The sequence below is a fragment of the Bacillus sp. V2I10 genome (assembly GCF_030817055.1).
Taxonomy (GTDB): domain Bacteria; phylum Bacillota; class Bacilli; order Bacillales; family Bacillaceae; genus Bacillus_P.
Genome location: NZ_JAUSYV010000001.1, coordinates 2,873,830 through 2,931,500, shown reverse-complemented (window position 1 = coordinate 2,931,500; position 57,671 = coordinate 2,873,830). Strand labels below are relative to the sequence as shown.

General features: G+C 37.8%; 51 protein-coding genes and 6 pseudogenes (2 of these 57 only partly in view). 14 read left to right on the top strand and 43 right to left on the bottom strand.

What is annotated here, in order from left to right; all coding sequences use genetic code 11:
* From QFZ72_RS14710 to speD, 10 genes are all read right to left on the bottom strand, one after another.
* Window positions 1-765: the 5' portion of an L-lactate MFS transporter gene (locus QFZ72_RS14710; protein WP_307434511.1), read on the bottom strand. Its footprint begins 507 nt before the window's first position; the window shows 765 of its 1,272 coding nt (coding positions 1-765); its start codon is at window positions 763-765; its stop codon lies off the left edge, out of view.
* Window positions 766-829: 64 nt separating this feature from the next.
* Entirely contained in the window at window positions 830-1,369 is a 540-nt protein-coding gene (locus QFZ72_RS14705) for a helical membrane plugin domain-containing protein (RefSeq protein WP_307434508.1), read from the bottom strand.
* Window positions 1,353-4,319 (bottom strand): formate dehydrogenase subunit alpha, encoded by a 2,967-nt coding sequence (fdhF, locus tag QFZ72_RS14700; RefSeq protein WP_307434505.1) that lies wholly within the window; start codon window positions 4,317-4,319, stop codon window positions 1,353-1,355. The genes QFZ72_RS14705 and fdhF overlap by 17 nt, the downstream gene beginning before the upstream one ends.
* 225 nt (window positions 4,320-4,544) lie before the next feature.
* Entirely contained in the window at window positions 4,545-4,778 is a 234-nt protein-coding gene (gene moaD / locus QFZ72_RS14695) for a molybdopterin converting factor subunit 1 (RefSeq protein ID WP_307434501.1), read from the bottom strand.
* Window positions 4,771-5,247 (bottom strand): molybdenum cofactor biosynthesis protein MoaE, encoded by a 477-nt coding sequence (locus tag QFZ72_RS14690; RefSeq protein WP_307434499.1) that lies wholly within the window; start codon window positions 5,245-5,247, stop codon window positions 4,771-4,773. Before QFZ72_RS14690 ends, moaD begins: the two co-directional genes overlap by 8 nt.
* Entirely contained in the window at window positions 5,228-5,758 is a 531-nt protein-coding gene (mobB, locus tag QFZ72_RS14685; RefSeq protein WP_307434496.1) for a molybdopterin-guanine dinucleotide biosynthesis protein B, read from the bottom strand. Before mobB ends, QFZ72_RS14690 begins: the two co-directional genes overlap by 20 nt.
* Window positions 5,728-7,014, bottom strand: a complete 1,287-nt coding sequence (locus QFZ72_RS14680) for a molybdopterin molybdotransferase MoeA (protein ID WP_373464561.1) — start codon at window positions 7,012-7,014, stop codon at window positions 5,728-5,730. Before QFZ72_RS14680 ends, mobB begins: the two co-directional genes overlap by 31 nt.
* A 22-nt stretch (window positions 7,015-7,036) precedes the next feature.
* Window positions 7,037-8,047, bottom strand: a complete 1,011-nt coding sequence (moaA, locus tag QFZ72_RS14675) for a GTP 3',8-cyclase MoaA (protein WP_307434493.1) — start codon at window positions 8,045-8,047, stop codon at window positions 7,037-7,039.
* Window positions 8,048-8,115: 68 nt separating this feature from the next.
* Window positions 8,116-8,919 (bottom strand): formate dehydrogenase accessory sulfurtransferase FdhD, encoded by an 804-nt coding sequence (fdhD, locus tag QFZ72_RS14670; RefSeq protein ID WP_307434491.1) that lies wholly within the window; start codon window positions 8,917-8,919, stop codon window positions 8,116-8,118.
* A gap of 118 nt (window positions 8,920-9,037) precedes the next feature.
* Window positions 9,038-9,856, bottom strand: coding sequence for an adenosylmethionine decarboxylase (gene speD, locus QFZ72_RS14665; protein ID WP_307434488.1), 819 nt, complete (start codon window positions 9,854-9,856; stop codon window positions 9,038-9,040).
* 238 nt (window positions 9,857-10,094) lie between these two features.
* Here speD and QFZ72_RS14660 point away from each other — a divergent pair, with 238 nt between their 5' ends.
* Window positions 10,095-10,379 carry a phospholipase A2 family protein gene (locus QFZ72_RS14660; protein WP_307434485.1) on the top strand — a complete coding sequence of 95 codons (285 nt, stop codon included), beginning with the start codon at window positions 10,095-10,097 and terminating at the stop codon, window positions 10,377-10,379.
* Window positions 10,380-10,470: 91 nt separating this feature from the next.
* Window positions 10,471-11,040 carry a DUF6944 family repetitive protein gene (locus QFZ72_RS14655; RefSeq protein ID WP_307434482.1) on the top strand — a complete coding sequence of 190 codons (570 nt, stop codon included), beginning with the start codon at window positions 10,471-10,473 and terminating at the stop codon, window positions 11,038-11,040.
* Window positions 11,041-11,319: 279 nt separating this feature from the next.
* Here QFZ72_RS14655 and QFZ72_RS14650 read toward each other — a convergent pair whose 3' ends face one another.
* From QFZ72_RS14650 to QFZ72_RS14635, 4 genes are all read right to left on the bottom strand, one after another.
* Window positions 11,320-11,721: a GerAB/ArcD/ProY family transporter gene (locus QFZ72_RS14650; RefSeq protein ID WP_307434480.1), complete on the bottom strand. Its 402-nt coding sequence runs from the start codon at window positions 11,719-11,721 to the stop codon at window positions 11,320-11,322.
* Window positions 11,722-11,898: 177 nt separating this feature from the next.
* Window positions 11,899-12,045, bottom strand: a complete 147-nt coding sequence (locus QFZ72_RS14645) for a hypothetical protein (protein WP_307434476.1) — start codon at window positions 12,043-12,045, stop codon at window positions 11,899-11,901.
* Between the two features lie 515 nt (window positions 12,046-12,560).
* Entirely contained in the window at window positions 12,561-12,815 is a 255-nt protein-coding gene (locus QFZ72_RS14640) for a hypothetical protein (protein WP_307434474.1), read from the bottom strand.
* 511 nt (window positions 12,816-13,326) lie between these two features.
* Window positions 13,327-14,610, bottom strand: coding sequence for an IS110 family RNA-guided transposase (locus QFZ72_RS14635; protein ID WP_307430061.1), 1,284 nt, complete (start codon window positions 14,608-14,610; stop codon window positions 13,327-13,329).
* A gap of 355 nt (window positions 14,611-14,965) precedes the next feature.
* On the opposite strand from QFZ72_RS14635, the gene QFZ72_RS14630 reads away from it, so the two are divergent.
* On the top strand, window positions 14,966-15,376 hold the full coding sequence (locus QFZ72_RS14630) for a DUF3224 domain-containing protein (protein ID WP_307434472.1): 411 nt from the start codon (window positions 14,966-14,968) through the stop codon (window positions 15,374-15,376).
* 259 nt (window positions 15,377-15,635) lie between these two features.
* On the opposite strand, the gene QFZ72_RS14625 is transcribed toward QFZ72_RS14630, so the two are convergent.
* From QFZ72_RS14625 to QFZ72_RS14540, 18 genes and pseudogenes are all read right to left on the bottom strand, one after another.
* Window positions 15,636-15,974 (bottom strand): VOC family protein, encoded by a 339-nt coding sequence (locus QFZ72_RS14625; RefSeq protein ID WP_307434469.1) that lies wholly within the window; start codon window positions 15,972-15,974, stop codon window positions 15,636-15,638.
* A gap of 289 nt (window positions 15,975-16,263) precedes the next feature.
* Window positions 16,264-17,265 (bottom strand): Gfo/Idh/MocA family protein, encoded by a 1,002-nt coding sequence (locus QFZ72_RS14620; protein WP_307434466.1) that lies wholly within the window; start codon window positions 17,263-17,265, stop codon window positions 16,264-16,266.
* Window positions 17,262-17,840 carry a hypothetical protein gene (locus QFZ72_RS14615; protein ID WP_307434457.1) on the bottom strand — a complete coding sequence of 193 codons (579 nt, stop codon included), beginning with the start codon at window positions 17,838-17,840 and terminating at the stop codon, window positions 17,262-17,264. Before QFZ72_RS14615 ends, QFZ72_RS14620 begins: the two co-directional genes overlap by 4 nt.
* A gap of 125 nt (window positions 17,841-17,965) precedes the next feature.
* The gene (locus tag QFZ72_RS14610) at window positions 17,966-19,042 is read right to left on the bottom strand and encodes a Gfo/Idh/MocA family protein (protein ID WP_373464693.1); all 1,077 of its coding nucleotides are present in this window, start codon (window positions 19,040-19,042) and stop codon (window positions 17,966-17,968) included.
* Between the two features lie 121 nt (window positions 19,043-19,163).
* Window positions 19,164-19,811 (bottom strand): pentapeptide repeat-containing protein, encoded by a 648-nt coding sequence (locus tag QFZ72_RS14605; protein ID WP_307434454.1) that lies wholly within the window; start codon window positions 19,809-19,811, stop codon window positions 19,164-19,166.
* A 463-nt stretch (window positions 19,812-20,274) separates the two neighbouring features.
* Window positions 20,275-20,862 (bottom strand): NAD(P)H-dependent oxidoreductase, encoded by a 588-nt coding sequence (locus tag QFZ72_RS14600; protein WP_307434451.1) that lies wholly within the window; start codon window positions 20,860-20,862, stop codon window positions 20,275-20,277.
* Window positions 20,863-20,961: 99 nt separating this feature from the next.
* Window positions 20,962-21,513 (bottom strand): dihydrofolate reductase family protein, encoded by a 552-nt coding sequence (locus QFZ72_RS14595; RefSeq protein WP_307434448.1) that lies wholly within the window; start codon window positions 21,511-21,513, stop codon window positions 20,962-20,964.
* Between the two features lie 422 nt (window positions 21,514-21,935).
* Entirely contained in the window at window positions 21,936-22,412 is a 477-nt protein-coding gene (ybaK, locus tag QFZ72_RS14590; RefSeq protein WP_307434445.1) for a Cys-tRNA(Pro) deacylase, read from the bottom strand.
* Window positions 22,413-22,751: 339 nt separating this feature from the next.
* Window positions 22,752-22,898: pseudogene (locus QFZ72_RS14585) on the bottom strand (tyrosine-type recombinase/integrase); the annotation flags it as partial.
* The gene (locus tag QFZ72_RS14580) at window positions 22,894-23,631 is read right to left on the bottom strand and encodes an MBL fold metallo-hydrolase (protein ID WP_307434442.1); all 738 of its coding nucleotides are present in this window, start codon (window positions 23,629-23,631) and stop codon (window positions 22,894-22,896) included. The gene QFZ72_RS14580 and the pseudogene QFZ72_RS14585, both read right to left, overlap by 5 nt.
* 1,068 nt (window positions 23,632-24,699) lie before the next feature.
* Complete coding sequence (locus QFZ72_RS14575; protein WP_307434438.1) at window positions 24,700-24,882, bottom strand: hypothetical protein; 183 nt, start codon at window positions 24,880-24,882, stop codon at window positions 24,700-24,702.
* A 455-nt stretch (window positions 24,883-25,337) separates the two neighbouring features.
* The gene (locus QFZ72_RS14570; protein ID WP_307434435.1) at window positions 25,338-26,411 is read right to left on the bottom strand and encodes a hypothetical protein; all 1,074 of its coding nucleotides are present in this window, start codon (window positions 26,409-26,411) and stop codon (window positions 25,338-25,340) included.
* Between the two features lie 26 nt (window positions 26,412-26,437).
* Window positions 26,438-27,130 (bottom strand): ankyrin repeat domain-containing protein, encoded by a 693-nt coding sequence (locus QFZ72_RS14565; RefSeq protein WP_307434432.1) that lies wholly within the window; start codon window positions 27,128-27,130, stop codon window positions 26,438-26,440.
* Window positions 27,131-27,271: 141 nt separating this feature from the next.
* Window positions 27,272-27,958, bottom strand: a complete 687-nt coding sequence (locus tag QFZ72_RS14560) for a response regulator transcription factor (protein ID WP_307434429.1) — start codon at window positions 27,956-27,958, stop codon at window positions 27,272-27,274.
* Window positions 27,936-29,402, bottom strand: a complete 1,467-nt coding sequence (locus QFZ72_RS14555; protein ID WP_307434427.1) for a sensor histidine kinase — start codon at window positions 29,400-29,402, stop codon at window positions 27,936-27,938. Before QFZ72_RS14555 ends, QFZ72_RS14560 begins: the two co-directional genes overlap by 23 nt.
* Window positions 29,403-29,758: 356 nt before the next feature.
* Entirely contained in the window at window positions 29,759-30,538 is a 780-nt protein-coding gene (locus tag QFZ72_RS14550) for a GNAT family N-acetyltransferase (RefSeq protein WP_307434424.1), read from the bottom strand.
* Between the two features lie 995 nt (window positions 30,539-31,533).
* Window positions 31,534-32,229, bottom strand: coding sequence for a VanZ family protein (locus tag QFZ72_RS14545; RefSeq protein WP_307434422.1), 696 nt, complete (start codon window positions 32,227-32,229; stop codon window positions 31,534-31,536).
* Window positions 32,230-32,494: 265 nt separating this feature from the next.
* Window positions 32,495-33,322, bottom strand: a complete 828-nt coding sequence (locus QFZ72_RS14540; RefSeq protein ID WP_307434420.1) for a TrmB family transcriptional regulator — start codon at window positions 33,320-33,322, stop codon at window positions 32,495-32,497.
* A 141-nt stretch (window positions 33,323-33,463) separates the two neighbouring features.
* Between QFZ72_RS14540 and QFZ72_RS14535 the strand changes: the two genes are divergently transcribed.
* Both QFZ72_RS14535 and QFZ72_RS14530 read left to right on the top strand, forming a co-directional pair.
* Window positions 33,464-34,093: a homoserine/threonine efflux transporter gene (locus QFZ72_RS14535; RefSeq protein WP_307434419.1), complete on the top strand. Its 630-nt coding sequence runs from the start codon at window positions 33,464-33,466 to the stop codon at window positions 34,091-34,093.
* A gap of 798 nt (window positions 34,094-34,891) precedes the next feature.
* Window positions 34,892-35,092: pseudogene (locus QFZ72_RS14530) on the top strand (phosphate acyltransferase); the annotation flags it as partial.
* A gap of 233 nt (window positions 35,093-35,325) precedes the next feature.
* Here the strand turns inward: QFZ72_RS14530 and QFZ72_RS14525 are convergent.
* From QFZ72_RS14525 to QFZ72_RS14515, 3 genes and pseudogenes are all read right to left on the bottom strand, one after another.
* A complete protein-coding gene (locus tag QFZ72_RS14525) occupies window positions 35,326-36,534 on the bottom strand; it encodes a Ger(x)C family spore germination protein (protein WP_307434416.1) in 1,209 nt (402 codons plus the stop codon).
* On the bottom strand, window positions 36,518-37,621 hold the full coding sequence (locus QFZ72_RS14520; protein WP_307434413.1) for a spore germination protein: 1,104 nt from the start codon (window positions 37,619-37,621) through the stop codon (window positions 36,518-36,520). Before QFZ72_RS14520 ends, QFZ72_RS14525 begins: the two co-directional genes overlap by 17 nt.
* A gap of 27 nt (window positions 37,622-37,648) precedes the next feature.
* Window positions 37,649-39,215 (bottom strand): annotated as a pseudogene (locus QFZ72_RS14515) (spore germination protein).
* Between the two features lie 557 nt (window positions 39,216-39,772).
* Between QFZ72_RS14515 and QFZ72_RS14510 the strand changes: the two are divergent.
* Window positions 39,773-40,063 carry a helix-turn-helix domain-containing protein gene (locus QFZ72_RS14510; RefSeq protein WP_307430193.1) on the top strand — a complete coding sequence of 97 codons (291 nt, stop codon included), beginning with the start codon at window positions 39,773-39,775 and terminating at the stop codon, window positions 40,061-40,063.
* The gene (locus QFZ72_RS14505; RefSeq protein WP_307430190.1) at window positions 40,060-40,944 is read left to right on the top strand and encodes an IS3 family transposase; all 885 of its coding nucleotides are present in this window, start codon (window positions 40,060-40,062) and stop codon (window positions 40,942-40,944) included. The genes QFZ72_RS14510 and QFZ72_RS14505 overlap by 4 nt, the downstream gene beginning before the upstream one ends.
* A 287-nt stretch (window positions 40,945-41,231) precedes the next feature.
* Here QFZ72_RS14505 and QFZ72_RS14500 read toward each other — a convergent pair whose 3' ends face one another.
* From QFZ72_RS14500 to QFZ72_RS14485, 4 genes and pseudogenes are all read right to left on the bottom strand, one after another.
* Entirely contained in the window at window positions 41,232-41,732 is a 501-nt protein-coding gene (locus tag QFZ72_RS14500; RefSeq protein ID WP_307434410.1) for a DinB family protein, read from the bottom strand.
* A gap of 25 nt (window positions 41,733-41,757) precedes the next feature.
* Window positions 41,758-42,066: pseudogene (locus QFZ72_RS14495) on the bottom strand (HPP family protein); the annotation flags it as partial.
* Window positions 41,987-42,595, bottom strand: a pseudogene (locus QFZ72_RS14490) (CGNR zinc finger domain-containing protein). The pseudogenes QFZ72_RS14495 and QFZ72_RS14490, both read right to left, overlap by 80 nt.
* Window positions 42,596-43,225: 630 nt before the next feature.
* Window positions 43,226-45,145 carry an endonuclease MutS2 gene (locus QFZ72_RS14485; RefSeq protein ID WP_307434408.1) on the bottom strand — a complete coding sequence of 640 codons (1,920 nt, stop codon included), beginning with the start codon at window positions 45,143-45,145 and terminating at the stop codon, window positions 43,226-43,228.
* 486 nt (window positions 45,146-45,631) lie between these two features.
* Between QFZ72_RS14485 and pxpB the strand changes: the two genes are divergently transcribed.
* From pxpB to QFZ72_RS14465, 4 genes are read left to right on the top strand one after another with little or no spacing between them, the layout of a single operon-like run.
* Complete coding sequence (gene pxpB, locus QFZ72_RS14480; protein ID WP_307434405.1) at window positions 45,632-46,342, top strand: 5-oxoprolinase subunit PxpB; 711 nt, start codon at window positions 45,632-45,634, stop codon at window positions 46,340-46,342.
* Complete coding sequence (locus QFZ72_RS14475) at window positions 46,339-47,334, top strand: 5-oxoprolinase subunit C family protein (protein ID WP_307434402.1); 996 nt, start codon at window positions 46,339-46,341, stop codon at window positions 47,332-47,334. The genes pxpB and QFZ72_RS14475 overlap by 4 nt, the downstream gene beginning before the upstream one ends.
* Before the next feature lie 13 nt (window positions 47,335-47,347).
* Window positions 47,348-48,118, top strand: coding sequence for a LamB/YcsF family protein (locus tag QFZ72_RS14470; protein ID WP_307434399.1), 771 nt, complete (start codon window positions 47,348-47,350; stop codon window positions 48,116-48,118).
* A gap of 21 nt (window positions 48,119-48,139) precedes the next feature.
* Window positions 48,140-49,330, top strand: a complete 1,191-nt coding sequence (locus QFZ72_RS14465; protein ID WP_307434396.1) for an NRAMP family divalent metal transporter — start codon at window positions 48,140-48,142, stop codon at window positions 49,328-49,330.
* 70 nt (window positions 49,331-49,400) lie between these two features.
* Here the strand turns inward: QFZ72_RS14465 and QFZ72_RS14460 are convergent, their stop codons facing one another.
* From QFZ72_RS14460 to QFZ72_RS14445, 4 genes and pseudogenes are all read right to left on the bottom strand, one after another.
* Complete coding sequence (locus QFZ72_RS14460) at window positions 49,401-49,985, bottom strand: histidine phosphatase family protein (protein ID WP_307439771.1); 585 nt, start codon at window positions 49,983-49,985, stop codon at window positions 49,401-49,403.
* A gap of 102 nt (window positions 49,986-50,087) precedes the next feature.
* Entirely contained in the window at window positions 50,088-51,575 is a 1,488-nt protein-coding gene (locus QFZ72_RS14455) for a glycosyltransferase family 4 protein (RefSeq protein ID WP_307434393.1), read from the bottom strand.
* A gap of 352 nt (window positions 51,576-51,927) precedes the next feature.
* Window positions 51,928-52,852: pseudogene (locus QFZ72_RS14450) on the bottom strand (NAD-dependent epimerase/dehydratase family protein).
* 223 nt (window positions 52,853-53,075) lie between these two features.
* Window positions 53,076-54,347: a nucleotide sugar dehydrogenase gene (locus tag QFZ72_RS14445; protein WP_307434388.1), complete on the bottom strand. Its 1,272-nt coding sequence runs from the start codon at window positions 54,345-54,347 to the stop codon at window positions 53,076-53,078.
* Between the two features lie 203 nt (window positions 54,348-54,550).
* On the opposite strand from QFZ72_RS14445, the gene QFZ72_RS14440 reads away from it, so the two are divergent.
* The 3 genes from QFZ72_RS14440 to QFZ72_RS14430 form a co-directional block, all read left to right on the top strand.
* Entirely contained in the window at window positions 54,551-55,765 is a 1,215-nt protein-coding gene (locus QFZ72_RS14440; protein WP_307434385.1) for a glycosyltransferase family 4 protein, read from the top strand.
* Complete coding sequence (locus QFZ72_RS14435; protein ID WP_307434381.1) at window positions 55,762-56,895, top strand: hypothetical protein; 1,134 nt, start codon at window positions 55,762-55,764, stop codon at window positions 56,893-56,895. Before QFZ72_RS14440 ends, QFZ72_RS14435 begins: the two co-directional genes overlap by 4 nt.
* 513 nt (window positions 56,896-57,408) lie before the next feature.
* Window positions 57,409-57,671 carry the 5' end (the start) of an FG-GAP-like repeat-containing protein gene (locus QFZ72_RS14430; protein WP_307434379.1) on the top strand. The gene runs 997 nt beyond the window's last position, so the window shows 263 of its 1,260 coding nt (coding positions 1-263); it begins with the start codon at window positions 57,409-57,411; its stop codon lies beyond the right edge, outside the window.

The window sequence follows — 57,671 nt, the reverse complement described above, 5'->3', positions numbered from 1 at the left end:
TGCAATATCCTGAGCCATCGGGGATGCTACGGATATTATTGCAATTCCACATGCAACATTGATAAAAAGCATTGCCCACAAAGCCCAAAAGCGCAGCGTTTTGACTGCTTCATTAGCTGTCAGCTGTGACAGATCACTCTTTACATTTTCTGCGGCAGGCTGATTTTCTTTCTTATTTACAGGCATCCATCCCTCAGGAGGAGGAGCAAGATAAAACGATGATGAGATCATGATGATAAAATAGACGGTTCCAAGTATATAAAAAGTCCGGTCTATTCCAACATTTGATATGAGGGATGCTATAACAGGACTGGCAATTAGAGATGCAAACCCAAAGCCCATTATGGCAAGTCCTGTCGCAAGTCCTCTTCTATCGGGAAACCATTTAACTAATGAGGAAACCGGGGTAATATATCCGATGCCAAGCCCGATGCCTCCAAGAACTCCGTAAAAAAAATACAAAAGATACAAAGACCCTATACTTTCAGCGAAACCTGCTCCTATTAATCCCGCCGCAAAACATAGCGTAGAAAGAAGACCAGAAGCTCTGGGTCCATATTTTTCAACAAAGTGTCCCATAAATGCTGCAGATAATCCTAAAAACAGAATCGCAATGCTGAATGTAAGCGAGATTTCGCTTAACCGCCAATTATGTTCATCTCTAAGGGGGTTGGTAAATACGCTCCATGAATAAACAGAGCCAATTGAAATATGGATCCCTACCGCAGCAGCTGCAATCAGCCAGCGATTTTTCGTTTTCGTCATTTTTTCTCCTCTTTTCTAAGCATTAGGGTGAAGGCAGACACATTGATTGCCTGCCTCCATTTCCTTATTCCAGAGTTTCATTTTTATGACGCGCTTGATCTTCTTTACTTTGATTGGTTTTTTCAATGTGCTCCGTCTCCTGTCCCATTCCCTTCAAGAAACTGATCAGCATTGTGACTGCCCGGTTTACTTCAGGATCCTTCAGCGAGCGGGCAAGGTCAAAATAGCTTGTTTTTTCTGCCGGATCTTTATTTTCAGCCACTCTTGCAATTCCTGCATTCACTTTTAATAAAAAAGGCTCCAGCTGCTTGACATTGATCATGCCAAGCACCCCTGTCATTAAAAGCAGATTTTTTAAACTGTTGGTCGTTTCTTTTTTATCCACTGTCTTGACCAGAATGTCCATCACTTTGTCACCCTGTCCGAATAAGCCCTTCAATAACGGCAAAATCCCTCTATCCTGCATGTACTGAAGAATCTCAAGCGTATCAATAATGGCGTCTTTATGATCAATTAAAGCATCTTCAACTTCTCTTAAGTCTTCTTTTCGCTTTTCTTCTTCTGTTTTTTCAATTCGGGTAATGGTTTTAGTTGCCTTTGCCAACCTTCTTTCCCTCCTTTTTAACAAGGTCGCCTGGGAACGCATAGTCTTTGCGCTTCCATTTTCTTTCTACTTCCACACCTCTTTGCGGATTAGGGTTTCCATACCTGAAATTATTTTTTGGCAATGGATTGACTCCCTCGATTTCCAGCACCTCAAGCTTTGCTTTTACTTCTTTATAAGCAGGTGTATCTGTGTCTTTATCCGCATAGCTGCTCGTAATGAGATTAATGGCTGATTCACCTGAATCATTCATCGGCAGGTACACTTCTTTTCCTTTCACGCGATCTGTTATTACACATTTAACCTTTACTTGTCCATATGGGGATATCAGCCTGACAAGCGATCCGTCTTTTAAACCGCGCTCTAAAGCAAGTTCAGGGGATACCTCAAGGAAAGTAGCAGGTGTTTTTGAAGTAATACCTTTTGATTTATAGGTCATATTGCCTTCATGAAAATGTTCGAGTAGCCTGCCGTTATTCACGTGAATATCATATTCATCTCCAAATTGGAGCGGCTTCGTCCAATCGACTGGAAAGAGGCGGGCCTTGCCATCCGGAAAAGGAAACTCATCCAAGAAAAGAACAGGCGTATCCGTTCCATCAGCTGCTACAGGCCATAGAAGACTTTTGTACCCTTCAAGACGCTCATAGTTTACTCCTGCAAAAAGAGGGGCAAGCATCGCTGCTTCTTCCATGATGTCGCCTGGGTGTTTATAATCCCATCCAGCTCCTAGCTTATTCGCAACTTCCATGATTATTTTCCAGTCCGGCTTGGAGTCTCCCAAAGGTTCAAGGACCTGATATAAACGCTGAATTCTGCGTTCAGTATTCGTAAACGTTCCTTCTTTTTCAAGACTTGGACTTGCCGGAAGCACAACATCTGCATATTCCGCTGTTTTCGATAAAAAGAGGTCCTGAACGACGAAGAAATCCAATTTTTCATATGCAGCATGGACGTAGTTCAAATTAGAATCCACAATCCCCATTTCCTCTCCTTTTAAATACATGGCTCTCACGCTGCCGGCGTGAATCCCGGCCACCATTTCGTGGTTGTTTAAACCCGGCTGCTCCGGCAATTTGACTCCCCATCCTTTTTCATATTTAGCCCTTACAGCAGGATCGGTGATTTTTTCATAGGACGGAAGCCTGTCTGGCATACTTCCAAAATCACTTGCTCCCTGCACATTGTTGTGGCCTCTCAAAGGATAGGAACCTGTGCCGGGACGGCCATAATTTCCTGTAATCAGCAGCAGGTTCGAGATGGCTGTACTAGTGTCGCTTCCGCCCGAATGCTGAGTGACGCCCATTGCCCAAAGGACGACTGTGCTTTTCGCTTCATGGATCATCTCAGCTAATTTTATCAGTTCACTTTTCGAAATGCCTGTTGTTTTTTCTGCATATTCCAGTGTGAATTTCTCTAAGCTTTCCTTATAGTCATCAAATCCATTTACTCTGTTCTTCAAAAAATGCATGTCCGCCCAGCCCCGGTCGATTATATAGTTGGTTACCGCAGATAGCCACACAATGTCTGTACCAGATTCAGGCTGAATAAATAAGTCGGAGCGGTCAGCCATTTCATGTTTTCTGAGGTCTGCGACAATCAGCTTCTGTTCATGCAGCTTATGAGCCCGCTTCACTCTGGTGGACAGAACAGGATGTGATTCTGAAGTGTTTGAGCCGATGATCAGGACAAGCTCTGACATCTCAATATCTTTTATCGTGCCGGAATCACCTCCGTAGCCGACTGTTCGGAACAATCCCATTGTGGCCGGTGTCTGACAGTACCTTGAACAATTATCAATATTATTCGTACCAATTACTGACCGGGCAAGCTTTTGCATTAAATATGATTCTTCATTTGTGCATTTCGAGGAACTGATAAAGCTCAGTGCGTCAGGCCCATGTTCATTTTTTATTTGAGAAAACTTTCGCTCAATCAGCGTCAGCGCCTCATCCCATTCAGCTTCTCGGAAGGAATCTCCTTCTCTGATCAGCGGCTTCGTAAGACGTTCTTCGCTATTGACATAATCCCAGCCGAATTTGCCTTTCACACAGGTTGAGATCCCGTTGGCTGGTGCCTCAGCTTGAGGTTCAACCTTTAAAATTTCTCTTTCTTTCGTCCAAATGTCAAAGCTGCAGCCGACTCCGCAATATGTACAGACGGTTTTTGTCTTCTTAATTCTCTCATCACGCATAGCTGATTCCATGTCAGATATAGCAAGGATTGAACCGTAGCCCGTTTCAACATTTTTCGTGATCTCAATCATGGGGCGCAAAGTTTGTTTGGAGATCCCTGTTAAATAACCCGCTTCACCTTCCATCCCTTTTTCCATCATTGCGTTGCATGGGCAAACAGTTGAACAATGACCGCAGGAAACACAGGATGACTCATTGATCGCCACGTCGTTGTCCCAAATCACACGGGGCCGGTCTCGTTCCCAGTCGATTGAAAGGGTCTCTGTAACCTGTACATTCTGACATGCTTCTACACATCTGCCGCAAAGAATACATTGATCGGGATCATAGCGGTAAAAAGGATTCGTCTGGTCTATTTCATAAGGCTTCGGGGCAAATGGTATGCTTTGATGATTGATTTTCATTTCTTTCACCGTATTGTGTATTTCACAGCCTCCATTATTGTAATCACAGACTGTACAATAGAGCTCATGATTGTGTAAAATCCGGTCCATGCCTATGAGCTGGGCCTCTTTTACTTCAGGTGATAGTGAATCAATCTCATCCCCGTTCTTGATCTCAGTTGAACAGGCCCTCACAAATTCGCCGTTTACTTTAATGATGCATGTATCACATGTTTCAATTGCACCAAGGCTCGGATGAAAGCAAACGCTGGGTACCTCTAGTTTATGACCTGAAAGAATTTGTAGAGCTGTCTGATTTGCATATCCTTTAGCTTCAGCTCCGTTTATTTTCACGTTAAAACTATCTGACAAAAAGACCTCCCCTTTCAAGAATAATTAAAATGTTCAATCAATTTATATTACAGCATTTTATCTACCCTATACAGCCTGGAACAAAACAAAGCGAAAATAAATGGAAGCGCTCTCTAAATTGTAGCAAGATTCTGTCTTTTCAACAATCGTTAAACCTAAAACTGTTCATGTCTTGAAGAAATGGAACAAAAAAAGAGTTTCAGCTAAACTGAAACCCTTCTTATCCTACCCTCCGCTTACAGGCGGAATGAACGCAACAGTATCTCCATCTCTAATTACATCACCTTCATTTGCAAAACTTTCATTAATTGCGGTCATGACACTGCTTAATCCTCGCAGCCCGTGGTTATCCTGCAGCCACTGTTTTAATTCGTGCACGGTAAGGCCCCTTTTGTCAATTTCTATTGCAGCGGTTCCGGCCTCTTCCTGTAAATGGGCAAACAGCAAGATTTTAATCATTTTTTCCGCCCTCTTTCTTGGGTTTTCCCTCAGGGTATGGTGTTTGCCCAAGCTGATCTCCAATCCACATCGTCCCATCTTCCCAATGTTCTTTTTTCCAGATGGGAACAATCTGTTTGATCCGCTCTATCGCATATTCATTTGCTAGATATGCTGTTTTCCTGTGCGGAGAAGAAACGGCAATCACAACAGCTATATCTGAAATCTCGAGCTTGCCTATTCGGTGGGTAATAGCTGTTATGGCATCCGGAAAGCGTCCTTTTATTTCATCGCCGATTTGCTCAAGCATTTTTACAGCCATCGGTTCATAGGCCTGATACTCTAAATAAAGCGTTCTTTTGCCTTGTGTAAATTCTCTTACTGTCCCAATAAAAGTTGTAATGGCTCCAGCTTCTCTTCTTGCAACTTTATTCGTCACTAGATCAGCTGAAATTGAATCCTTCGTAATCTCAAAATATTCCTGACTCATGCTGACCCCTCACAATTCCCATTATGTAGTCGATGTAATTCTGTTCATCTTCGATATGAAAGATTGGAACATGTATGTTTAAGCTGTGGATTTCAGGCCATGTAATGACGCATATGATGCTGCTTAATTTTAATAGAGAGAGATCGCTTTCCTCTTTTAATAAAACTACTTTTGGAAAATGTTCTTTCTTATATCCCTCTATGAAAATTGTATCAATGGACAGAGATTGGTAGATTTCCACCAGCTTTGCAAGCGGCCAATGCTGACCCGCCAAATTAAGCAAAAGGACACCATCCCCTTCAACCCCTGCTAAAACAGCTCCTGCTTTTGAATGGCGATCACTGTCTTTTACCTGAAATCCATGATCTGGAATGCCTCCATGTCCGTGATGCTTGATTGTTCCAACTTGATGACTGTTCTCTTTTGCTCTTTTTATGAGCTTTTCCAATAAAGTTGTCTTTCCTGCGTTTTGATGTCCGATTATTTGTATGACGGCACAATGTTTTCCCACGGCCAATCACTTCCCTTTTGATCATCCAATAATAGGACATCCACCATCATGCCAGCCTGATAGCCTCTCGTTCCGCCTGGAAGAATAATAAGTGCGTTTGCTTCTGCTAAAGATGAAACGGCACTTGATTTATCAAAGCCAGAAGGAAGAACAGAAAGCCTGCCCTCATTAAAATGAAGCTCAGCCCTTACAAACCTGGTGAATGGATTTGCCTTAGAAAAATCCTCGCCCAAATAAGCTTTTTCTTTTCTTACATGCGGTGATTGATGAAAATTGTGATACCGGACTGCCGGCCTGACAAACAATTCAAATCCGACAAAACAAGCAGACGGATTTCCGGAAAGGCCAACAAGTAATTTTTGATCTAAAGCAGCAACGGTTGTGACACTTCCCGGCCTCATCGCAATCTTGTTAAATAGAACATCTGCACCGAGCTTTTCATAAATGGCGGGCAAATAATCATAATCACCGACAGACACTCCGCCTGTTGTAATCAACAAATCGACTTGACTTAGTGCATCTCTCACGGCATTGATGCATTGTTCAAGATCATCACTGAACTTCCCGAAATATTTCGCCTCTCCCCCTGCCCGTTCAATTTGAGCGAGAATCATATAAGAGTTGCTGTTGCGGATTTTTCCGGGCTGCAGCGGTTCGTTGACATCAAGCAGTTCACTGCCCGTTGCAAGCACTCCGATTACTGGCTTTTTCGCAGCTGGAACCTCACGATATCCGAACGTCGCAAGCAAAGCAGCAATGCCTGGGGTAATGACACTTCCTTTTGCCGCAAGTATAGTTCCCTTTTTTGTATCTTCCCCTTGAAAAGAGATGTTTTCTCCGCTTTTCAAGGAACGCTTTAATTCAAATCTTTTTCCTTCAGCAGCAATCTCTTTCGTTAGTTCTAGCATGACAACCGCATCTGCTCCTGCAGGTATTTGAGCTCCGGTCATAATTCTTACAGCCTGATTCCGTCCAACGCTGTTATGAAAGACAGAACCTGCTCCAATTTCTCCGATAACTTCAAAAACACCTGGGTTCGTCCTCGTGATTTGAGCAGTATCTTCAGAACGGACAGCAAATCCATCATAAGGGGACCGGTCAAAAGACGGCACATCATGGTCCGCGATTAAATCTTCTGCTAAAAAGCGTCCATATGAGTTTTCAAGCGCCACAAGTTCAACTTTACCTCTAATCGCAAAGTCCATGACTTTTTGAACAGCGTCAGAAACTGCAATAGGTGTCCTTTTTTCTACCAAACTGGCATCTCCTCTCTATTGATTATCCCCCGATATGAGACATCTCTACTTTATTCCTCTGGCGTGTCTCACTAGTCCGTTCATCAGAGTACCGGTCTCTGCGGTGATTCCATATTTCCCGAATAATCGCTTTTAGCTCCATATTGCTTTTTCCAGAACGAAGCAGTTGCCTAAGGTCTGTCCCTTTTGATGCAAAGAGGCAGGTGTATAGCTTGCCTTCAGCAGATATGCGGGCCCTTGAACAAGTGGAACAAAAAGAATCTGTCACAGACGAGATGATGCCGATCTCAGCAGATTGATCTTGATATTCATATCTTTCAGCAACTTCTCCGGTATAGTTAGGAGGAATCTTATTTAAGGGATAACGCTCTCCTATCACACTTAAAATTTCACTTTTTGCAACAACATGGTCCAGCTGCCAGCCATTAGAGTTTCCCACATCCATATATTCAATAAATCTGAGGGTATGACCTTGCGCTTTGAAATAATCGGCCATCGGAAGAATGTCTTCATCGTTTACCCCTTTTTGTACAACCATATTAATCTTGACCTGTAAACCGGCTAAAGCAGCTGCCTCTATTCCGGCCAGGATGTTTTTCACCTTGCTTCGGCGGCCATTCATCTCGGCAAAACGCTCTTCATTTAAAGAATCCAAACTTACCGTGACGCGTCTTAAACCTGCCTCATACAGTTCAGCAGCAAAACCTTTTAAAAGCGATCCATTGGTCGTTAACCCGATGTCTTCAATACCATCAATCTTTTTGAGCATCTTTATTAAGACAGGAAGCTCTTTTCTGAGAAGAGGCTCCCCTCCAGTAAGGCGGAGTTTTTTTACACCTAAAGATGAAAAGATGACAGCTAATCTCTCGATCTCCTCAAAAGATAAGATTTTCTCAGATGACAAGAAAGAATAATCGGGGCCGAATATCTCCTCCGGCATGCAGTAGCGGCAGCGGAAATTACACCGGTCAGTGACTGAGATTCTTAAATCACGGAGCGGACGGTCCCATGAATCAAGTGCAGAATTTTTCATATCCCTCGCCTCTCTTCTGTTATGTATTTTACATGTAAGCTTCAGAATATGCTAACTAAATGAAACAATCAGATATTTCTTTCCAGAATGATTCTTTGAGGATGTGTATAGACATTCAAGGATGATTCTCTAATAAATCCGACTACTGTAATTCCAAGTTCTTCAGCCATCTCCAGCGCTAATTCAGTTGGAGCAGATTTAGACAATACAATCTCACATCCGATTTTAGCCGTTTTCATGAGAATTTCAGAAGAGATTCTCCCGCTGAAAACAAGGATTTTATTATGAACGGAGATATTTTTTTTAAGACAGTGCCCATAAATCTTATCCAGCGCATTATGTCTCCCAATATCCATTCTGCAGAGGAGAACTCCATTTTCATCACATAGGGCCGCATTATGCACACCTCCTGTTAGATGAAAAACACCAGCCAGACTCTGCATATCATTCATAAGGGAAAAACATTTATCTGAGGTTATTTGAACATGTATACCGTCGATTTTTTTTGCTGTCCTTGCATCACTCGCAAATACAAAGCCCTGCCGGCTCATCCCGCAGCATGAAGTGAGATAGCGTTTATTTTGAAAATGATGAAAGTAAGGATAGTCTTTCAATGTATTCACGTGAACAAACCCTGCTTTTTCCTGAATCCAGATTTCTTTTATATCCTCGCAGGTCTGAATGATTCCTTCTGACGCCAGATACCCGATCACCATGTCTTCAATAAATTCAGGCGAGCAGATCATCGTTACAAATTCTTCCCCGTTAACCTTTATGGTTAACGGATATTCTGTAACGATTGAATCCTCTTCCCCCTTAGCGTTGCCGTCTGAAATGCGGAGTATTTTGCGTTTTATTTCTACTGGTTTCAAAATGGCTGCTCCTTTACCCCTTTTTTCTCACATATTTACATTATGATAATCCAACTTTTGTTTTTTTGAAAGCAGCAAATATAAAGGCTCTCCCACTTTGTGAGAAAGCCCCCATTTTTCATCCTGAAAATGGCTTCATATTCTTTCCGTAAAAAATTTCATCCATTTCAATTTTTAATCGGTCTGTAATTTCGTTTCTCTCATTTTTACTGAGCTTGTCCTTCGTATAACCGAATAAATAATTATTTAAATCAAATTCCTTCAGTTTGCATTTAGTATGGAAGATATTCTGAGGGTACACATTTACATCGATCATGTCGTATGCGTCCTTCACCTTTTCCGGAATGTAATTTTGAATAGAATTGATGTCGTGGTCAATAAACAGCTTCTCGCCGTTAATATCCCTCGTGAAACCTCGCACCCGGTAATCCATTGTCATTATATCTGTATCAAAGGAATGGATTAAATAATTGAGTGCTTTAAGGGGTGAGATTTCCCCGCAAGTTGACACATCAATATCCGCTCTGAAGGTGCTGATTCCTTCATTCGGGTGGTATTCTGGATATGTATGAACGGTAATATGGCTTTTATCAAGCTGCATAACGACCGAATCAGGAAGCGGACCTGGTGATTCTTCGTACGATTCATTAGGAACTTCTACAACTGGACCCTCGGATACGAGAATTGTCACGCTTGCCCCCTGCGGCACATAGTTTTGCTGTGCCACATTCAGTACATGCGCACCGATTATATCCGTAACATTTTTTAAGATTTTGGTTAATCGCTCAGCATTGTACTGCTCATCAATATACTGTATATAAGCTTCTCGTTCTTCTTTTGTTTTCGTGTAACAAACATCGTACATATTGAAGCTCAGCGATTTTGTAAGGTTATTGAATTCATGCAGCTGAATCCTCTGTTCAGAAGTTAGTTTCAAGATTTTGTTCTCCCTTCGATTTAGAAAAAATCTCTCTTAAGATGCTAAGTTTTTAACAGGTCATTTTGTTAATATATTACCCACTTTGGAAAGGAAGAAACGGATCGTGCTGATTTCAGAAAAACATTTTTTTAATAATAAAGCTTATTTTTTCACAATGGCATGGGATTTTAGCCAATTCAAATATCTATTCTCATTCATATAAATAGAGTATACGAGCTAAAAAGGAGATCTTTTTATGTCAGGAAGGAAGAATATCAAGAGAAGGCCACGCTGTATTTTCCCTGATTATAGATGGTGCGGTCCCGGCTGCAGCGGCCCCGGACTTCCGATCAACGATGTGGATGCCTGCTGCCAAAGACATGACCGCTGCTTAGACCGGGGAATTTCGTCTTGCGAATGCGATTATGCATTTATAGAGTGTCTTCGCACGAAAATCAACAACCATACTCAAAAAGGCCGAAACGCTGCGCTTATGTACAAAGTAATGAAATTAAAAACATTATTTACTTGCGGCGGCTGATTCAATTTTAGATATCTTCACAAATCAACAATCATAAAATATCCCATATGCTGTAATATTAACTTTTTTTATTTGGCCGCGAGGTGTCTGCATGAAAGAAACGGAAAATGAATTAGATATCATCGGCGCATGGCTTATTGTGGCGGGCACATTCATTAATGCATCTGGAGAAAGCATAAATCTAATTGGGAAAGAAGAACTTTCTTATAAATTGACTGGCCCGGGCAATGCAATTGAAGCAGCAGGAAATTCGCTTCAGGCAATCGGAAAAACAGGTTATCCCGAAAAAAAAGTGAGTGTATTCGGCAGCTGGCTGCAGGCAGCAGGAAATTCAGCAAACGCTGCATCAAGAGTAGTTCTTCTTGATGGTCAAAAGAAAGATGGTCATTATCTGGATGTGATTGGAAATGTGATTCAGTCACTGGGGGCGTCTGCAGAAGCAATCGGAACTGCTGCACAGATGGATCTGACATATCGTGAACAGCTTACTGCAGGTAATCTTTTAATTGCAAGCGGTTCTGCTGTCGATGGTCTCAGCGGCATTTATTTTTTAAAGGAACATCCTGCAGAAGGGAGAGCGCTTGCATGGTTTGTCGCATATCTTCAGGCAGTAGGTGCGCTGCTGGCAGCTGATGCCATAACGTCAGAAGGTACAAGATAACGATTATCGCATTTTCCATGCAAAGATAGGGAGCCTTCATTAGAGGCTTCTCTTTTCGTTTCCTCTCTTGAAATTTAATCATGTAGGTGAAATCATAAAGAAAAAGAAAAGAGCAATCGCATTATGCTGCAATCGCGCCCCTTTAAATGGAATAACACCTGAGTCTCTTATCGTAGGTATTGTTGAAATAACTATAAAAAATTTCATAGGTGTTTTGTCAAAAAACCGATAGAATTTTACACAAACTCTTAAGATATGACCCGATCTTAGTTTTGTATATCACTTTCTCTTAACTTTGGCGATTATTAATAATAACAAAGGAAGCAGAAACCCGAATGTCGAAGCATAAAACGGCCAGATGTCTGAAATAAAAGTATTATAATAGACGGTATTGGGTGCCATAATTATTGTAAAAACAATCAAAATCATGCCAAACGGAAAAACCAGAGGACGATAATCCTGCAATTTTAATGTTTGTGCCAGACCTAAAACGCCCACATAAAAAAACAAACTAAATCTAACAAAAATTGTGATGAACCATATGATTGCTAGTATTGCTTCCAGTCTCGTCAAGAAATCAGCGATATTGATTTTCTTAGCCAATATATAGCTTGGATAAATTTGTCTTGCTGTTAAATCTGCACCAAGAACGAGAATGGCTAGCATTGTTATAATAATCAAAACACTTCCACCCAACTAACCATTCTAATTATTGTTCTTTCTCCATTTTCCTTTTCCCTTTGATTTGCTTGAAATATTTTATATAAATATCTCATTTGTTTCTTCAACTTATCCTATTCAAGAATCCTGCCCAATTTAAAGCTAAAGGGGCGACTCTTTGTCCTGCAATCGTTCCCTTTAATTTAGTGTCTCAAATGCTAATGCAATTAGATAAAGCGGAACTCCGACAATCAACATTCCTGCTAGGATATAACTGATACTTGTGAAAATAAACTTAAAGAAATCAAAGGCTGCACCAGTTAAGTCTTCAATAAACCTTGCCACTTCTATCCCTCCAAATCATACTTGTTACTTGAATAACAACTACGTTGTCCTCCTAAAATAATACGGTAATTTATGTAAAAGGTTTCATCAATACTGAATAATCTAGTTATTAAAAGTATTTATTTAGCAATCCTGCCTGGTAGTGCAATACCGACCGACGTATATGGCAACCGAAATCATAAAGTGAATATTTTAGTTGTTATACCATCTTACTTTTATAGTTCTAAGAAAAAAGTTTCTTCATTTTGAACATCCCATTTAATATTAACTTTTATAATTTCATCTTCAGAAGTAACCGAACACCCTGAACAAGAAGAGGATATTTTAACAGTTGCCCCTTTAAAAATATCTTCTAGCAGCCGAGTTTCGTCGTCATTAATAACAATCTGAAGATTCTCAAGTGTTGTATAACTCAGTACAAAGTTGATACATCCTTTTTTCCAAGATTGGGGGCGTTAACCCTTCTTGGATTAACGCCCTTTTGATGGAGTATTGCGTTGCAGCTAGAGTTCCTTTTAGATGAAGGAATTTTTCAAAAGAATTATCAAACCGCAAATTACCGTTACTCCCACAAAAGATACTAAATAAAAACCAGGTGAGATTGTGCTGCCAAAAGACACTTTGTTTTGAAGTGTGCCTGCATTATCCCAAGCACTCTCTATATCTGTAACATATCTTTTAGTCTTTATATAGCCTATTATCATCGTACTAATAAAATAAACCATATGTATAATAAGTGAACCAATAATTGCTTGTACTATTATCTTCAACTCTAACCACCACCACTTTTGGTATATTGTTGTTTAGAGGTTCTTCCTTCCGTTACATACATCACAAACTAATACTATCACTAGTTCCATTAAACTCCCTCTATAAAGAAAGGAATAACTCTGGATTTCTAGCTTTTTCTTAAGATTTCATCTAGATTTATTTTAATTAGACATCAAAGTTATGGATGTAAGTTGAAAATAAGGATATTTTTGGTGCGTTAGAGAAAAAAAGTCCTTAACTGCCTAACCACTCCTATCCAAAAAGTGGTTATCTAGTTAAAGTATGGTTGCACTGGTGGATGTCCACATGTCTCATGGAGGTCAACCCTCCCATGTCTCACAGAGTCTACGCTCCAAAATTCCTTCGTCCAACCTTTCCATGAGGTGGATGTCAGTGATGCTGCCCGACAGGATCAAAGTCCTTACTTTAATTGTTTTACTGACTAATCCGTGCTTCAAATGTCTAAATAATAATCCTAAATAAAACCTTTTGAATATTAACTAATGAACCCTAAGCTGCCAGTAAAGGAGCCATATGAGGAATATCCTTCAACATTCTATCTTCACTAAATTCACATTGTTTTGTACCAATCGTAAAAAGAATTCGTATCAGCTTATTACATATCGCTATCAGCGATTGCATTTTCTTTAGAGGATTATTTTTACGTGTTGTAAAATACTCATGTAAAGCTTTAAAAGCAGTGTTCTTAGCTACCAAAGGCATCGCTACTCGGAAGAGGAGAGCCCTTAGTGTCTTCCTGCCTCTCTTTGTAATCTTCGTATGCCCTTTGTGCTTTCCAGAGGTGTTCTCCTTTAAACTCAACCCAGCTAACTTGATGATTTGTCGAGGGTGAGAATAGTAACTTAAATTCCCTACTTCAGAAAAGAAGCCAGCTACAGTGTCCTTGCCGATTCCTGTGATGGCCAACATTTGTTGAACACCTGGTATCCGTTCAAGGAGTCCATCAATATCAGATTCTAGTTCTTCGAACTTTTCATTTATTAACTCATACTTGTCTAGTAAAGTGCGAAGCTCTAATTTAGCCATCCTTGAACCTTCACGAATACCGATAGAGTCTTTGGCTACTCGTTTAAGTTCTTGAATTTTACTGAGTCCAACCGCACGTTTTACAGCTTTTCTGAGGTGAATGAGGATCTCTTGTTCCGAGACTATCTCTAACTCATGTGGTAATACGTTTAACTTTAATAATTGTAGTGCTGCTTTTCCTTCCCAATCCTTAAACACTGTAAGGAATTCAGGGAAATATCGATCTAACCAGTTATGAATTTGCCCCTGCACAGCTTGTAAGTCAACAAATAAGAGATCGCGTATTTTCCTTGCCACACGAAGTTCTGCATAAACTCCTTGTGGAATATTAGGTTCGGCATATCTCCCATCTTTGACTAGCTGTGCAATGACTTTAGCGTCCTTCACATCATTTTTGGTTGGAGAATTATCATCTAATTCTTTAGATTTCTTCACATGCATAGGATTTACCACGACAAACTTTATCTCCTCTTCTTTAAGAAAATGAGCGAGGTTGAGCCAATAATGACCTGTCGGCTCCATTCCAATAATCACCTTATCCATGCCGTGTTGTTCCATCAAATGTTTTATCCAGCCTAAAAAAAGATTAAAATGTGATTTGGTATTTTCAAAATGACAAGGTGCACCAAACTCTAGGCCTCTAAAGTCTTGAGCACGAGCTACATGCTTGTACTTCGCAATATCTACACCTACAATTAGTGTTTGAGAAGTTATTTGAGCAATCTTTTTATTTTGGTTATAATTCATTTGAACAGCCTCCTGGTTATTTGAGTTCGTCCTTTTTGCCGGCAAGCACTGGACACTCATATCTTACCAAGAGGTTTATTTTTTGTTCAAACCCCATTTTTCTTCATTACAGGAATGCTGCCCCTTTATCTAATTTTTACATTTACATTACCACATATAACCATTTAATTGTTCGGTAACTCTGATTAGACCTTCTACAAGAAAAAGAAAAGAAATCACATTGCTGCAATCGCCCCCGATTGCGGAATAGTCAGCTATGAACTCATTCCCTATGAGATACCACTATTGATGGAACTTTTTAGGTGGTATACTGGAAGTAGATTACTCATCTAATAATGAAGGGAGATTTACGCGTATGGAGGTAGCATTTACAGTAAGCAAATGGGATGAAAAGCCAGTCGATGACACTAGAAAAGATTTCCCTATTAATATTGCCCATGTCGAATATGATATTGACGGTGAATTAAAAGGAAAAGCTTTTGTTGAATATTTATTATATTATTTAGATTCAAATATAGATGATGGTCACATGGCTACTTCTAAAATTTCCGGATTTCTGCATTTCGAAGGCACATATAAGGGAAAACGGGGGACTTTTACAGCTATAGAGCAAGGAATATTTGATAAAGGAAATCTAGATTCTCCGGCAACAATCATCAAAGCTACCGGTGACTTAGAAAGTCTGAAAGGGTCCTATAATTATAAGTTTACAGGACAAACCAGTAAAATGATTCTAGACTTTGAATTCCAGCAAAATACATTATAGTTTAGTACTAAGGACATCCCTTGTAATACCAGGAATGTCCTTTCGTTGTTTAAGTGAAAGTATTCACAATCTCGATGATATATTCAAACTCGAATAATCTAATTGCCAGAAAACGTTCCTCAACAATCTGGCCTAAAAAGAAAATAGACGCATTCCTGAAGAAACGCGCCCTTTAATTGAAGATCGAAAATCAATATTTTAGCTGAATAATTGCATATGAAATTGCGCAAAAAGCCACCAATCGTACAAGAAAATTTATTTAACACAGAACCTCAACTGTAAATCCTCCCGGAGCTTCTACGTAGAAGGTATAGCCATGTGCATGGTGCGGAAGTTCAACCTCAAACCCATCATTTTTCAGACGTTGGTTGATAATATCGACTTGTTCTTCATTTTCCTGAGGGAAACCAATATGGAACGTTTTAGGGTATTTGACATTGCTCCCTTTCATTAAAGTCAACACGAAACCATCCTCATCAAACATTGCAGCAAATCCGTTCCCACGGCTTCCTGCACATGTCATACCAAAGTATTTTTCTAAAAACTCCCGTGAAGCTGCAACATCATTGACTGTTAGATTTAAATGATTCATTTTCATATATACACCTCTTTTATAAAGATATTCTTCAATTACAATTCCTTCATGCAAGTGCTAATGTTTTTTAATTAGGAAGTAAATATAACAATAATTCTCTATAGCTTTACCGTTAAACAACTTTAATCTATTTTAAAACCTTATTCAACAAAAAGAGACGTTATCCTTCCCATAATTAACGCCCTCGATTGCCTCCGTCATAAATGAATTTTTTTGCTTTTACAATATTAAAAAACACCTATAAGAAAAAGCTTATAACCCACGCATTTCGCGTGGGCTTTAAGCTTTTGATTTAAAGGAGTTTTTCTGTTTCATCTTTTATCAAAAAAACAGGTGAAGAATTTTTATTTGATTCATAGGCAGCAAGAGCAGCTTCAAGCGCTTTTAGTCCATCGTAGCCTGTAATGCTTGGCTGCCTTTTGAATTCAATGCATTCTACAAACTCTCTTATTAAGTCTAAATCGATATTATTGCCTGTGTGATCATATTTAAGTCTGCCGTTATTTTCATTAAAAACAAGAAGCTTTTCTCCAAAAGCATCTGCCTTTGCACTTTTCTTTGTTCCAAAAACCTCAATCGCTGCATCACCCCAAGCAGGAAAGGACGGAAACCTAGACCAACTGCAGTCATGGGAAGCGATAATGCCATTTTCAAAGGTAAGCGTCAAAAGACCAGCATCATCTATGTCTTTTTCATGAAAGCAGCGATAAACAGTGGCATAGATTTCTTTTATTTCTTTACTGAGGTACCACCTCATAATATCGATCATGTGTACTGTATGATCTAGAACCGCTCCGCCGCCAGAAAGCTCCGGTACTGTAAACCAGCCGCGAGGGCATTGACCTCGATTCACAGAGCGTATGGCAAGAATTTCTCCTAGCTCTCCCCTGTCAATCATTGCTTTTAATGCTGCAATGGAAGTACTGAATCGGACAGGGAACGCAATCTGAAGAATGACACATTCCTGTTCACAGACATGAATCATCTCTTGTGCATCTTCAAGCGTAGTTGCAATTGGTTTTTCGCAAAGGATGTGTTTTTTTGCTCTAGCAGCTTTGATTGTCATATCCTTATGAAGGCTATTTTCACTGCAGATGATGACAGCATCTAAATCAAGCTGCAAAAACTCATCCATTTCATGATAATAGTTGACTCCGAATTTTTCTGCGGCCTTCTTTCCCCTTGTTTCGTCATTATCATATACTGCCGTCAATGCTGCATTGTCAATAAAGGCGATGCAATCTGCATAGGTAAAAGCATGCATATGGGCAAAACTAATGATTCCTATCTTCATCCGCCAGCCTCCTTTATGCGAGAAAATTGGCGCTTCAGTTTGAGTGATGCCTCTAACAATTCATTCGTAATAGGAAAGCTTTTTTTTAGTACGTCATTCACCTCAGCTGGTCCTTTTGTTTGCATAATTGGCGCTTTTTCTGTGAAGTATTCCACTATACTATTCTGGCCCGACCACTCTGCTTCCAGAAGAACAGGCTCATCCGGCAAAAAACTGTATTCCAAATGGGCCATGACTCGCTTTTCGAAAGTTGCGCTAATTATGATGTAGCTTCTATGATTTGGTTTTGATCTTTTAATGTAAAGACTTTTGCATGTTCCAAAACTTTGGATTAAAAAAGCAATCTCAGCAGCCATTTCAAGGTCCATAACTGGGGTTTTAAGGTTTCTCCGCAAACGAAAAACACCGTTTGAGGTTTGATTTTTATTGGATAAAATTTCAAACATTTTTTCTAATACAGGGTCAAATTGCTGCTTGAAATAAACGTTAAGACTACATGTAATTTTTCCTAATGTACCTGAATGCTCCAATAATGTTTCGGCATCTATATAAGCCGCAGATGCATCCACAAGCAAATCAAGGCTTGTTCCAGGTCTTTATCTTTTATTACTGTTATATTTTCATCTGTATTTCTCAAGCTAAAATCATCTCTGCAACAGACAACTTTCACTTTAACTCGCCTTTCCATCCAATCACCCTTTTAGTGAATATGCTCTTTCAGATTTATTTCTGTCCCCTTTTCAGCAGATTCATAGACTGCACTCAGCATTTTCATGACGTCAACTCCATCTTTTACTGGAGCGATTGTTTCTTTTCTGCCAAAACAGCAGTCAACAAAGTGATGAATTTCTTCGTAAAACGCTTTTTCGAAATGGAATTCTTTATGGTCAACTTGTGGATCAATGTTCAGAATAGTATTGTGTTTTTCTGTCACAAGCTTAAATACCGGCTCTATTTCTGCTCCTCCTTTGTCACCGAATACCTTTACTGATACTTCGTTTGTCTGCGCATGAAGGGTAAAACTGACATCAACGAAAAGAGAGGCGCCATTCTCAAAGCGAATTAAAGCGTTTGCCAAGTCTTCCACATCATTTTTGGAAGGATTAAAATCAGCAGCTTTATAGAAGTCAAGATTCTCAATGTGTGCTCTGTTCCCCAATTTATTATACGTATTTCCAGACACAGATACCGGCGCAGGCTTCCCCATTAAATACCAGCAAAGGTCAATAACGTGAACGCCAAGGTCGATAAGAGGGCCGCCGCCTGATCTCTTTTTATCAGAAAACCAACCGCCCGGGTTACCAAGGCGCCTTAAAATAGAGGCTTTTGCATAGTAGAGATCTCCAAGCTCCCCATGATCGATAAACTGCTTCAGTGTTTTCGTATTGCTGCCAAAACGGCGGACAAATCCTACCTGCGCAACTTTTCCAGATTGTTCTGCTGCTTTCTGCACCTTTTGTGCTTCTTTCACGCTGATGCTTAGCGGCTTTTCTACTAAAATATGCTTGCCTGCTTCCAGTGCCGCAACAGCAATTTCGGCATGCGACTCATTCCAAGTGCAAATGCTCACAGCTTCAATATCTTTGTTTAAAAGCAGTTCTTTATAGTCTTGATAAAGACGGCTGACTCGATATTTCCTGCCATTTTCCCTCAGCCGTTCTTCATTCAGGTCACACAGTGCGTAAAGTTCGGCCTCTGGGTGATCGAGATAGGGCTGAATGTGAAAGTGAGCTTGAGCTTCATTTTTAGAACGGTGGTTAAAATTAAGTTGTTTAATTATTGACTCACCAGTTTATGTTCTTGCAGCATTAGAAAAGGCGTTCCCTCATAATGAAGAAACGCGCACGATAATTGAAGAACAAATATGTAACTGAATCCACCCTTAATTCATTAAGATTTTAACTTTTTACCTTTAACCCTAACAACGTTGCAAATCCAATTGCTTGTTCAGGAGAAACTACACAACCTTCCAAATTTCCTATATCCACATTGATACGATCAAAAGTACATGTACTAATATCTATTCCTTTAAGTGTAGTTTGGGTAAAATCAACGCTGTCAATGTCGCATCGATTAAACTTAACCTTGTTAAATTTACATTCATAATAGTTAGCACTCTGCAAAGATGAATTATCAAATATCACCTGTTTTAAACGAGCATCTACAAAGTCACTCATATTTACAATACAATTTTCAAAAGAAACGTTTCCTATATTGGCTTCTGTAAGATTTAAGCCCATTAATTTACAGTCTTTAAAAGTGACTCTATGTATAATTCCTTCACTAAAGCTAGCATTAGATAGGTCACAGTTTTCAAAAAGCACATCTGTCATATCAATCCTCCTAAAAGAAGCATTTATGAGTCTTACATTTTTAAAAGTGACTTTGGACAGAACTAATTTATCAATCTCCGCATTATCAATGGCAGTGTCTGTAATAATGCTGTTTGCTAAATATGGATCTTCTTCGTAATAAATGTCTTGGAAATTTGCTTTTTTTAGGTTTGGCGGAATTTTTGGAAGTTCAATTTTAAAACTTTTTGTCATAATACAATAACACCCTTCAATAAGTTATTCGGATAATTAGTAAAGGAATTCAAATGAACTCTAACATAAAGATGATAGAATTTATAAGTCTTTAATTTTTTATGGAATTATGTCTTCGAAACTATTTCTTCTTCCACTTATCTGCTTCAACTAGTTGTTTGACCCTCATTTCCACCTTATCGCCCGATAGCTGCAAAAAAAAGCGATTCTTCTTATTGAAGAGTCGCGATTCTATAAAAAGCACCTTCTTTAATGAAATCTTGTTACTTATAATCTTTAATATAAAGAATAAGAATAGCTAACATTATTAAACCTTAATTTAAAACATAAAATTCAACTAAGTCATCTCCTGCCTGCAATTTACAAAGCCGATCATTCTATTAGGTCATTTTACAATGTCATTGTTACAAAAAAAAGACTGTCCGAATTTTAGAACAGTCAGTCGTTGTCGTGTATAATTCCCCTACTTAAAAAGAGAATTAATTGTCTCTTCAATTTGGTTTAGGATATCCTTCCGCACTGCTTCTTCAAGGGTTTCAGAGACATTTCCGAATAATAAATGCTCTAATGGCTCAATCCCTGTAAAATCAAATATCCCAATATCTGATGTGATTTTCAAACCTGCGGTCATCCCAATTTGGTCATATATCTCTTTGGGAGTACCGTGAGTATTAATAATCAGGCCTTTCTTCCCTTTGAGTAATTGAATAATTCCTTCTTCTCCATATGCATAGGCATAGCCATAGGAAAATACTCGATCTACATAACCCTTAATAATAGCTGGAAGTCCAGTCCACCAAATTGGATATATAAATGTGATAATATCTGCTTGCGAAATGAATTTTTGTTCTGTTCTAATATCATCAGGGATATCACCAGATTTCATAGCAGCCGTATCTTGCGGTTTCAGCACAGGCTGAAAATCCAAGGCATACAAATCTCTCACAACAACCTGATGACCATTGCCTTCTAAAGCTTTTACAGTTGTTTCTAATATTGCATGATTAAAACTGCCAGGATGTGGATGTGCATAAACAACAAGATGTTTCATTATACATTCCTCCATTTAAATTTGATTGAATTCCTTGAGTAAGATGCAGAAAATATCTAATTACCCGCAGCCTTGCAACAAGTTTGATGTATAAGGCACCTAGTCATAAATAATATTGTAAGTTGGTTTAATGACCCCGTTAGAATACTGTTTCATATCCACTAACTCTAATTTCAAATCCGATTTAACGCTTCCGAATAGAGGTATTCCATCACCTACTATAATTGGGTTAACCTTGAGCACTAATTGATCAATAAGTTTATTTTTCAGCAATGAACCAGCTAATTCCCCACCTCCGCACAGCCAAATCTTACCACAGCCTTGCTGTTTGAGATTCTCGATAAACCCTAAAGCATCTCCTTTCACAAGTTCGACTTCATCATTTGATTCAAAGTGCATGGAGTTTGAAAATATGTAATGTTTTAAGCCCTTATACCCAGGTTCACCAGGTTTAGCACCAAATTGAAATCCAAACTCATATGTTTTTCCACCCATCAACACCGAATCATATTGCTGAATATCAGTTAAAAAGTCCGGAACATGATCGCCTTCAAATAAAAAGAGAGATTTATTAATATTCCCATCTATCATACCTTGATCCGCAATAAAGTTGTCTAATGAAACTGCGACATGATAAATTAATTTAACCATCCAGCTGCCTTCCTCCTTTCAATGAATTCAGTAAATTACTTCTATAATATTCTTTAATTTCCTTTAATTGTTATAATTTTATTCTCATTTCGCTAATCTATCCGGTAATCTCAATAAACGTTCTTCCATTAAATGGCCCTTTAATTCAAGTAAGAAGAGGCGTCACTTTGTTAAGCAATCGCCCCCCGATTGTTGAATAATATCTACTATTTTAAATTAGTCAATTTATCACCAGTTAAAATCTCAAACAAGAGTTTCGAATTTTCTTCAGCTAATTAAGTATATTGATTTTCCGCTTTTACAATCTCCAATTTATCTTTATTGGGACTTATCCAAACCTCGTAACCTACCGCTTTTGCTTCTATTCCACCTAAGCAACCAGTAGTAATAAATAAAAACCATTTCATAAACAGTGTAAAAAACTATTTAGATAAATCAGCGAATTGTGCTTTTATTGCCTTTGCTAAACCCTCTGCCTTAATTTCAATCTGTACACCGATATTTCCCCCACTGACAATGATTGTACCAACTGATAGAGCTTTGTCATCGATAAAAGTAGGAAACAAACTTTTCATTCCTATTGGTGAACAGCCACCCCGCACATATCCAGACACTTTCGTTATATCCTTAACTGGAATCATTTCGACTTTCTTCTCTCCAACAACCTTAGCAGCCTTTTTCAAATCGAGCTCGGCTTCAACCGGAGTAACAAAAACATAATATCCCTTGCTAGAACCTTGGGAAATAAGGGTTTTATACACTAATCCTTCTTCTTTTCCAATTTTTTTGGCCACAGATAATCCATCAATTTTTCCGTCATCTGCCCTATACGTCATTATTTTATATTCTATTTTTTCTTTGTCTAATATCCGCATTGCATTGGTTTTAACTTTTTTCATCGTTTACACCTTCTTTGAACACTTAATATTAGCCCTTAGCGAATGCAGCCAAAGTCTAATACCAATCCGTCTTATTCCTCTACAATTTTGTTTCGAGGTCTTACTACCCATATATTAACAGACAATAATAATCCTTGTTAAACATTCCTGCTTCCTTAGCTCAAATCATTATTCATTTATCTGGCCCGATGGTTGAGCAGAACTCTTGAAACCACTCTTCAACTAAAGTGCCTAATTGCTTAATAACAATTATTTCAAACTTTGTAAATGTTAACAAGGTTTCTTTAAGAATAAAAGAAAAAAACACTCTCTAGAATGTGTTTTAGACACCTATAAACTCTAAAAGTATTTACTATACAAATCCTGTCTAAGCTTTCCGCTTAGTTGAGCATAAATTTTAGTTGTTTCACTCTTTTCGTGACCAAGTAAACTTTGTATGACTTCAATAGGGGCTCCATTATTGATCATATGTGTTGCATAACTATGCCCTATATGAATGAATAAGTTGAAGAAGCGCCTGCTTTACATCGCCTTGAAATAATCCTCCATGATAACAAATGATATGCTCAATGTTATAGTCAAGCAATAGTTGAACAGATCGGACAGCCTCATCCAAATCTAATGTAAATTTGGGATTCGCAATTTCGAGCTTACCTTGTTCGATGACGACGACATCCCCTGCAATCAGCGTTTTGCTGGCAGGTAAATACAATGATATATGGCCAGGTAAATGACCGGGGGTGTGAACTATATTGATGCCACCGCACCAAGGCAACTGTTCATTATTGGAGACCGTCCGATCCACAGGAACCGGCTCAATCGACTGTAAGAAGTGAATAAACTGCTCCGCATGTGGCTTTTCTTCATCTGGCAATGAATCAAATGTTGATTCAGCCTGTTCAAGTCGCAATGATTTTTTTTCACCTTCAATGTACGGCGCTTCCAGCTCGTACGCAACGATTTCCATGTGTGGATACGTCCGCTTCAATTCAGCGAGCGAACCTATATGATCCATATCATGATGGGTCACAATCAATTTTGTGATCGAGTCTAGTTTGACGTTGTGCTGGATACATGCTTCTTCAAGGAGATTCTTAAAGTCTGGATACCCACAGTCGATGAGAATTATATCTCGCTCATCTTGAAGAAGAATTGGCGTGACTATCTGTTTTTGTCCATTATAATCAAATTCAATCTCGAGAAGATGATAGTTATTCATACGTACCTCCTAATTTGCTGGTTTTACATTAAGCTTAATACTATGTTTGAGAAGTGGAAAGGAAAAGAATAACATATCGTACTATTAAAGCCCCCGATTGTTGAGTAACGGATTAGTACAAGACGAAAAAATAAAATGCAATGGCACCTATGCATTATTGTGAGTTTTGGGGAAAATACTTTGAAAAAGGATATAAGGTGTGAGGAAATGAGGCTGTTAAAAATATTTTTAGTTGCATTTGCCAATTACACTAGTGCTGAATTCCAAAAGTCTTTTTTCGATATTGGCTGCAAATCAGTCTATGAGGCATTAAAAGAAAGTGACTGCCATTTTAAAAAGGGCCTTAAGTTACTAATACAACTACCCAATTTCTTTTACACATAGCTTTGGGAGTCTGACTAATTCAGATGGAGAAATAAATGATTTCATTCGAAATTGAGTACATAAATAAGGATTCTACAAAAAATCATTATATGATTAGGGTCAAACCATTAATGTATCGATAAGAATTCAAAGACGAGCAAATTAAAAATTTCAAACTAAAAGATGGTACTAAAGCAATTTATAGCACCAAAACGACAGAAGGGTTCAATCTTTTAGCATTTGAAAAAGATAATTGGCAATATATTTTAAATATCGACAAGAGTGTTTCAGATAAAGTGACTGCAAAAATTCTAGTGGAAATTGAAGATTCAATAAGATAAATAAACCGTCTAGGAATTTGAACAGGTCTTTTCCGCAATTAAAGGAGGGGTTAGTTCAACAAAAAAAATAAAAAAAGATAAGGTGTTCGGTAGTCAGTACAACTGCAATTTGGGGAAGGATACCCAAAGTGAATTCTTCACTGAATGAAAAAAAACTCCTTTAAAACGATTCTCGTGCGTCGATGATGAGATTCCCTGCATTGTATTAAATTTCTGGCCTGACTGAAGATTTTTTCTTAATAACCTCAAAAAAGGCGTTCTTCAGAGAAACTTATAAACACAAATGTGTGTAAAGAATGTCCCAAAGAACGCCATACAATTAATAAATTACCTTTAATACATAAAGGATTCTTTAATCATAGAGTTATTGATTTCCGGACTGTTGTTGATTCTGTTCTTGCATCCCAGTCCCCATTCCCATCATGTTTGAGGCAAGTGGAATCATATTTTTCATTTTTCCACCATTTCTACTCATCATTTGAAAAGCTGCAATACCTACTCCAACTGAAGCGACAACCGGTAAAATTTTATCCATGTTTGTCTTCATCTACATCACCTTATTTTTATATTTTTGTTCATTACCTGAACCTTAATATCTTGGCTAAAAAAAAATTAATAATTTTAGGAGTTTGTTACCAAAATCATTAATAAAAAAATGCATTAAAGCAAATATAAGGGACAATTTATTTAAATAGAACATGTTTTTCTTTGGGGAAGATAATAATGTGGAAGGTTTTCCAAACGCCCGCTAGTGATGTACTCTCTTTTTTATCATGGTACTGTCCTTGTGAAAATTCGTAACAAAAGGATGCAGTCTTTGCATCCTTTTTGATTTTTTTCTGTATTTAATTTTATATCTGTTCTAGCCACCGTTGGAATAGCAGCCATGATTTATGTAAGACCAGCGCAACGTAATAAATTGGAGATCCTTACACCTTAGAAAATTTGTTTGTAACAAACGAAAGCACACCTCCTAAACCAGGAACCTGTGCTTATTGTAATCTATTTCGCTGTAAATGTGACGTTGTATGCTTTTGCCCAGTCGGTGAGAGGAACAATCGAATACGTTTCACCTGACATTAATGTACCCTTCACATCAAAGATTCCAACTGCTCCTTTTCGTGAAGAAAAACGGTATTGAGCATCAACTGTGCTGCCATCCTCCGCTTTTAACTGTATGCTTCTTCCTGAAAACAGCTCCATGCCTGGATCAGCATTTAGAGTAATCTCTAGAGACTTATTATCAATGGCATAAGCCGATTGAATGTTTAGCGGCTCAAAGTCAGCTGCTTTAAATGTAGCGTTCTTAACATCAGCCCATTCAGAAGTTACCGTGTAAGTTACATCGGGAATAAACGTTTCTCCAGCCGGCAGACGGAATTTAGGAGCTTGTCTCATGTCAGCTGCTTGTGTGAAAGGTACATAGTTTGCCGTGAATGTGTCGCCGTTGTTACCTGTTACGGTTACGACACGGTCACGAAGAGATGAAATGATTTCATACTGCATGCCGTTTTCGTCACGGTTCTGACGGTCTAACTCAAACGATTGATCTCCTCGGTTTGCGCTGTAAGCTTCAATGATGTTTGCATAGTCTGTCACGCCATCTTCTCGGAACGACTCGATCTCAAACGTGTCATCTGTTACTTGACGAGTGTCACGGATATTGATTTTTTCATCGGTTCCTTTAAACATCATTGTACGTTCCCCTTTGTAGCTCAACGTATAAGGGATTTCTTCTTTTTGCATCTTCACGGGAACAATATACGTGCTTTTTGCACCTATCTTCAATTGTGGTACGTTTACGATGCTCAAGTCATGGTTAAATGAAAAATGCTTCTTGATGTTTTCTAAGTTGCTTGGGTTCACATCTTCAGCTGCAAGCGGCTTGTTGAACGTCACTTGTAGGGTCATCGTGTTAAGTACATCAATGTTTGTAATGCGTACTTTTTGCTTTTGTTGCTGCTGTTGTTCTGACTTTTCCGCATTCACATAGTCCGATTGATTATATGTTACAACACCTGCTGATATAACTGAAAAAGCAAGTGCTGCTGTAAAGATTTTTTTACGGTGATTCATGTTTTCTTCTCTCCCTTTGTTAAAGATTATTTGGCTCCTGCCTCAATTAGAAAGGTCTCGATTTCTTTAAATCCTTTTTGTTTCGCATGTTCTAGCGGTGTTATCCCTTCACCATCCGCCAAGTTGACATTTGCCCCATATTGAACCAATAGCTCTACTGTTTTCTGCTGCTTTTCATCTCCGTTATTTAAGATAATCGCTTCTAACAGCGCCGTCCAACCAAGGTTGTTCACATGGTTCACATTGACATCTGTTTTCGTTAAAAGCATGTCCACAACATCCACATAACCGTGTTCCGATGCAGGAATTAAACCTGTTCCGCCGTATCGGTTTGTGATTTTCGCATCAGCTCCTGCTTCAATGGTTAAGCGAAGGATATCGGTGTAGCCTTCCGCACTCGCATACAGATACGGGTTGTTCTTCATGCTATCTTGGATGTTCACATCAGCACCTGCTTCAATCAAAACCTTTGCAGTGTCATAGTCTTCATTATACGTAGCAATCATTAGAGGCGTTCGTCCTTGAGAGTCTTGTACGTTTAGATCCATGCCGTCCTTGATTAGTTTTTTCACCTGCTCGGTATCTTGCTGTTCAGTTGCTTGGTGAAGTTCGTCTGTCACGGTTGATGTCTCCTTTCCTGGCGTATTGGTGCTTTCGCTTTTGTCGGTACACCCTTGCAGAAGTAACATAATGCTAAGTACTGCTGCTAACCATTTCATCTATTCACTCCCCTTTTCACATCTCTCCTTACTTGTTTTGTCTTACACAGATAAGGATAGATGGAATTCCTAAATTCCATCTAAACAAATTCTTAAGAAAAGCTTAAAAAAATATCCCGGCTCATATTCCGGGATAATAACTTACACGTTAAAGCGATAGCCAGCTCCCCAAACGGTTTCTAAGTGCTCAGGTTTTGCTGGATTTTGTTCAATCTTCTCCCGAAGTTTTCGAACGTGAACCGTAACCGTTGATACATCAGCCGCAGAATCCATTCCCCAGATCCGCTCATACAACTGATCCTTCGATAGCACTTGATTCGGGTGCATCACGAAAAACACGAGCAGGTCAAATTCTTTTGTCGTAAACGGCACGTCTTTTCCGTTTACCTGTACTTTACGTGAGGATTGGTCAATCGAAATCCCTTGTACAAAAAGCACTTGGTTTCTTGGCTGTTGCCCTGCAAGTCGTTCATAACGTGATAGATGTGCCTTTACTCTCGCGACTAATTCACTTGGTGAAAAAGGTTTTGTAATATAGTCATCAGCTCCAAGACCGAGTCCTCTAATCTTATCGATTTCTTCTTTTTTAGCGGACACGAGCAGAATCGGGATATTTTGCTCAGCCCGAATCTCTTTACAAATATCAAATCCGCTTATCCCAGGCAGCATGATGTCGAGGATAATGAGGTCATAATTGCCTTCCAAGGCAGCTGTGACACCTGATTTTCCATCATGCTTCATATCTACCTGAAAGCCCTCAATCTCTAAATAATCTCTTTGCAATTCAGCAATGCTCACTTCATCTTCAATCAGCAAAATGCGTTTCACGTTGATCCCCCTTTTTTAACGTAAAGAATACAGATGTACCTTCTCCAAGCTTGCTGTCTGCTTCAATTATTCCCCCGTGTGCCTGTATGATTTGTTTCGCGATTGCAAGTCCAAGTCCGCTTCCACCTGTTGCCGTGTTCCGTGAAGGTTCAGACCGGTAAAAGCGATCAAACACAAACGGAAGTGCTTCGGGGTCAATGCCTTGTCCGTTATCTGTGATGATAATCATAACATCTTCATCGTTTTCTTCTAGAGTAATAGCAATTTTCTTCTCATCCTTATCTAAAAACTTTACACTGTTCTGAATTACGTTCATCATAACCCGTTTTAATTTTTCACGATCGGCCGTCACAATAAGTGATGGAGCTATAATTGCAACGTCCAGTTGGAAGCCATGTGGCTGCAAATCGAATTGAACTTCTTCCGATATATCTCTAATAAACGGAACAATATCCACTTTTTCAAAAGAGAACGGCTCCCTCTTCAGGTCAAGCTTTGAGAACAGGAAGAGCTCATCGATTAGAGCGTCCAAATCTCGCGCTTTTAAAGATATAGTTGATAAATACTTTGCCGTTTTCTCTGGAGTGTTGGCAACACCGTCTCGTATCCCTTCTACATACCCGATGATGGATGTGATAGGTGTCTTTAAATCGTGCGAGATGTTAGACAGCAGCTCTTTTCGGTTTTCTTCGTATTTAATCTGAAGTTCTGTAGATTCCTTCAGCCGAATCCTCATCTCTTCAAAAGCCCGGTGTAGCTGACCCACTTCGTCGTTAGAAGCTGATGTGACTTTAAAGTCGAGATCTCCTGATTTGATTCGGTCCGCTGCTTGTTTTAAAAAGGTGACCGGCTTAATGATGCTTCTGGAAACCAAATAATTCAGAAGGCCAATGATCACTACAAACAAAATTACCAATAAAATTAATAAAAATGGAAATAGCTCACGTGTCAGTTCCGCAACCGAACTGGCTTTTCGTAAGACGAAGATGCTACCCTGCTCACCATCTTCAAAATAAAAATCAAACTTCACATACGTGAAGAACCTATCATCAATCCGTATTGTATCGCGAGTGTTTATATTGATTTCTTCAAATTCAGGCAGAAAACGCTGTAGTTTTTCCCGATTCTGTTCGTCAGTTGAATAGACGATTTCTCCGCCTTTTCTTACGACAATACCAATCCCGACTTGTTTAATGTTTTGAAGTTCATTTGTATATAAAAGTGAATTGGGATCTTTCTTCGCAAGTAATTTAAGATCTAAAAAGGTGCTTTCCTCCACTGTTGTTAGAGGCTTTTGGATATACGTTTTCTTAAATAAGTGCTCAACCGACTTTGTGTCTCCTGTGACTGTAAAAAGAATCAAAAAACCGGCCGCAAGACACAAGATGATTGAGACAACGGTAACGCCTATATAAGACAGCAGAAATCTCATTTTAATCGACATGCTTTTAATCTCCTCATTACCGCAAGTTATTCTGGATATAGGTTTTCTTCCTTATCTGTTTTAACCATGCTGGCGGTTTATCTGTACTACTTTACCACGTAAATCTTAAAATTTTCTTAAATGATCCTTTTAAAAATTATCTACTTCGCTCTTGCTTTCTTCCTAAAGAGATAAAAAAATGACGTGCTGCTCAGCACGTCTTTAGACCGTAGACAAATCCCTATTCAAACTTGAAGCTTTTTTATCTCTTCAACCCTTTTCTTGAATAACTGTAACTGATTTCGATTCATTATTCGTAAGTGTCTCTTCAAAAGTCAGCCCAAGCTGGGCTAATCTCCGAAGACTGGACACTAAACTCAAACCAAAACTTTAATATTTAATAATCTTGTTTTAGAGACCATACCAGCACTTTCTAATGTCCGTTTTGAGAGAGCGTTATAATACCAACAACCACAAATCGGATTTAGATTATTGTCATAACACCATTCCTTTAAGTGATGTATTATCGTTCTACCTATTCCATTTTTTCTGTACTGTTCATTCGTAAACATGCCAATATTTCCAAATCTGTCGAGTAACATACTTCGTTCTATAATCCCTATTCCAAGTAATATATTTCCTTTGGTGAAGGTGAATATTTCCCTATTTTCAATACGTTCCTCCACTTTATCTATGAAGTCCTGACAAACCTCAGTTATTTGCGGAGTATCATTAGGAACGGCAGCCCTGAATTTCCCACCTTTAAATAATTTTTCTTTTGCAATTTTTACTTTGTTATCTTGGAAAAAGTAAGCTTGTTTTTCAATCTTATAATCATGGTCTAATACCAAACTTAAAAAAAGTTCATCGCATGTTGGAACCAGTATTGACTGAATTGAATGATTCCTAAGAACATTTTTAAAAATTTCTTGGGATTCTTTGTAATATGATAACTTTAAATAAAATTGGGTAAGGTACTGATTATTATGAATGGCATAATACCCTGCATCCTCATCGTTGTAACTGACTGTATAAAATGCGGAATTGAGAATATGCTCCTCTAAGAAAGAATCAATAGGAGAACTTAATGTCCTTACATATTCCTGGATTAAATTTTCAACATCATTTTGTTTACATTCTTTAAAATAAATATTCATGTCGGACACCCCATATTTTTGTTCATCTGATTAGCACACTCATGTAATATATGTCCTACCATAAAATAAAAAGGATCTATACAATAGATTGCTCCTACTTCAAGTCATCTAAAAGAAGCTGGTTGTAATGTGAGCAATTCTCCTTAAGTTTCGTGAAATCCTTCTTTAAACCTGTCAGTTTTTTAACAGCCCTTACTCAGGCAATCGTGGCCCAATTCAAAAAGACCCTTATATATAGTAAGGCGCCCTTTAGCTTAAGAAAATATTGATTTGACTCCTATAACTTGTTATTGTAAGGAAATGAGTGCTTACTATTAATTAACGATTTCAAATCCCACCTGTAAAGAGTATCTTTTAATTCTTCGTATCTAAAAGGGCTTAATGGTGAAAGAAATGAACCCCTGCAGACTTTAGATTTGTCATATATAAAATAAGTAGTGTTGTACCAGCAATTCAACCAGTGAATTCTGTAAAATTTGCGGCTAGTAAAAAAGTATAAATAATGTTTCCATTGCATCTGCTAATCCTCTATAGAAATTATAAAATCAGTTATAAAAATAATTCCTCCTGTAATTAGGCTTGCAGGACAGCTGTCTGGGACCCCTACCTGGGGATCTCAAACATCAGCTGCAAACGTTCATTTTTACAAGCAGGCTTAAGCCTGCTATTTTCGTTTTTAAAGGTATTTATGTTAGAATCGGTACCCCTATTTGCATAAACACCCTCATTTTCATTCAGCCCACCAGGCTTCTGCAAAGGCTGACAACGTGGATAGATCAACCCTGTATAAAAACGTGCATAACCGATAAATACGAATATTAAAAAACCTCTTGAGACTCAAGGGGTTTTGGTTTGTACAGCTTCCTCTACTATTTAACAATGTTTTTAGAGATTGGTGGTTCTGTTGCGAAATTCAAGATAGTATAAGCTCTCTCAAATATTGAAGTAAATCCCACTTTAATGGAATACTATGAAATTCCCACAACTGTCAAAAATTAATTAAATGTAGAAGTATTTGTAGTGACGTTATTTTTTGAAACTACCTTTTTATAAATAATAAATACTATAATTCCTACTAAACCTCCTACAGTATTTAATATAACATCATCAATATCAATTGCACGGTGTCCTCCTTCTGAGTACAAATAACCTGAAACGGAAAAATTTAAGAAAAGCTGAAATGTCTCAATTAAAAGAGAAATAACAAGTATTGTTTGAGCTACTTTATATTTGCTGGCTACAATTTTCAATGCTAATAAAGCAAACGATAAAGGTAGTAACAATAGGAAATTACCTGCGGTTTGAATTATTGTTACAGGTGCTACTACTGTTCCCAATAAATTATTAAAAATAGTTTTAAAAGGTATTAAGTTTATTTGTTGCATACTTATATATGAATCACCCACATACTCTTGAGTAAAATAATACGAAACGTTAACAAGAGATACGTAAGAATGTAACACGAAAAGATAAAGTATAAATCCCGATAAAATAACCAAGTCAAGAACATTTTCAACTCTTGATTTACTAATCAACCATACACATAATATTAATACCACTGAAAAGTTCACAACTAAATTCAGGTACTCTAAAAGCTTTGCTCCTTCAAAAATACTATTATTATAATTATAAAGAAAATAAATCAGAGCAACTAACAAACTTAACCACTTATTTAATTTTAAAGTCGACATTAAATTCTCCTTCTTGATCTTAAAGTTAATAATTTCACTAACAAAAACGATACTATCCAATAAATGTAAAATGTTCTTCGGTCACCCTCTTCGTTTTTAAACAAAAGTAGCGATCCCTATAATGCAATCGCCCCCGATTGTTGACTATCATATATGTTGTCTTATCGAAGAAAAGCGCCCGTTTGTTGAATAAGAAAAGCATTATTTGCTATGAAGTAATGCTTTTCTTATTACGTTGTATAAAACAGACAAGAATAGTACAAATCTATTTTACATAATGTTTTTTAAAATCTGGGTGGATAGAAAATTTGCGACGTAAATTGATGAGGTTTTCTCCAAAACTTTCCTCTAAAAGTTCTCTATGTTTCTCCATAATTTCCATGAGATACAAATCATGAATCATGACTTCTGTAATTGGCATTACTAAACCTACATGCATTGTCCATGCTGCACGGCTATCTTTACCCAGCGAGACAATACCTGCTACTACTTCTGAATCATCTCCACTAATAACAAGCCATCGTCCACCATACTCTTCTGTAATTTCATGACCCATATAATGGAGGTAAACATTAGCAAAATCAGAGACGATTTCCCCATAAGCAATAATCGTTACATTGACCCCTCTATTTGCTGCCTGTCTTAGTTCAGACTCCAATTCTTCGAATTCCTCTTTCCAAATCTCTAAGAGAATTCTTTTTTCAGCAGACAATATACAAGCTTTTACCTTATCGAGTATTTCATTGCGTCCCGTGATATTCCAGATATTTTCACGGTCATTTGCAGAACGTTCAAACTCCGCTAATGATTTTTCTGCCAGTTCAAAATTCTCTTCTGCTTTCATTCGACGGTTTTTAATTAGCTCCTTTGCAGGAACAGGAGTATACTGTGGTGTGTTTCCAGGACTAACCAGAATATCTCCGCGCATGACGAGACTGTCCAGAACTTCATATATTCTTGAACGTGGTACACCGGAATTTTTTGCTACTGCATAACCGGTTAATGGCGATTCTTCCAATAGGGTAAGATATGCTTTCGCCTCATATTCGGTAAAATTTAGATTTTTTAATGTTTCTAAAATGTTTTCTTTCATAAATCCTCCAATACAACCTTAGTCGCTACCTTTGTAACTAATATTTTAGCAAAATCTGTTGATTTTTTCCAAGGGTATCTGATATACTTACATGAGTAGTTACTTAAGTAGTCACTATAAAGAGAGGAAGGGAGAAATAGTATGGATAACTTACTAACATACATCTCAATAGCTGCAATGATGGTTATCATACCTGGAGCAGATACTATGCTACTTATAAAAAACACACTTAGCTATGGTTCAAAAGCCGGACGTTATACGGTTTTTGGAATGGCGATGGGACTTTCGTTTTGGACACTGATTGCGATCCTTGGCTTATCTGTTGTCATTGCAAAGTCCGTCATTCTTTTCAGCACCATCAAATATTTGGGAGCCGCCTACTTAATTTATTTAGGGATAAAAAGTTTTTTTGCTAAAAGCGTGTTTTCTTTAAAAGAAATTCAAGCTCAAGCAAATACACCTACAAAGTATTCAAATCGGCATAATAAAGATTCCTTTATGCAAGCGTTACTTAATAATATTCTTAATCCAAAGACTGTTTTAGTTTATATAACAATCATGCCACAATTTATCAATTTAAACGGAAATGTAAACCAGCAATTGATTGTATTAGCCTTCATCCTAACCTTACTCGCTGTATTGTGGTTTCTATTTCTTGTTTATCTAATTGATTACGCAAAAAAATGGTTGAACAACTCAAAATTCCAGAAGGCATTCCAAAAATCAACTGGCTTAATTTTAATAGGTTTTGGCATAAAAACAGGAATTTAAATTCATTTACTAACACACCTAATTTGATTCTCTCCGTTCAAAAAATTGAGCGGTTTTTTCTGTTTAACGTCGTTTGTTTTTAACGTGCAACTAACATCCTTGTTCAATTAACTGGCCCGGTTGTTGATCAAACTCTTGAAACCACTCTTCAACAATCCTGCCCAATAGCTTAATACCAATTATTTCAAAACAAGGCCGGAATCAATTGCATCAACATTCGATGAAATAAATTATAATTGCAAAACACAACGTTTAAAATTGATAAATTGGTATAGGGGTATAACTTAGAGTTATACCCCGAATAATTTACTTATGTGACTTACCTGCATTTAAGTTTAAGTACATTTCTTCATAATCTCACACCCGTTATTAACATAAATATCCAGTTTCGTTTTAGAATCTTACTCCATTAAATGGCCCGATTGTTTAAGAAAGCAAATGAAAAAGAGTAACCGAGATAGCTCTTTGTTAATGTACTTTCTCCATAGTCTAATAAGGATTCCATAGTAGATTCTACTGGATGTTTGCTTTAACGACGAAAAAACGTCTTATTAAATTGTTTGAAAAAATATTATTTTAAATCGTTGAAGAAACTAGGAAGGCATATAAATAAAGCCGTTAAATAATAAAAGCTCTTTCTTCAATGGGCTTGATCCAAAACATCTACAAAATGATTTTCAATGACTAATTGGCCGATGCAACCGGTTCATGTTTTCTTGTCAATTTGGATACCTCTATCTTATTCGTTATTCTAATTATAATAACACCCCAATTCTCCCTGAAACTTAAAAAATCTGAGAATTCCAATTTGATGCAGCGTTTGTTCCATCAGTAGCTGAAAAGTAAGCATCAGGCTCAGTGATTAAAGGTGATGCAAATGTATTTGTATTCCCAAGCTTTGAAGCAGGAAACTTTGGCTACAAAATTGCCCAACGTTTAGGTGATTTTGTAGCAGTTGGTCCAATCCTACAAGGTTTAAATAAACCAGTTAATGATCTATGACGTGGTTGCAATGCTGAAGATGTTAATAAAATAGCGTTGATTACAGCTGCACAGTCATAATGGTAAGTGAGTACAAGCTATCGGAATTTCGCTAAACAAGGATCGGGCGGTTTTTGCCCAGTTTTACTTATTGAATACTCGTGAATAGTCATAAACAATATTTAAGATGGATTTTCTCCTGATTTTAGAAATAGTCATCAAAACTGTATAAGCAATTTGAACACGAGGATTCAATTGCTGTCTGAAGCCCCATATTCAGTGATAGTTAATTTTACGTTGTACTTGATCGGAACCTCACTAAATGTTTGATCCCAATCTTTTTTGACCTTTTCCCATACTTTAGGATGTTTAATTCTCAATTGGTTTCCAAAGCCGGCAACGTCGACTTGGTAATCCCCTTGCATGATTTCTAATACATTATTCACTAATCGATTTACTTCTTCTTCAGCAGCTTTTTCAGCGCTTTTTAAAAATTTATTTTCAGAAGTTTTCTTCGAAACCACCCAATTTTCAGAAAGACGCCCTTCTGATTCTATTTTTACATCAAAAGAGATGTTGTTCCCATTAATATGAGGTGTGATTTTGCTTTTCATAGACTTTACCTCGTAAATGATTGGCTGATTTGTCTCTTTATCAAAGTTTTTCACCAAACCGCCTTTTCCCTTTCCAGTTATCCACGTTAAACCATCCAATTCCTCTTCATTCAAAAACCCAAGCAGCTTTTTTGTCTTACCTGTAATCACGGCAGTTCCTGATAATTTAACTTCTCCATTCGTCGAAATTACATTTTGCAAAAGAAAACTGGATCCTGATTGCATCTTGCCCTCTAATTTAGCGAGTGACATAGGGGGCAAAATCCTTGTTGTTCGATCTTCATTATCTGAAATTCCAATTAAACGAATCGCTGGAATTTCTCCTAATTCCTTTGATTCTAGCGTCTCGTTTGCTCGCCCCTTGCTAATGAACACAAGACAGCTTGGTCTAACCTCATTATCACGGAGGAATTGATCAAGTAATTGTTCCAAACTATACTTACGTACAAGATCCGAATTGATAACAATAAGTTTTAGATGTGGGCTGAACATAGGACGATCCTTTCTCAATGAAAATTCACGAGTCATTTGATGGATGGAATCACCAGTTTCAGAAATATTTATATAAGGTTTTTGCTGCATTCCTCCCCCATTACTCCCTGACCCTTTTCCTTGTGCGTTAACAAATTGATAGGTCAACGTTAAGATATCGCTTTTGGTATACCCCCCTCCCTGTTCCTTTAGCTCTTGCTCAATTGTTGACTCCTTTCCTTCATCTAATGCTAAACCTACACTTAAACCAATCTCTTCAATTTCATGACTGCTCCAGCACCCTGTAAGAAACAGGAGTAATAGAACAGAGAGCATACCCTTGAGGGACCGCACATTGTTATGGCTTTGCTTCATGCTTTCCCACCTTCCATCTTGAAACAATGAGAAGTAGCAACGGTAGTAAACCAAATAAATACAACGCGACATTGCCAATCATATCACCGAGTTTAAATTGGTCATTGATATTTTTCGGCACCATAGAGATGATATAAATAACTGGAAGTAATCCGCACATAAATGGATGAATGTTCTTTTTGAAGAGTTGAGCCAGCCCCAAAGCAGCCGCATAGTAGGAGATGGTAAATGAAGCAAATAATTGCATGATCCATATCACGAGCAATATAGACTCAAACCTTTCAAAGATCAGGCCGTGGATTTCAAAACTTCTCATGAGATCAAGGGTCGGCCATGTTCTTGTGACCACTCCATCGACGGAAAACGCTCCAATTACCATAATGACGATTATTATATAAAAGACCAAGGGTATAGCTGTTCCGACTACAACAGCTTTTACTGCTTTATGCGGATGTTTCATAAATGCCGTAAGGAACAACATGATTTCAATACCAGTATACGAGAGAGCCGTTGTCTTTACCCCTTTTAGCACTGGTATGACTCCCAATCCTAATACCGGACGGAGATTATCTATCTCAAATATTCCGAAACTCATAAAGACAACCAGCAAAAAAAGGATGACCGTAATAGGGAATATTATTTCAAACAGACGGGCGATCGGATTGATTCCTCCAATGATCAAATAGAGACCTACCCAAATAAATGACATGGTGATTGCCCAAGCAGGAGTACCTTCCAGTAAATAAAAGCCTGTTACTTCCACCATTGAACGGACTTGAAACCCGGCAGTCATTAATAAATAACATACAATAAGGAGACTGAGCAGCCCGCCTACCCATTTTCCTACGATTTCTCGACTATATTGATAAAAGGTTTTTTCGGGAAACTGTTGGCTTAATTTCACAAGGATCACCCCTGCCATCATCGCGATTAGTCCGCCTAAAATAACGGTAATCCAAACATCCGGTGTTTTTACCTTTTCTACAGATGTCCTGGGCAGAGTGAGGATCCCTGATCCGAGGATAAAATTGATGACGACAACAGCTGCTTGCGGAGTGGTTATTCGGTCTTTTGGACTAAGAATCATCTAGGGTTCACTTCCTTTCTAAGTAAGCTATCCTTTACGAATTTGATCTTTCGTATGCATCATCTTCGGACGACGTTTCATCATCTGAAGTGGCATGCGAACCATAAAATCTTTCCAGCCACTTAATCGATAAGGCACAGCAGGACTGGCATAAGGTACGCCAAAACTCTTCAGTTTCACCAAATGACTGCAAAGAAAGAGGAAAAACAGAATGACTCCGTACAATCCAAACAATGCAGCGCTAAACATGGCTACAAAGCGAAGAATGCGCAATGGAATCCCCGCGCTATAACTCGGAATGGCAAAGGAGGAAATGGCGGTTATTGCTACTACGATAACCATGATATTGCTGACTATCCCTGCTTGTACCGCCGCTTCACCAATGATCAGTCCGCCAACAATCCCCATCGCAGGGCCAATAGGCTTGGGCAAGCGCAGCCCAGCTTCCCGCAAAATTTCGATTGCTACTTCCATAAGCAGTGCCTCTATTAAAGAAGGAAACGGAACACCTTCCCTTGTCCCTGTGATAGAAATGGCTAACTCACTAGGAATCATTCCCGGATGAAATGAGATAAAAGATATATACAAAGCAGGTGCAAACAACGTAACAATAGCTGCTCCAAAACGCAGCAGACGAAAGAGCGTGCCGGGAATCCAGCGTTCATAATAATCTTCTGGCGATTGCAGCAGCATGCTAAATGTAACTGGGGCGATCAAAGCAAAAGGCGTTCCATCTAATAAAATTGCTACTCTTCCTTCCATCAATGCACTAATGACGCGATCAGGGCGCTCCGTACTCTGTACTTGGGGAAAGGGACTGAGGTAATTATCTTCGATCAGTTGCTCTACATAGCCTGATTCCGGTACATGATCAATTTCGATTTTCTGAACTCTTTTCTTGACCTCTTCTACTAATTCAGGGTCAGCAATCTCTTTCATATAGGCGATGACCAGTTCTTTTTTTGCACGCTTTCCTACTTGGAATTTTGTTAATGATAAGTTCTCATTTTCACCATGGCGTCGCAAAAGGGCGGTATTATCGCTTAAAATTTCAGTGAAACCTACCACCTCTGACCAATGCCTCTGATACTGGCTCTTCAATATTCCGTTTGTTTGCTTTGGTTGTACCAAGAATGAAAACATCTGATGATCCATCAATCAAAAGGGCTGTTAAACCTGTTAATACTTTTGTCATCAATGCTTTTATGTGATGGACTTCTTCTACTTCACTAATAGAAAGAACTTGATTTTTAATAAATTCTTTTGAAAAGGTACCTCTCACATAAGGAGTTTCCTGTTTATATTCTTCACAAAAATTAAGCATCAATGATTTCATAATATGTTTGTCGATGAGATCTTTATCTGACAGTCCATCGACAAAAATGATCGCCGCCCGAATGCCTGTGCGCCCTATGTTAAACTCCCGAAAGTGCACATCTGAGTTATGACCGATTTCTTGCTTGACATGCTCCAGATCCACATCGAAATCGCCTGTAATTTGACCGATTGAATCTTGATAAAACTTAGATTTAAGCTCTGTATCACTTTGAATGGAAGGTTGCGTTTGTTTGATCTTTGATTTCCACCATTTCATAATCATCACTCTTCCTCTAAAGTACGGAACCAATTAAAAAATCTTGAGATTAAAAACGGAATGAAAAATGTGATAAAACCCTGAATAAAGACTTTCCAGTCTGGAAGATAGGAAACCACCATTTTCCACATATCAAATCACCCTTTAATTACCTGATTCCTGCAACTGACATTAGGAATAAACATTTTTAATATGTTGTTATTAATGAATAAAAAACTTCTAAATCATTATGTAATTGGAACATTAACGATAATCTTATTCGAGTTTGTACCTAATAAAATGAATTAGCAACACAGTTCCGAGGAAGAGAAATTCCGGCTTCATTTTAAAAATCGAAGAATATTCAATTATTATCTGCCTAATTTGCGTATATATGCAGAAAAGTATCCCTCCCGTTTTTTTAGTTTCCTTACCTCCCTAGGTAGCTTAATAATCCTTACTCAAATAAATGGCCCTAACATAAAGAAAGAACACAATTCTTGTTGTGGTATGCTCCCCTTATAGTAGACACATTTAAAAAAGCGCATTAATCTGTCTACTAGGAGGGGGTATTTTTTATGGAGAAAAAAGCAGAGACTTATGATATATCGTTTAAGAAAAAAGCGGTGGATTTATATCATCAAAAGAAGAATTATTCAGCTGTTTCCAGAGAATTAAACATTCATCGAAAAAACATACAACGGTGGGTTAAACAGTTTAGTGAAGATGGAATTGTTGGTCTTAGGGAGAAACGCGGAAGAAAAAGTGGGTCTGGTAAAGTCTCTTCATCTACTATTGAAAATCCTCAAAAGAAAATAAAGCGATTAGAAGCTGAGAACGAACTGTTAAAAAAGCTTTTAAAGATGTGAAAGGGGGAATTGATTTAGAACCTAGTAATCTATTTCAAATCATTGATGATTTATCTAATCATTCTATACAGCTACTTTGCCATCTGGCTAAAGTATCAAGAAGTGGATACTACAAGTGGGTAAAGCGTAAAGCATTACCTTCGGAAAAGCAGATAGAGGATGAGAAGCTAAAGCAGAAAATAATAGAATGTCATCAGAAATATAAGGGCATCTATGGCTATAGAAGAATACAAATTTGGTTAAAGAGGACCTATGATATTCACATTAATCACAAAAAAGTTCAACGGTTACTAAGTGAGCTAGGTATTAAAGCAATTATCAGGAAGAAACGAATTTATTACGGTAAGAAAGAACCTTATCTTATCTCGAATAATTATTTAAATAGAGCCTTTTACGCTTCTCGCCCTAATGAAAAGTGGGTAACTGATATTACGTACCTCATTTTCAATGGACAGAAACTATATTTGTCTGCCATCAAAGACCTATATAATAACGAAGTTGTTGCGTACCAAATTAGTAGACGCAATGATTATAAGCTAGTCTTGGATACTCTTAAAAAAGCCATAAAAGGAAGGAATGTAAAAGGAATCCTTCTCCATAGTGATCAAGGATACCAATACACGTCCCATAACTATAATCAGCTACTCACAAGAAATAAAATGAAAGCTAGTATGTCTAGAAAGGGCAACTGTTGGGATAACGCTAGTATGGAAAATTTCTTTAGTCATTTAAAAACAGAATGTTTTAACCTTCATACTTTTAAAACTTCACAAGAGGTTAGAAGGGCTATTAAAGACTACATTCTCTTTTATAACCACGAAAGGTTTCAAAACAAGCTAAACAACCTGACTCCTATCGAATATAGAAGTCAGGCTTCTTAACTGCGCTTATTTTTTGTGTCTACTTGACAGGGGTCAGATCAGTTGCAGAATTGCGCCCTTTTGTTGAACAACTATTAAAGTTGTGAGGTTTTTTATGATTAACTATTTTAATATATCCCAGTTAATTTAATCTTAACTTTTTACATAATCGAAACAAAAGATATTACCCATGTAACTGTTCATGATTACCTTTGTTTACCTTGCAACTAGATTGATTTGAATCATTGAAAATTTAATGTTGTGTGACAATAAGTTTGTTTTTAAAAAAAGACTTTAAACTAATACTTTTATTGCTCTCTAAATACTTCACTCTTTCTCCCACTTTGAATAATTCGTTTGATTGATTTAATCGCATCAAAGTGCATGCCTTCATGGTATAAGCAAAAGCTAAGAAATTCTTCTACTGTTGATAATGTAAGACCTGTGGATGTTGTATAAGGTTGTTCTACAGCTTCTTTGATCCTAAATTTCATTACTTGCTCAATCCTACGGACTTGATTTTCGAGTAATAAGATTAATTCATGAATTGGTGGCACCTCTTCTCCCCAATCGCTTGGTTTAGTGCCTGGACTGAATAATTCTGTAAATTGATCAGGTATCTTCATTTCTTCTCCAGTGAAATGAAAGGCGAACTTTTCTTGCACGACATATATATGCCCGAGATTCCATTTAATATTGTTATTGAATCCTTCCGGAATGGAAAGTGATGCCTCATCATTCATTTCTGCCACATGACCAATCGTATTATCCCGAACAAATCTTAATTGTTTAAAGATATAGTTTTCCACTTTATTCCCTCCTGAACATTCTTAATCATATCCAAAATGTAGGATATTCCCGGTTACTGCGCAAATTATTAATAATCAACGCAAAGAAAACAATTATCACCGAGCCGATTAATACCGGTGTAATTAAGTAACTCCAACTGTACGCGCCCAGCATAACAACAAGTGGGTCTGCCCCTGCTGGAGGGTGAGTCGTTTTTGTAATCATCATAAAAGCAATCGCTAAACCGACAGCTAAACCAATCGTCCAAGGTTCATTACCCAATAACTGAAATATGGCTAATCCAACGAATGTTGAAACAAAATGTCCCCCAATAATATTTCTCGGCTGTGATAAATATTTTCATTGAACACCATTTGCGTCTTCCACTTTCATCAATAAATAAAAGTACACAATCCGGATTGGAGCATCGTTTGAGGGAAGACAGCTTTTTTGTTTCAATTAAAGTTAATACATCAAAGGCAACCAACGATAAAAGGGAATCCTCTACCTCACCAACAGGAATGGGAATCTATTTTTTATGCATTAATTTATAAGTGAATGGTGCTTTTTCGACAGTTTTTTCTAAAAAAGCAATAAATTGATCTGGAAATGGCTGTCCATCTGTTATTAATTCAAAATAGTCTCTTAAAACAGTCCGCATTTCTAGAATACATAATAATACTTGTCCAATCCTCTCTTGGACCTTTAAGAATAGCGGATCATCCCAATAAGAGTTTTCCTCTTTTATTACATGAAGCCATTCCATCAAATCCTCTTCCGAGAGCAATAAATCCTGACGTTGACCACGTCTTACTATTTCCGTGTTCACTAAATCAAGAGAAAGATAACCTGATATAAGTGGAAATTTGTTTGCCTCAGTCATTAAGTTTACCTCCCAATTTCCATATTATATTCTAACCATTAAAATAATCATTGAAAGGTTATATAATCATTATATCTTATTTTAGCCAGCTACTTATCGAGTAATGTTTTTATCAATTTCTTTAGCAAATAACGCGTGCTTTTTAATCAACTTTATTGTAAAATAGACGACTTTATTTTGATTTAAACTACTTTTAAATTACTGTTTATTTAACTCCTTCTATACTTGGTACATTACACTATTCAACGGGCCCTTATGTAGAAGAACTTTAGTATCCGCTTACTCCGTTAAACTGCCCTTTAATGGAATAACTGATTTTTCCATTTTATCATAAACATCCAAACATCTTAACATTAAAAAACACACCAATTATATTACTAATTGGTGTGCATAAATAATGTGCAATTTACTGTGCGATATTACTATTTTGCACCGCTGAACCGAACCCGTTAGACAATAATGTCCCTCTCTTTTTTCAAGATCTTAAAAAGTCCAAAATTTAGCGCATTGTTGTCTACCTCCATCGACCAGATCTAGGCCAAAACAAATCCGTAAAAAAGTCAAAACCCGACTTTTCTGCAGAATTCTAATCTGCCATGACTCTAGCTAATTGGGCGCTTGCGCTTTTTTCTATATATCTCGGTCAATGATTAAATCAGAATGTCTCTTATTCATTTGTGCTGCTTTTTTTCGATTTTCGGCTGATTCGAAAATGATGTCAAAATCGTAATCCTCAGGATAAAGGTCTTTAGCTGAAATATGAAGCTGGATTCGTTTATGATTGACGGATCGTTTTGTCCCTTTCACAAAGACCGTGTAATTTCCGCCATTATCTGGACCAGTATAAACGATAGCATGCTCGTTTGTTGCTTTTATAAGCACGTTATCTCCTTTTATAAAAGTCTGAACCTCCGCCTCTTTTGCTTTTGCCTGTTTCGTCTTGTAACGATTAATCGAGATTTGTTTATCCAGTTCCTTTTTTTCATATAAATCATATTGATCTTTTCCATACTTTCTTGTCTCTTTATAAGTGATAGCATGGGCTTTTTCAATTAATTCGGGATGCATGCCTAAGCGCAGTGCGATTGAAAATGCCTGACTCTCTCCGCCTTCGCCTATCTTCAGCTTATATGTGGGCTGAAGGGTCTCTAAGTCAAAATCCATCGATCCATTTATGAATCCTTCTTCACTTTCAGTAAAATCCTTTATTTCGCTGTAATGTGTGGTGGCAAGCAAGGTGGCGCCTTTTTGATGAATTTTTTCAAGGATGACACTTGCAAGCCCCATTCCTTCACCCGGATCTGTGCCTGAACCTAATTCGTCAAGCAAAACGAGGCTATATTCATTTGTTTTCTTTAAGATTGAAATAATATTCGTCATGTGAGAACTAAACGTGCTCAAGTTTTGTTCAATACTTTGACCATCGCCAATATCCAGCAGAATCTGCTGATAGATGCCGATATAACTTTCCTTATCAGCAGGTATATGAAAACCTGATTGCGCCATCAGAACAAGTAGACCTACCGTTTTTAAAACCACCGTTTTTCCGCCCGTATTTGGACCGGTAATGACGAGTGCCTGAAAATCCTTGCCGATTTCGAATGTCAAAGGAACGGCTTTGCTGCCTAAGAGCGGATGCTTGGCATTTTTAAGATAGATCATTTTTTGATCATGAACAGCTGGTGCGGTTCCTCCAACAGCGCGGCTGTATTTTGCTTTTGCAAATAAGACATCGTAGTGCACCATCACTTCTATTGATTGAAGAAGCTGTTTTTCATGGGACTCTGCCAAGCCTGTTAAATAGCTTAAAATCTTTTCCGACTCCAGCTCTTCCTGTGACAATAAAAGATTGATCTGATCCTGAAGGGCGGCTGCATCTTCAGGTTCAACATAAAGTGTTGAACCTGAGGCTGATGCATCAAGAACGGCTCCTCTGATTTTTCCTTTATATTCTTTTTTAACAGAAACACAAAAGCGGTCGCCGCGTTCACTTATAATTGCATCCTGCAGATAGCTCTTATATTTTGAAGACTTAATGATGGAATTCAGTTTTTCTTTCAAACGTTCATTTGCAATCGCCAGTTGCTTTCTAACTTTTGACAGTTCTTTGTTCGCCATGTCGTCAACTCTTCCGTTGCGTATGCATCTGATGATTTCAGCAGCGATCTCCGGGAGCTCTTCAATCCCATATACATACGAAGAAACACGCGGTGCCAGCATTTCTTTATCTTTCATGAAACGTTTCATTTTTAAGCCATCTTCAATAAATGACAGGAGCTGGGAAAAGTGATGCGGTCTTAAGGCAACACCTTTATTGAACTGCTTTACGATGGCTTCAATGCCCTCAAGTCCTGAAATAGGAACACTGGAACTTTTCTCTAAAATCGCTGCTGCTTCGTCTGTCTCGGATAAAAGTGCCTGTATTTGCTTTACATGATTAAGCGGCATAATGGCTAAAACACGCTGCCTGCCTGAATCTGTCATTGCATAAGTGCTGATTGTTTCTTTAATAGTAAAGTAATCTAAAATGTTAAAAGTATTGTCGTTCATGTGAATATCCTCCTTAGTAACGAAAAAAAGCCGCAGTGAACAAATGTTCATTGCGGCTGAAATGGTATATAGAGCGCTTTTTCTCCATACTGCTCTCATCCTTTTTTGGACAAATAAAAAACTGTGCATAAAAACACAGCTGAGCAGGCACCTCTCATATGCTATGATTTGTTCTTAACTCATCTATCTGTGCATAGTTAAATAAGCGAAGCAAAAATCATTTTTTGCACGCTGGCACAGAGATGACCGTATGAAATTACGGATTAGTTAAGAACGACACCTAACATAGAACAAAACCCCTTTTTAAGGATGATTGTATGGAGAATAATAAAAAGCTTACCTCAAATTTACTTCACTTTCCTTTTCTTGTCAAACCCAAATTCTAAATAGTGTCATTTGAATTCTATATACTCTTATTATAAGATGAACTACATCTAATATGAATTGCTTATACATGTTTATACATCAATTTTAGGAGGTGCTGAAATGGAATTCACCTTAAGTCCTTTAGGTGATGCAGCAATAATTATTGAACTTGGAAAGACGATTGAAAAGAATATTCATGAAAACGTTCAGCATGTTTTCTCCTATTTTGATCATCATTCACCAGATTGGGTGATCGAATGCATTCCTGCTTTCACGACAGTCACGCTCATTTATGATCCCTTAAAAGCAGGCAAGACCAACCTTCATTCCCTTCCCTATCAGATTGTTTCAGAATACATAACAGAAACATTGAAAACCTTGGATAAAACACAATTTGAGATTGGAAGAACCGTTGAAATTCCAGTGTGCTATGACGGAGAGCTTGGTCCGGATCTGGAATTTGTAGCAGAACATAACAAGTTATCATCTGAAGAAGTGATCCGCATTCATTCAGCAAACGAATATTTAGTGTATATGATTGGATTCGCTCCCGGTTTCCCTTATATTGGCGGAATGTCTGAAAAAATCGCAGCACCGCGAAGAAGTTCTCCAAGATTTAAGATACCCGCTGGCTCAGTAGGAATTGCAGGAAGCCAGACAGGGATTTATCCGATTGAGACACCAGGCGGCTGGCAATTAATTGGTCAAACGCCTTTAAAACTGTTTCAGCCTGAAAGTAAATCTCCAAGTCTATTAAAAGCCGGGGATGTTATTCAATTCAAACCGATTTCTTATGATCAATTTCTTGAAGAAAAGGGGAAAATGACATGACGATTAACGTCAAAAAATCAGGACTTCTGACCTCTATTCAAGATCTTGGAAGATATGGTTTTCAAAAGTATGGTGTAATCGCAAGCGGTGCGATGGATACCCTCTCCTACAGAATCGCCAACATGCTTGTAGGAAATTCTGAGACCGAGGCAGTACTTGAAATGACGATGCTCGGAGCCCATTTTGAATTTCAGTCAGATTCTCTGATCTCTATTTGCGGAGGAGATTTATCACCCATTCTTAATGACCGTCCGGCAAAAATGTGGCGGCCGTTATTTGTGAAAAAAGGCAGTCTTCTTACATTTGGAGGAGCTAAGAAAGGCTGCAGGGCATATCTTGCCGTCGCTGGCGGATTTGATGTCCCTGAGGTGATGGGAAGCAGATCAACCTATTTAAGAGCAGGGATTGGCGGATATGATGGCAGAGCCATCGCAAGTGGGGACAGACTATCATTTGGAAAGATGTCTGAGCTGTCCATCAGACTATTTGAACGTTTTTTTGACTCCGGAACTTATTCAGAAATTAAATGGTCCGCATCTCCGGAATTTATTCCTTTCTTAAGAGAGGATGAAAGCGTACGTGTCATTAAAGGAAGGCAATATGATGACTTTACAGAGAAAAGCAAATCCATGATTTTCTCCGAACCTTTTAAAATAACACCTAATTCTGACCGTATGGGCTACCGGATGGAAGGCCCCAAACTTACATTAATAAACAAAGAAGAAATGATTTCGGAAGCTGTCAGCTTTGGAACCATTCAAGTGCCTGCAGATGGCAGCCCGATTATTCTGCTTGCTGACAGGCAGACAACCGGTGGATATCCGAAGATCGCTCAGGTGGCTTCTGTCGATTTGCCTTATCTCTCCCAATTCAAACCTGGAGAAATTGTTCAATTTAAGGAAATATCGCTCGACGAAGCTCAGGAGCTGCTGATTGATAGAGAAAAAAGATTGCAGCACTTTAAACAGGGGCTGCTCCTAAAAATGAGATAGGGAGATGATTAAGATGCATAAAGTTGATTTAAACTGCGATATGGGAGAAGGCTTTGGCGCTTATAAAATGGGAAATGACGAAGAAATATTGAATTACGTTTCATCGGCTAATATTGCCTGCGGCTTTCATGCAGGTGACCCCTCAACTATGAGAAAAACAGTTAAACTTGCAATAGATAAAAACGTCGGAATCGGGGTCCATCCGGGTTTTAATGATTTATCCGGGTTTGGAAGAAGAAATATTGACCTCACACCAAGAGAAGTATATGACCTGGTCGTCTATCAAATTGGAGCATTATCTGGCTTTGCCGCAGCTGAAGGAGGATCTCTCCAGCATGTGAAACCGCACGGTGCCCTTTATAATATGGCTTCAGTAAGCAGCCAAATTTCAGAAGCCATTGCTGAGGCCGTCTATAAAGTTGATTCCAATCTGATTCTCTTTGGACTTGCCGGCAGCGAGTTAATTTTAGCTGGTGAGAAATTAGGTTTAAAAACCGCAAGTGAGGTCTTTTCTGATAGAACCTATCAGGATAATGGTACGTTAACCTCAAGACGAGAGCCCCGTGCCTTGATTGAGGATCACGAAACAGCAGTAGCTCAAGTGATTCGAATGGTGAAAGATGGGAAAGTCACATCGCTATCAGGAAAGGACCTGTCTATTAAAGCAGATACTATTTGCATTCATGGAGATGGCGCACATGCCCTTCAATTTGCAAAATACATATCGGATGCCCTTCAGCATACAGGAATCAGCATTAAAAAAGCGAGCAAAGTTCTTACTTAAAAACCTTCAGGAGGAATCACCATGAAAAAACAATCAAACTTCAGCCTGCTGCTTGGAGCCGCATTTTTGATGGCAACTTCAGCCATCGGCCCTGGATTTTTAACACAAACCACTCATTTCACACAGGTTCTGGCTGCAAGTTTCGGGTTTGTAATTTTAATGTCTGTCATTATTGATATTGGTGCACAGCTGAATATATGGCGCATCATTGCAGTGGCTGAGAAACCAGCACAGGATATAGCGAATGCTGTCCTCCCTGGTCTTGGGTATTTTATCTCTATCCTAATTGTGCTTGGGGGACTTGCATTTAATATTGGGAATATCGGAGGAGCTGGCCTAGGCACAAATGTGATGTTCGGGATGTCTTCTCAAACAGGAGCCATCCTGAGCGGCATCGTCGCTATTGGGATATTTCTTGTAAAAGAAGCCGGTAAAGTGATGGACCGTTTTGCACAAGTTATGGGTTTTGTCATGATCGCTCTAACTGTTTTCGTCATGGTTTCAGCCCAGCCGCCTATTGCTGAAGCAGCTATTAAAACGGTTATGCCTGACACGATTGATTATCTTGCGATTGTCACTCTTGTAGGGGGAACTGTTGGAGGATATATTACATTTGCAGGAGGACACCGATTGCTTGAAGCTGGCATTAAAGGACAAGCAGCCCTGCCTCAAGTAACGAAAAGCTCCATCTCTGCAATTGGCATTGCATCCATCATGCGTATATTCTTATTCTTGGCTGCTTTAGGTATAGTCGCTCAAGGATTGGCTTTAGATCCTGCTAATCCTCCTGCTTCCGTTTTTAAACATGCCGCTGGAAATGCAGGCTACAAAATGTTTGGAGTCATAATGTGGGCAGCTGCTGTAACGTCTGTAGTCGGTGCTGCTTATACATCTGTTTCATTCATACGAACCTTCAATCCAATGATTGAGAAATATCATAAATGGTTTATTGTCGGATTTATTGCAGTCTCCACCTTTGTATTTGCTTTAATTGGGGAACCTGTTAAAATCCTTATTCTGGTAGGTTCGCTCAACGGATTAATTTTACCTATCGCCCTTGGAGTTATGCTGATTGCTGCGCATAAAAAGAAAATTGTCGGTGATTATAAGCATCCACTTTGGTTAACTGTTTTCGGCGGATTGATTGTAATCGCGATGGCCGCCATGGGCGGATATTCACTAATAAATGGATTGCCTCATTTATTTGATTAAATAGATAGTACCTGTTACTTTGCTGAGAGAGAAATAGCCAGTGTGTCTTTAATTCTTACTGGCTGTTTCTTCATTCTAATTTTTTTAAAGAAAGGTGAGAAATTTGATTATAGTCAATAATCTTATATTGATTATCGCAATAGGATATATTGCTAATGCAAGCATTTATCAAATTAGTCTTTCCTGAACCTATTTCTCCATTTGACAAATTTGATAAAATCTCATTTATTACAGCTCCATGTGAAACAATTAACACTTTCCCCCCTGAAAATCGATCATTAATTTGATCTATTCCGGCCATTACACGTTTTGTGAAAATTCCTTTATCTTCTTGATTTGAATAGTCACCGTTAGGAAATGACGATAATCTCTCCTCAAGATTCATTCCTTCTGCATCACCAAAACCTCTTTCCATAAGATCGGATATTTCAATAAGAGGCACATTTAAATCTCTATTAATAATTTCCGCTGTTTGTCTTGCCCTTTTAAGCGGACTTGTAATGATTACATCCCAGGTTGTTTTTTTTAATAGCTCCCTGCACTCATGAGCTTGCTGAATTCCATTAATATTTAGTGGAATATCCGTTTGTCCTTGAAGTTTCCCCAGTGCATTCCAATCTGTTTCACCATGTCTAACGATACATATTATTGTAATATTAATCAATCCTTTCGAATTATATAAAACACGCGTTATTAGAAAACCTGCGTCATTCTTATACCCTTCAATTTCTCATTTTTTATATGTTATCGTAAATGGCTACAACGATAATTGTTTGTTGCCAAATCCCAAAATTGTACTTTTAAGAACATAGTCTCCTCGAGGTATGAATTCAAAAGAGTAATTTCCTTGCAGATCAATCTTTGCAGTTTGGAGCACTACTCCCGATAGATCAAATAAATGAACATAGTGTTGTTTTTCTGCCAGCTTTCCTTTGAGGTTTTCTGGAACTTCATCTTTATACGTCATGCCAGATTCAACCGATTTATTCTGGGATTTTATTTGATTTAGGAGTTTTTTGTCCGGGTGCCACTTAACCGTCTTTGGGGAGGAATTATTGATACTGTTTGTTTTTTGAATTTTATTATAAAGGTTAAGAATACATTTAAAGTGCTCTTTTATTGTCCAGTGCTGTAATGCGAATTTCTGTGCACGTTCACTCAATTGCTGGCGAAGATTATGATCATTTAGAAGCAGTCGCAGCTTTTCCTCAAGTGCTTTGCTATTAGCTGGTGGAACAAGCAAACCGTTTTCTCCATTCTTAATGATTTCAGGTATCCCCCCGACATTAGTAGAGATTATTGGTTTTTTTGACATTTGTCCTTCTAAGAGAACAATAGGGAAAGTATCATGCAGTGAAGGTAATACAATAATATCGCTTGATGACATCAGATAAGGGATATCCTCTCGTCTGCCAAGAAAGGTAACAAAAGATTGAATTCCCAGTTTAATTGTTAAATCATTCAATTCCTCATGATGTGTGCCATCCCCTGCCAATAAACAATGAAAGTCATCCCTTTCATTAGTGAGTTTTTGGAGAGCCTCAAAAAGAAAACGATGCCCTTTAATGGGGACAAGGCGTGCAGGACAAAGAATTATCTTTTTATCTGAAGGATTTCTATTTGCTATTTCTTTTCCAATGAATTTTTCGGATAAAATACCATATGGAAGTACCTGAATATTTTCTGATGGTACTCCTATATCTGTTAATTTCTCTTTAAGCCATAAGCTTGGAACAATTGTGGTATCTCCTGATATTGAACCTAAGAATTCTTCGGCCTTGATAAATTGCTTTTCTTGACTTGTTTTACTGTGGTATTCCCCTGTAATTATAGCTTCATGGTGCTTACAATTATGCAGAGAAATAATAAGCGGGATGTGGGAAGGCTTCGTACGGGAAAGTGCCCGTGCCATCATAAAATCCTGACAGTGTATTAGGTCGTATTCATTAAGATCCAGTTTCATGGCAGCCCGTTCCAAACAATATCGTTCCATCTCACGCCAAAAAATCCAAGGATGATACTTCTTGGAATAAGAAAATATATACTGATCAACGAGGCTTTTTTTGATACTAATCTTATCAGCCTTTTGTTTTTCCCCAATTTGGATATTTACCCATTGTTCATCATGTGATAATAAATCAACATGATGACCATTTTTCTTAAGCTCTTCTCGTAATATGTCAATATAAGTTGATGGACCATTAATATTAGGTGAATAACGATAATAGGCTAATAGAATTTTCATATTTTTACCTCCTTCATGAGCACACTTCTCATTCATATACAATATTCTTTGCCCCCTTTTCAATATATGGCTATAAATAAGAATATATATTTCCTTCAAAAATTTATTCAGCATTCATCAAGCTTATTATTCAATCAAGCTCTGCTTGTGCTGTGTTCTACATTTCCCAAATTTGATTATCATTTCAGCTATAAATAAATGTAGAATTTGCATTTTGTTTGAATACAAATATGTTGCTGAATCTGCGTAGAGACTTCTACTGTTCTATTCTTTTAAAAAGGTAATCTCATTAACAATAAGATTTGCATCTGCAATAACAATCTTATTGTTAATGAGATTACTGAAAAAACATTCACAGCATTTGCTGCATGACAAAATCGTACGTTTCCTTTAATCCTTGATCAATGCTGTAAATTGGAGACCAATGCAGGATCTTGTCAGCCTTGCTGTTATCAAGGCAACTATGTTCAATATCACCAGGTCGTGCTTTAGAATTTGTTATAACAATTTGTTTACCGTGAATTTTTGATAGAATATGTGCCAATTGATTAACAGTTGTTGGATTAGCCGTACCTATATTTATAATTTCATTTTCACCTTTTTGAATTGCTGCAAGATTTGCTTTAACCACATCTTTTACATAAACAAAATCACGTGTTTGTTCTCCATTACCGTGTATGATTATTGGCAGACCTTTTTTAATACGGTCTAAGAAAATGGCAACAACTCCCCCTTCTCCCTTAGGAGTCTGGTTAGGTCCATATACATTTGCATACCGTAACACTGTATAAGAAAGTCCGTAGAGTTGTTGGTAAATGCGTAAATAGCTTTCAGGAGTAAGTTTAGAAACACCATAATATGAAATTGGCTGAGTATCAAAGGTTTCAGAGAGGCGATCGGCATTATAATCACCATAAACTGCACTAGATGAAGAATAAATGATTTTTTTTTACAGAAGAAGACTCGCTGCAAGCCTGAAGTAAATTAACAGTTCCCATAATATTCACTTGTGAGTCATACCCTGGATCTTGAATCGATTTAAGAACATCAACTTGTGCAGCAAGATGAAAAACGACATCAGGTTTTTCATTAATTATCACATCTCTAATGTCAGGACTGCGTAAATCAAGAACATGTAAAATTGCTTTAGGATGAACATGCTCCATTTTACCGGTTGATATGTTATCGATGATGTGCACATCAAAACCTTCAGAAATTAATTCCCCGACGAGGTGAGAACCAATAAATCCTGCTCCCCCAGTAACTATAGCTTTCATTTTAGAATCTCCCATCTTTGCCAAAGACAAAATTGCGATACCACTCAATTCTTTTTCGATATCCATTTTCAAATTTTGTCCTTGGTTCATTATCTACTGTAAAATACGCTTTTCCATATCTTTGTAGTCCAGATACAGGGCTTATAGTTGTCTGGAATAATAAATTCATTTTTTCCTATAAATCATTTAACAAGTATTACTGCTGCTTATTTTTTTACTTACATTAAATAAGTACAATATTTCTATATCCCTTTAAATTTTGAGTTGAATTTCTAGTATCAATTACCAAAGAGGATTCTTGTACGATTGATTCATAGGGCAGACAGCTATGATCGGTCAGTATCAGGGTGCAATCAGCCTGTGTTAGCTCACTGCTTGCCAAACTTTTGCTTTTCATTATGGAAGTTCCCAATTTAATTTCGCTGATAAATGGATCATGGAATACTACATTTGCGCCTGCATTTATCAGCTTCTCAATCACTCTAAGTGCCATTGATTCCCTCAGATCGTTAACGTCTTTTTTATATGTGACTCCAATCGCAAAAATATGACTTTCATTTATCGGCTTCTTCAGTTCTTTTTCAATTTTGCGAAGAATGAATTCCGGCATTTGCTCGTTTACTTTATGTGCAAAAGTTATAAAATCGAGATCTATGTTGTATTCCTTGGCTTTCCATAGGAGGTATAAAGGGTCTACTGGAATACAATGCCCTCCAATTCCCGGACCAGGATAATACGGGGTAAATCCATAAGGTTTAGTGCTGGCTGCAGATATTACTTCCCACAAATTTATGTCCATCTCATCGCATAGCATTAACAGCTGATTCATTACTGAGATATTTACAAAACGCTGATAATTCTCTAATATCTTCGTCAGTTCTGCTACCTTTGGAGACGATACAACTACAACTTCGTCAAATATAGACTCATATACTGTTTTAGCTAAATCCGTACAAGCTTTGGTCACCCCTCCCACGACTTTGGGAATAGTGCTGATTTTTTGTTTTTCACCAGGATTAATCCGTTCAGGTGAATAAGCTACGAAAAGATTCTTGCCTACATTAAAACCAGTTGACTGTAAATATGGAACAATTTCTTCTTCTGTCGTTCCAGGATAGGTTGAACTCTCCAAGACGATTATCTGGCCAGATTTAATAAATGGGCTGGAATTTCTTAAAGCCGCACGCACGAATGTTAAGTCAGGTTTTGCATGTTTATCAAGAGGAGTAGGCACACAAATAATTACGGCATCAGCCTTATTGATTGCTTCAAAAGAACTTCCTGGATGAAAATCCCCCATTAAAAACATTTTTTTTATATCTTCATTTGAAAAGTCGGACAAGTAACTTTGGTGTTTTAAAAGACAGTTTATCTTTTTGGCATCTATATCGATTCCATATACTGTGTGTCCTTTTTCCAGAAACATATTGGAAAGGGGGAGTCCAACGTATCCCAATCCTATAACAGCAATTTTCAATAAAGAATTGTCGTTCAACGGCTTTTCCTCCTAGTACAAATATATTTCATACTATGACCCCTCCGTTTTTATGCACCGTATAAACGCCCTTATTTCCTTAATATAGGTTAGGAATCTTGCTGTTTTAGGCCATCATCTTTAAAACTAATTAAAAAGCCCACTCCTATTTGTAAAGATGAACATAGGATATCCAGATATTTATTCATGAAAGGAAGAAGTAAATGAAAATTCTTTTAGCAACCTATTGGTATCTTCCTCACGTTGGCGGGGTTTCCACACATGTTTATGGGTTGAAACGCGAGCTTGAACAGTTAGGTCACGAGGTTGACGTACTGGCACATCACCCAGATATGCAAAAGTATTACATGCCCAACAATGGACGCTTTCTTGAAAAACCTAAAGTGAAGGATTTAATTTATGAAAAGGTACTAGGATTTTACAAAGAAAATATTTCACAGGTGGATCCGTGGATCAGATGGCGAGAAATTGAACGCTACAGCTACGAAGCAGCAGCAGCAGTTTTTGGCCTGACAAAATACGATTTAATCCATTCGCATGATATCGTTTCAACTAGAGCATTGTGGCGCGTTAAACCAAAAGAGGTTCCGTTAATTTCAACAATCCATGGATGCCTGGCAACTGAACATATTATTTCTGGAGAAATAAAGTCAAGAGATAGTCTTCAGTGGAAATATGCATCTACCGAGGAATACTATGGTTCCACGTCAAGCAACATTACAATTGTCCCAACAAAATGGCTTAAAGAACTATTGGTAAATGATTTTAATGTCCCTGCAGACCATGTAACAGTCATTCCTTATGGAATGGATATCGACAAGTTCATAGAACAAACTGAAAAATTCCCGAAGCTTGAGCGCCCTACTGATAAGAAAATAATTATCTGTCCTGCGCGTCTTGTTCCTGTTAAAGGGCACGAATACCTGTTAGATGCATTAGCAAAACTAAAAAAGACTAGAACAGACTGGCTCTGCTGGATCATTGGAGACGGAGAAATACGAAAACAATTGGAACAACAGACTGCACAATTAAATTTAGCAGATGAAGTTACCTTTTTTGGAAAGAGAGAAGATGTTCCGAGCCTGCTCAAGCAAGCTGATATTTTCGTTCTTCCAAGTCTGCAGGATAATCAGCCATTTTCCGTTATGGAAGCACAAACGGCAGGTAAAGCAGTTGTTGTGACTGATGCAGGAGGAATTCCTGAAATGGTGGAAAACGGAAAAACCGGTTTTATGGTTGCTTCTGGTGAAAGTGAGCCATTATTTGAAAAATTAGAGAAATTATTAGAAGATGATGACCTTAGAAATGAGTTAGCTGAGAATGCTCAAAAAAAGGCAGAGGAAAAATGGTCACTGCAAACAATGATGGACAGTATTTGTGAGGTATATCAAAACATTGTCAGGAGGGATTTTCGTTGAGTAACAAACGCAAGGTGATAATGACATATGGAGAGAAAAGCGAAAAGGAGCTATCAAAGAAAAAAAGATCTCAGAGTTCCGATTTAGGTAATTTTATAGAAGATCATGAAGAAAAGAAAAAAATAATCAGAAACCTAATAGAAGATAATCAAAATTTGCTCGCGGAATCTGATCAACTGATTGCGGAAAACAAAAAAATGAAAAAAATGACTGAGAAATTAGCTGATGATATCAAGACCATTCAGGCCATAAAAGCTGAAAATGATGCAGTGAAGAAAAAAAACAAAATGCTGACTGCTGATTTCAATAGCCTCTTAGAAGAAACTGATATTATAAAATCAGAAAACAAAAAAATAAAAAAAATGATAGCCGGACTTAAAGAAGATCACGATACTCAGTTTACTGAAACCGAAAATCTGAGATCTGAAAACAAAAAGATGAAAAAAATGATAGCCAGACTTAACGAAGATTATAATACTTTGCTGTCTGAAACTGAGAACAATCAGAACTTAACTGCAGAATTTGAAGCTCTGAAAAACAAAAACATAGCACTACTAGGAGAAATTGAAGAACTGAAACGCACAGTTTCAGAACTGGAAAAACAAAATGAAACGCTAAATTCAAATAGCGAATTAATAAAAACGGAGGCAACTAAAGTAAAAACGAATGCATTGGGAATAAAGATTGAGTATGACAAACTAATCAAGGAAAATAAAAAAATTAGAACAGAGAATGAAAAACTCCTCTTAGAGAACTCAAAATTGAAATCTGAAATAGCGGACGAAAATGCAGATTCTGAGGACGAAGCAATCGAAGGTGCTGTTCCATTAAATAAGAACTGGAATTCCTTAAGTCTTGGAACAGAAATGTATGAATCGCTGTTCTCATGTAAAGTAGATACTCCTCAAGTCTGGATTGATCCGCTTGTATGGAATATCGTATACGCAGCTGTACCATCTGATTATACAATACCCGATTCTAAATTTGTAAATAGTCTCAGCACCCATGTTGCCCGTGAGCTGTTAAAGCCTACTTTCTCATCAGATCAATCCCTTAAATTGGATTCGTTTCTTGATAATCTGACTCAGCAATTTTCAGAGTTTAATAATACTCCTTATTTAAACGAATAAAGGAATCCTAAAAAGAAGTCAGAAATTATTGTCTGGCTTCTTCTTTTTGAAGTAAAAAGGAAAAAAATAGATTTTCATTCTCTGTATCAGGGGGAATTTTGCAAGTGACATAATGGTTGCAGTATCGGGTTATCCGTAGAAAGGTGTTGGATTTGATCAAAAATTACTTAATACAAGATCTAACTTTTAGCTCAGAAGCATAGCGATCCTATATAATCAACTTTCTCGATACATATGAATATCAAATTGTGTTTTGTCCTTTTGATGAATATGGCAGCACATTATCCAAATAACGCATTTTAGCATGTAAATAACATAATCAAATACAATCGTTTCATAATAAAATGTGATCATTTTACATTTAAAATAGTCTATCAACCTATCTCTTCTCAATAGTAGATTGCATAAATTATAGAAGCAGCACTTTGTACATCACTTTACACTAAAAGAAAAAAATATTACGAATCTTGTCGCCCATTCTTGTTGGAAAGATTCGTTAGGAGGATTCAAATAGTGAAGCACAAGCCATTTTATCTGATTGATATTTGGTATGGAGATCAAAGCATTGATTTATTTGGAAATCATATAGAAGTCGGGGATATTGATGGAGACGGAATTGATGAGATAATTATTTCATCCCCAACAGCTTCTGTTATTACTGGTAAAAATAGCGTTAACCCTAAAGAACGCATCAGCTCAGGAAAGGTAACTGTGATGAAGGGTGATCATAACAATGTTCTATTTGAATGGAGCGGGCAGGATAATTATGTCCATTT

Excerpts from the sequence above, each read along its gene's own strand:
- moaD (WP_307434501.1), bottom strand. The coding sequence starts at position 4,778 with ATGATTAAAATCTTGCTGTTTGCCCATTTACAGGAAGAGGCCGGAACC.
- QFZ72_RS14690 (WP_307434499.1), bottom strand. The coding sequence starts at position 5,247 with ATGAGTCAGGAATATTTTGAGATTACGAAGGATTCAATTTCAGCTGAT.
- moaA (WP_307434493.1), bottom strand. The coding sequence starts at position 8,047 with ATGAAAAATTCTGCACTTGATTCATGGGACCGTCCGCTCCGTGATTTA.
- QFZ72_RS14660 (WP_307434485.1), top strand. The coding sequence starts at position 10,095 with ATGTCAGGAAGGAAGAATATCAAGAGAAGGCCACGCTGTATTTTCCCT.
- QFZ72_RS14655 (WP_307434482.1), top strand. The coding sequence starts at position 10,471 with ATGAAAGAAACGGAAAATGAATTAGATATCATCGGCGCATGGCTTATT.
- QFZ72_RS14635 (WP_307430061.1), bottom strand. The coding sequence starts at position 14,610 with ATGAATTATAACCAAAATAAAAAGATTGCTCAAATAACTTCTCAAACA.
- QFZ72_RS14630 (WP_307434472.1), top strand. The coding sequence starts at position 14,966 with ATGGAGGTAGCATTTACAGTAAGCAAATGGGATGAAAAGCCAGTCGAT.
- QFZ72_RS14625 (WP_307434469.1), bottom strand. The coding sequence starts at position 15,974 with ATGAAAATGAATCATTTAAATCTAACAGTCAATGATGTTGCAGCTTCA.
- QFZ72_RS14620 (WP_307434466.1), bottom strand. The coding sequence starts at position 17,265 with ATGAAGATAGGAATCATTAGTTTTGCCCATATGCATGCTTTTACCTAT.
- QFZ72_RS14605 (WP_307434454.1), bottom strand. The coding sequence starts at position 19,811 with ATGACAAAAAGTTTTAAAATTGAACTTCCAAAAATTCCGCCAAACCTA.
- QFZ72_RS14600 (WP_307434451.1), bottom strand. The coding sequence starts at position 20,862 with ATGAAACATCTTGTTGTTTATGCACATCCACATCCTGGCAGTTTTAAT.
- QFZ72_RS14595 (WP_307434448.1), bottom strand. The coding sequence starts at position 21,513 with ATGGTTAAATTAATTTATCATGTCGCAGTTTCATTAGACAACTTTATT.
- ybaK (WP_307434445.1), bottom strand. The coding sequence starts at position 22,412 with ATGAAAAAAGTTAAAACCAATGCAATGCGGATATTAGACAAAGAAAAA.
- QFZ72_RS14580 (WP_307434442.1), bottom strand. The coding sequence starts at position 23,631 with ATGAATAACTATCATCTTCTCGAGATTGAATTTGATTATAATGGACAA.
- QFZ72_RS14575 (WP_307434438.1), bottom strand. The coding sequence starts at position 24,882 with ATGAAGACAAACATGGATAAAATTTTACCGGTTGTCGCTTCAGTTGGA.
- QFZ72_RS14570 (WP_307434435.1), bottom strand. The coding sequence starts at position 26,411 with ATGAATCACCGTAAAAAAATCTTTACAGCAGCACTTGCTTTTTCAGTT.
- QFZ72_RS14565 (WP_307434432.1), bottom strand. The coding sequence starts at position 27,130 with ATGAAATGGTTAGCAGCAGTACTTAGCATTATGTTACTTCTGCAAGGG.
- QFZ72_RS14555 (WP_307434427.1), bottom strand. The coding sequence starts at position 29,402 with ATGTCGATTAAAATGAGATTTCTGCTGTCTTATATAGGCGTTACCGTT.
- QFZ72_RS14550 (WP_307434424.1), bottom strand. The coding sequence starts at position 30,538 with ATGAATATTTATTTTAAAGAATGTAAACAAAATGATGTTGAAAATTTA.
- QFZ72_RS14545 (WP_307434422.1), bottom strand. The coding sequence starts at position 32,229 with ATGTCGACTTTAAAATTAAATAAGTGGTTAAGTTTGTTAGTTGCTCTG.
- QFZ72_RS14540 (WP_307434420.1), bottom strand. The coding sequence starts at position 33,322 with ATGAAAGAAAACATTTTAGAAACATTAAAAAATCTAAATTTTACCGAA.
- QFZ72_RS14535 (WP_307434419.1), top strand. The coding sequence starts at position 33,464 with ATGGATAACTTACTAACATACATCTCAATAGCTGCAATGATGGTTATC.
- QFZ72_RS14525 (WP_307434416.1), bottom strand. The coding sequence starts at position 36,534 with ATGAAGCAAAGCCATAACAATGTGCGGTCCCTCAAGGGTATGCTCTCT.
- QFZ72_RS14520 (WP_307434413.1), bottom strand. The coding sequence starts at position 37,621 with ATGATTCTTAGTCCAAAAGACCGAATAACCACTCCGCAAGCAGCTGTT.
- QFZ72_RS14510 (WP_307430193.1), top strand. The coding sequence starts at position 39,773 with ATGGAGAAAAAAGCAGAGACTTATGATATATCGTTTAAGAAAAAAGCG.
- QFZ72_RS14485 (WP_307434408.1), bottom strand. The coding sequence starts at position 45,145 with ATGAACGACAATACTTTTAACATTTTAGATTACTTTACTATTAAAGAA.
- pxpB (WP_307434405.1), top strand. The coding sequence starts at position 45,632 with ATGGAATTCACCTTAAGTCCTTTAGGTGATGCAGCAATAATTATTGAA.
- QFZ72_RS14475 (WP_307434402.1), top strand. The coding sequence starts at position 46,339 with ATGACGATTAACGTCAAAAAATCAGGACTTCTGACCTCTATTCAAGAT.
- QFZ72_RS14470 (WP_307434399.1), top strand. The coding sequence starts at position 47,348 with ATGCATAAAGTTGATTTAAACTGCGATATGGGAGAAGGCTTTGGCGCT.
- QFZ72_RS14465 (WP_307434396.1), top strand. The coding sequence starts at position 48,140 with ATGAAAAAACAATCAAACTTCAGCCTGCTGCTTGGAGCCGCATTTTTG.
- QFZ72_RS14455 (WP_307434393.1), bottom strand. The coding sequence starts at position 51,575 with ATGAAAATTCTATTAGCCTATTATCGTTATTCACCTAATATTAATGGT.
- QFZ72_RS14440 (WP_307434385.1), top strand. The coding sequence starts at position 54,551 with ATGAAAATTCTTTTAGCAACCTATTGGTATCTTCCTCACGTTGGCGGG.